We start from the raw sequence: 49,497 nt of genomic DNA, 5'->3' as shown, positions 1-49,497 counted from the left end.
GATCCGTCCCGTCGGACGGATCCGCGGGCGGCGCGGACGGTTCTCCTCCGTCACATAGGATGTCCGGCCGGAGGGGGGCGGAACGGCGGGGAGAGGACAGGTGCGGACAGCACGCACGGCACGGGCCACCACCGACTACGAGGCGGCGACCGGGCGGATCGCCGGGTTGCCGCTGCGCAGGCACCACGTCCTGCTGGCCGCCTGGACGGTGCTCTGGTTCCTCCTGGTGGAGCCCAGCGGCGGCTTCTCCTGGCACTACCTGCGCCAGGGCGAGCAACTGCTCTTCAGCGATCAGCCCGACGGCGGCCTGTCGCTCTACGCCCGCCACCCGGAGCTCCAGATCGGCCCGGTCAGCCTGGCCGCGGCAAGGCTCACCGCCCCGTTCGCACCGCACACCGGCGAGCTGATCGCCGAGGCGGTGAGCGCCGGGCTGGGCCTGGTGATGCTGGTCGTGGTCGGCCGCACCGCCGCCCTGTACTACCTCGGCACCGGGATCAACCACCGGCGGCTCCAGCAACGGCTGCTGATCGCCGGGCTGGCGTTCATCCCGATGTGGGTCGAGGTCTCGGTCCGCTTCGCGCACCTGGACGACGTCCTCGCGCTGTTCTTCACCACCCTCGCCGCCCACGCCCTGGCCCGCGGCAAGCCCGTCCAGGTCGCGGTGCTCCTGGCGCTGGCGGTGGACTCCAAGCCCTGGGCGATCGCCTTCGCCCCGCTGATCCTGGCGCTGCCCCGGCCCGCCTGGCTGCGCACCGCGCTCTGGTTCTGCGCCCTGGTGGCGATCGCCTGGCTGCCGTTCTACCTGGGCAACCTGGACACCATGGCGGCCGCCAAGTTCACCATCCCGAACCAGCCCGCCTCCGCGCTGCGCTGGTTCGGGGTCACCGACCCGTCCACCCCCTGGTGGGACCGGCCCACCCAGTTCGCGCTCGGCATCGGGCTCGGCTGCGTCGCCGTTTGGCGCGGCCGCTGGCCGGCCGTGGTGCTGCTGGGCGCGGACGCCCGCGTCCTGCTCGACCCGAGCGTCTACACCTACTACACGGCCTCGATCCTGCTCGGCACCCTGCTCTGGGACGCGGTGGGGCAGAAGCGGCTCGTCCCGTGGTGGAGCTGGATCGCGCTGGTCGCGCTGTACGGCGGCACGCTGTTCCTCCCGTCGGACGCGGCCCGCGGCTTCGTCCGGCTCGCCTTCGTGGTGGTCTCCGCCGCGTACGTGCTGTTCTGGCCCGCGCAGCGGTCCCGTCGGCCGCGGTCCGGTGCGCCGGGCGACGGCGACGGCGACGGCGAGGGCGGTGCCGTCGGCCACCGGGGCGGGCGACGGCGCGTGCGGGTGTCGGCCGGCGCCGGGGTCTGATGCGGGAGGGCCCGCTCCCGTTCACCGCTTGACCCTCACGCGACGTGAGAGCCGAGGGTGGTGGTCAGCACCAGGGAGGAACTCCGATGACCAGTGAGGGCTACTCGGTCGGCGCCGTGGCGAAGATCGCCAAGGTGACCGTCCGCACCCTGCACCACTACGACGGGATCGGTCTGCTGTCCCCGGCCGGCCGTACCCGGTCCGGCTACCGCCGGTACACGGACGCCGACCTCGACCGGCTGCAGCAGATCCTCTTCTACCGAGAGCTCGGGTTCCCCCTGGAGGAGATCGCGGCGATCCTGGACGACGACTCGGTCAGCCCGACCGAACACCTCCGGCGGCAGCACCGGCTGCTCACCGACCGGATCAGTCACCTCCAGGAACTCGCCTCAGCCGTCGAACACGCCATGGAGGCACGGAGAATGGGCATTCAGCTGACCCCGGAGGAGAAGTTCGAGATCTTCGGCGAGGACTACCAGGAGGACTGGGAGCAGGAGGCCGAGCAGCGCTGGGGCGACACCACGGCCTGGGCCGAGTCGCAGCGCCGCACCGGCGGCTACTCCAAGGCCGACTGGCAGCGGATCCAGGCCGAGATGACCGGGCTCAACGACCGCCTGGCCGAGGCGCTCACCGCCGGCGAGCCCGCCGACGGCCCGGTGGCCACGGACCTCGCCGAGGAGCACCGGCAGCACATCTGCCGGAACTTCTACGACTGCACGTACACCATCCACCGCGGCCTGGCCGGGCTGTACGTCTCCGACCCGCGCTGGACCGACACCTACGAGAAGATCGCGCCGGGCCTGGCCCAGTGGCTGCACGACGCCATCCTCGCCAACGCCGACCGGCGCGAGGAGAAGCGCGCGGGGCAGTAGGCCGCGCGCCCGGGCCACCCCGCGCCCACCCCGCGCCCACGCCACCCCGCGCCCGAAGAAGCGCAGGGCCCGGGCCATCCCGCGCCCGAAGAAGCGCAGGGGTCAGGCCACCCCGCGCCCGAAGGAGCGCCGGTAGGCGGTCGGGGAGGTTCGCATCACCCGGCCGAAGTGGTGGCGGAAGGTCGCGGCGCTCTCGAAGCCGACCGCCGCGGCGATCTCCTCCACCGACCCCTCCGGCGACTCCAGCAGCGCCAGACTGGCCGCGATGCGCTGGGTGACGACCCAGCGCATCGGGCTGGTCCCGTTGCGGGCGGTGAAGTGCCGCAGGTACGAGCGGTCCGACATCCGGGCGGCGCCGGCCAGTTGCGAGATGGTCAGCGGGGAGGCCAGGTGGTCCAGCGCCCACTGCATGCTGCGGGCGATCCCGTCGTCCTCCTCCTCGACCGGGCGGACCGCCGCCTCGATGAACTGGGACTGCCCGCCGTCCCGGTGCGGTGCCACCACGAAGCGCCGGGCCACCGTGTTGGCCACTTTGGCGCCGTGGTCCCGGCGGACCAGGTGCAGGCAGAGGTCGATGCCGGCCGCGCTGCCCGCGCTGGTCAGCACGTCGCCGTTGTCCACGTAGAGCACGTCCGGATCGACCCGCACCGCGGGGTACCGCTGCTGGAGCAGCTCGGCGTACCGCCAGTGGGTGGTCGCCCTCCGGCCGTCCAGCAGCCCGGCGGCGGCCAGGGCGAAGGCGCCCGAGCAGATCGACACGATCCGGGCGCCGCGCGCGTGCGCGGTGCGCAGCGCCTCGACCAGCGCGGGGGAGACGTCCCCGGCCCGGCGACCGGGAGATGCCCCCACGCCGCCGAACGCGTTCGGCACCCCGGGGACCACCACGGTGTCGGCCGCGGCCAGCTCGTCCAGCCCGTGCCGGGCGGTCAGCGTGAAGCCGCCCACCGCCTCCAGCGCCGTACCGGGCCGGTCCGCGCACACCTTCAGCCCGTACCAGGGCGCCGCCAGCAGGCCGGTCAGCTCGGGTCGCGCAAGCCCGAACACCTCGACCACCACGCCGAGTTCGAACGGCGCCATGCCCGGGAAGGCGTACACGGCGACGTCGTGCACGGGCTCCGGGCGCCGACCGATGGTGACGGCCACCGGCCGTGGCCCGACGGCGGCTTCGGCGACCGGGGCGCCGGCCGGGCCGTCGACGTTCTGCTCGGCCATGCGAACCCCCTGTTCACGGGTGGCGGAATGCCGGTGAGTGTAGCCGTCCCGGCCCCTTCGGAATTTTCTTCGAACCCGACTGCAACCTTCACCTCCGTCACACGTCCTTTGGTACGGGGGCGGAGGGAACCCGGCGGAGGGCGGCTGGGATGATCCCCCCGATCACGATCTTGATCAGGTGGACCTGACGGAACGGCGGCCGCCGTCACCGTCCCGGGGGAAAGCGGAATCGCGAATGTCCATGGCCATCGGGCCGACCGCCGTGCAGGCAGGGGGGCGCGGCTTCTCCGTCCGCGGAGTGGTCGCCGCACTGTTCGGCGCGCAGGAGGTCGGCGAGCCGCTCGCCGCCGTCGCCACCGAGCAGGAGGCGAAGCAGCGCCGCTCCGGGTTCCGGCTGCTGCGCGGCGGCCGGAAGCCCGCCGAGGACCGGCCCACCCTGACCGACCTCTACCACGCCCACCGGCTCGGTCTGGTCCGGATGGCGGTCCTGCTGGTCGACCACCAGGACCTGGCCGAGGACGTCGTGCAGGACGCCTTCACCCAGCTCTACCAGCGCTACGGCGAGGAGCTGGACGACCTCGACAACGCCCTCGGCTACCTGCGCACCTCGGTGGTCAACGGGGCCCGCTCGATGCTTCGCCGCCGCAAGACCGCCCGCGAGTACGTGCCGCCGCACGTGGCCGACGCCCCGTCCGCCGAGGACCACGCGGTGCTCAACGACGAGCACCGCCGGGTGCTGGTCGCCCTGCAGGAGTTGACTCCCCGCCAGCGTGAGGTGCTGGTGCTGCGCTACTGGTCCGACATGTCGGAGGCGCAGATTGCCGAGACCCTGGGACTGTCCCGGGGCGCCGTGAAGTCCACTGCCAGCCGCGCTCTGGACGCCTTGGAAAAGCACCTGGAGAAGGTTCGATGACCGACAAGCTCCCCCGCCGCATCGGCGGCGACGGCGACGGGCCGGCCGAGACACCGACGGAACGGCTGCTCCGCGAGGCGATGACGGCCCGGGCCTCCATGGTCACGGCGGCCGGCCTGCGACCGGCCGCTCCCCCGAAGAACCGGATCCGCCGGCTGCGCCCGGTGTACGCCGTCACCGTGCCGCTCGGCCTGGCCGCCGCCATGGCGCTCGGCGTGCTCACCTTCCACGGCGAGCCGGTCGCCCAGGACCAGGTCCCGCCCCCGGCCGCCACCCTGACCGCCGCGCCGAGCCCGACGCCCGAGCCGACCGGCGAGCCCAGCCCGACGGCTGCCCCCACCGCCTCGGGCACCCCCGCCGGCGAGGCCGAGCCCGAGGTCCCGCTCGCCGACGGCGCCGCCCCCTCCGCCCCCTCGGCCTCCAACACGCCGCCCGGTGCGGCGAGTTCGTACAACTTCAGGGGTGTCAGGTTCAAGGTTCCGGCCGGTTGGAAGGCCGTGCCGGTCTCGACCAGTCAGGTCTGCGTCCTGAGCCCGGGGGCTCCGACGGACCCGCAGCAGGGCTGGGCGCCGGCGAAGTGCGAGCCGTACGGCGTCCTGGTCGTGGTCTACAACAGCCCGGACGAGATCGTCGGCGGTGCCTGGCCGACGACGGCCGACCTGACCGCCGACGGAGGCTGGGGCCACCAGCCGAACTGCCCGATCTGGGGCCGGCCCTACATCCCCGAGAACGGCTACTCCTCGATCGGCGCCCCGGTGCGGACCAAGCCCACCGTGGCCGGCCGGACGATCGACAAGACCCAGTGGAACGTCACCTGCAAGCCCGGGGACACCTTCACGGCCCAGCTGTGGGGGATGGGTACGGACCAGGTCTTCGTGGTGGCGAACGGGCTCAAGAGCGACTACCAGTCGGGCCTGACGGCGATCGTCAACAGCCTGGACGTGAGCGGCCACAAGGCGCCGGGCCTGTCCGCGACCGAACAGGCCGCGAAGGACCTCGTCATCACGGTCGACGGAGGCATCGGCGCGGGGCAGAAGGTGTCCAACAGCGGCACCCCGGTGACCTTCACGGTGACGTACCGGAACTCCGGCCAGAAGACCTACGACAAGCTCCAGCCGCTGGTGTACACCAACGAGTACGCCGGGACGCCGCCGAACGAGGTGCTCCCGACGAACAAGGGCAAGCTGGAGCGCCAGGACGGCGGCAGCTGGACGGAGATCCCGCTCTCGATGGGGGGCGGCATGGACTACGCCGCGGTGAGCCAGAAGGCCTGGTTCTCGCTCGCGCCGGGTGAGTCCAAGAAGGTGACCTACCGGATGGCCCTGGACCTGGTGGACGGGCCGGGGACGATGCCGGTGTCCGTCCAGGCGACGCTGCCGTACGACGGCACCACGACGCTGACGCCGTTGAAGGAGCTGACCGTCCCGGTGACGGTCGTGAAGTAGCCGTCCCAGGCGGGCCGTCGAGGCGCCGTGACCGGGTATCTCCCCTGGTCACGGCGCCTTTCGGCATTCCGGGCGAAGTCCGCGAAAAATTCTTCGAACCCACCTGCAACCCCCCGGCGGGATGGACGTCTATCAGGGTGAGAGGCGGGGAGAGCGAGCCGGCGGAGCCGGGGGGGCTCGGGCCGGCTCCTCGGGGCGCGACATCAGGCGCCCGTTCATCCGATCACCATCACCTTCATCACCACGTGTCCTTGGGGGGACTGTCACATGAACGCGTCCGTTATCGCCCGTATTGCGAAGATTGTCCCGCTGGCCGTCGTCGCCGCCGTCGGTGTCGCCGCCTGCGGCCCGACGAACGGCGGAGCGTCCGTCGCCGCCTCCGCTCCCGCCTCCACCCCGGCCGTCACCTCCTCGGCCACGCCGGGCGCGGGCGCCGTCCCGGCCACCCCCACCCCTGCCGCGCCGACCACCGAGGCGGCTCCGGCCGCCGCCGCGCCCGCGACGGAGGCGCCCGCGGCCCCCGCTGCCGCCGGGACCGACGCCAAGCCGGCCGCGAAGGCGCCGGCCAAGCCGGTCTCCGCCAAGCCGGCGCCCGCCAGGCCCGGCGGCATCGGCATCACCTTCAACGGCCTGCGCGAGGGCCAGAAGATCCAGGTGGGCGACAAGGTCGCGTTCTCGGTGACCTGGAAGAACAACGACGCCTCGGGCACCCGCGCGGTGGCGCCGGTGGTGGCGACGCAGCAGTACGAGGGCGCGCCGTGCCAGCTGGTGCTCTCGATGGCGGAGGGCACGCTGGAGCGCAAGGACGCCTCGGGCTGGACCGCCCTGCCGGCACTGAGCCAGGGCGGCGGGATGGACTACGCGGGCACCGGCGACGCCGCCGCCTTCACCCTGGCCGCGGGCGAGAGCCGGACGGTCGAGTACCGGATGTCGCTCGACGTGAACAACCGCCCCGGAAGCCTCGCCATCGAGGCGGACGCCCCGACCCCGCACGCCAAGTCGTACAAGGACATGGCCAGGAGCGTGGTGACCGCGAAGGTCGTCGATGCCCACCGCCCGGTGGTGAACTCGGTCTCCGAGCCGTCCCTGCTGGTCTACGGCGGCGCCCCGACCGAGTTCTCCTACAAGCTCTCCTCGCCGGACGGTGTCACCCGGCTGTACCCGTCGGTGTTCCTGTCCACCCGGAACAGCGAGGGGCTGTCCGAGTCGGACGTCACGGTGCAGGCGAAGGTCGGCGACGAGTGGAAGACCCTCACCACGGTCCAGGACTGCAACGGTCGGCTCGGGGCTGAGCCGGCCGAGCTGGCGGACCTCCTCCCGGGCAGCTCGGTCTCGTACACCTTCCGGGTCGCGGTGGCGCGGCACGCCGGACCGATGGCCATCGAGGTCGGCGGGGTGGCCGCCGGCCACCACAGCGCGGACTCCCTGGTCCAGCCCTACAGCAAGGGCTGAGCCCGCACCGAAGCCGAAGGGCCCGGCCTCCCACTGCTCGGGAGGCCGGGCCCTTCACCGTGGCCTCGTCATGGCCGTCGTGCGGCGGCTCAGGCGAGCGAGGCCATCCAGGCCTCGACGTCCTCGGCGCTGCGGGGCAGGCCGGCCGAGAGGTTCTCGTTGCCGTCGGCGGTGACCAGGATGTCGTCCTCGATCCGGACGCCGATGCCGCGGTACTCCTCCGGCACGGTCAGGTCGTCCTGCTGGAAGTACAGGCCGGGCTCGACGGTCAGCACCATGCCGGGGACCAGCAGCGCGTCGACGTGCTCCTCGCGGCGCGAGTGGGCGCAGTCGTGGACATCCAGGCCGAGCATGTGCCCGGTGCCGTGCAGGGTCCAGCGGCGCTGGAGGCCGAGCTCCAGGACCTTCTCGACGTCGTACACCGAGGCGTCCAGCAGGCCCCAGGCGAGCAGCCGCTCGGCGAGGACGCGCTGCGAGGCCTCGTGGAAGTCGCGGAACCGGGCGCCGGGCCGCACCGCGGCGATGCCGGCCTCCTGGGCGTCGTACACGGCGTCGTAGATCCGGCGCTGGAGCCCGGTGAAGCGGCCGTTGATCGGCAGGCTGCGGGTGACGTCGGCGGTGTAGAGGGTGCTGGTCTCCACGCCCGCGTCCAGCAGCAGCAGCTCGCCGGGGCGCACGTCGCCGTCGTTGCGCACCCAGTGCAGGGTGGTGGCGTGCGGGCCGGCCGCGGCGATGGTGCCGTAGCCGACGTCGTTGCCCTCGACCCGGGCGCGGCGCCAGAAGGTGCCCTCGATCCAGCGCTCCGAGGTGGCGACGGCCTGGCCCAGCTCGCGGACCACGTCGGTGAAGCCCTTGACGGTGGCGTCGCAGGCGGCGCGCAGCTCGCCGATCTCCCACGCGTCCTTGACCAGCCGCAGGCCGCTCAGGAACTCCTTGAGCCCGGCGTCCTTGTCCTCGTCCAGGGCGTCGGCGAGCGCGGCCTCCAGGCCGGCGTCGTAGCCGCGGACGATCCGGGTCGGCACGGCGGGGTCCGCGGCCTTCGCGGCCAGCTCCTCGGCGGCCTGGCGCACGTCGCGGGCGGGCAGGCCGAGCAGCTGCTCCTGCTCGCTCAGGCTGTGCCGGCGGCCGACCCACAGCTCGCCGTTGCCGTCCAGCCAGAACTCGCCGTTCTCGCGGTTCGAGCGGGGCAGCAGGTAGAGCACGAACGCGTGGCCGGCGTCGCCGGTCGGCTCGCCGACCAGCACCGCGTCCTCGGTCTGGTCACCGGTGAGGTGGACGTACTCGCTGGAGGCGCGGAACGCGTAGTCGGTGTCGTTGGAGCGGACCCGCAGGTTGCCGGCCGGGACGACCAGGCGCTCGCCGGGGAAGGCGGCGGAGAGCGCGGCGCGGCGCTCGGCCGCGTACGGGGCCTGGGCGACGGGGGAGAGGCCGTGCAGCTCGGTGTCGGCCCAGCCGGACTTCATCGAGGCGGCCAGCTCGTCGGAGATCTCGCCGTAGAGACCGTTCTTGCGGCCCTTGTGCTGCTCGGGCTCCTCGCCGCCCTCGGCCTCGGGGTTCTCGGCCACCGCGGGGGTACGGTCCTCGGTCACGTGCAACGCCTCCTTGGGGGGTGGTACCGCCGCCCCTCGGGGGAGGTGTCGGATCGCGACACGCGCGGGCGGCCGTGCGTCCATGGTACGGACGCCGGGCCGCCCGCCCTTTTCGGGTCCGAACCTTCACTCGAAGCGGGCCGCCAGCAGCATCAGGTCGTCGGTGGCGGTGCCCGCGGCCGGCGGGGCCGGGCAGACGGCCAGCAGGTGGGCGCAGAGCCGGTCCGGGTCGATCCGCACGTCGCGCGGGGCGTCGGCGGCGGCGCGGCGCAGGTTGGCCTGCCCGGCGTGCAGGGTGGGGCCGAAGCGGCGGGCCAGGCCGTCGGTGTAGAGCAGCAGGGTGTCGCCGCGCTCGGCGGTGAACTCCACCCCGGGGGCCTCCCAGCAGGCCAGCATGCCGAGCGGGGCGGAGAGCGAGGTCTCGACGAACTCGGCGCCGTGCCGGCCGACCAGGACCGGCGGGCAGTGCCCGGCGCCGGCCAGGGTGATCCGGCGCTCCTCGGGCTCGACCCAGGCGTAGACGGCGGTGGCGGAGCGGCTCGGCTCGGTGGTCTTGAGCAGCAGCTCCAGGTCTCCCAGGACGGAGACCGGGTCCTCGCCCTCCAGCACCGCGTACGCCCGCAGCGCGGCCCGGACCCGGCCCATCGCGGCGGCCGCGCCGGGGGCGGAGCCGGGGCCCGCGCCGGGGCCGTCGCCGGAGACGGAACCGACGGTGAGGCCGATGGTGCCGTCCGGCAGCGGGATCGCGTCGTACCAGTCGCTGCCGGCGGAGCGCTCCAGCCCGGCGGGGACGAGCCGGGCGGCCAGCCGCAGCCCGGCGGCCTGGGGGAGGCGGTCCGGCAGCAGGCCGCGGCGCAGCGCCTCGGTGGTGCGCGAGATCCGGTCCGCCTCCAGCTGCTTGGCGAGCAGCGGGGCGGCGATCTCGCAGTAGTGGCGGGCCAGTTCGCGCTGGCATTCGGTCGGTTCGGCGGGCTCGTCGTAGAACCAGAGGGCGGCGGCGAGCGGGCCGTCCTCGGCGGTGGCGAGCGGCAGGCCGTAGGCGCCGCCGAGGCCGAGGTGGACGGCGAGTTCGCGCAGCCGGGTGCCGATGGCCGGGTCCTCGGCGAGGTCGCGGGAGTGCAGCCGGGCGGGCCGGTCCCGTTCGCGCAGCAGCCGGGCCAGCAGGCTCTGCTCGGTCGGGACGGTCTCCAGGGCGCCGAGGCTGGCGCGGTCGAGGCCGAAGCCGACCGGCTGTCCGGGCCCGCCGCCGGGCCGCCTGGTGACCAGCACGCCGCGCCGGGCGCCGAGCAGGGCGGCGCCGGAGGCGAGGACGGTGTCCAGGGTGGCGGCCAGGCCGCGGGTGCGGGCGAGCCGCTCGGTGTGCTCGTGCAGGCTGGTGATTTCGGACAGGCGTCCGGCCAAACGGTCCTGCACGGCGGCGGACGGCGCCGTGCGGGCGTCCGTCGTGCCGTCCAGGGCGTCGACGGGGCCGGGCAGGTCCGGCAGGTCGAGGACGGTGAGCCCGCCTGCGCAGCCGGGTTCGCCCGGCTCGGCGGTCGTCGTCGACGGGAGGGCCGTCGACGGGTGGGACTCGTTCATGCCGTCACTCCTGACGCGGTGCTACGTGCCATGCGAAACCCCCAGATACGGCCAATGTGGAGCGAGCACGGCCTTAGGGCGCGTTTCGCCTCGATTCGCTACTACTCGTCATTGATCGACAGCAATGCCACCACTTCTACACAGGCCATTCGGGGCATGTCCAGATCCAGGACGACGCGGTGGCCTGTTCCACATCCATCGCGACCCGGTCGGGGGGCGCGCGGGGTTGGTGCGCGCGCCGGTCGGGCCGGGAGGCATGGAGCGGGCCGCGAACGGGCAGAACCGGGAGGACGGCCCGGGCGGCCGTCCGGATCGTATGTCCGTGCCGCCCGTGAGCCGGGCTGGCCGGAACTCTCTCACTCGTACGGTGGAACCAAGCGTGCCCGGGCGGCGTCCATCCGTCGCGTACGGGATTCTCGTTCCAAGGGCTGTGCCGGTGCGCGGCCCTTTCATGTCGTGCTCCACACCCGCTCCACGTCGAAGCCGCGCCGCCCGCCCTGCCGCCCGCCCCGCGCCGCGCCGCCCGGGGACCGTGCCGCGGCGGGCCCGCACGGAGGATCCCGACGGACGCCGGCGGGGCGGAGCGAACCGAGCGGTCAGGGAAAGGAACGAGCGCCATGCGTGAGAATCCGAAGGACCGGTCGGAGGAGCGTTCCGCCCGGCTCGCCGCGGCCCTGGCGGCCGCCGTCGACCACCGCTGGCCCGTGGTGCCGGGCGCCGTGCTGCGCGACGGCCGGTGCTCCTGCGGCGACCTGGACTGCACCGTCCCCGGCGCGCACCCCCACGACCCCTCGCTGCTGGCCGCCACCACGGACGCCCGGATGGTGCGCTGGTGGTGGGAGCGGCAGAGCCCGGACGCGCCGGTGCTGGCCGCCACCGGCTCCACGGTCTCGGCGGTCAGCCTGCCCGCGGCGGCCGGCGCCCGGGCGCTGGTCTACCTGGGCGCGCTGCGGCTGCCGCTCGGACCGGTGCTGGCGATGCCGGGCCGCTACGCGCTGTTGGTGGCCCCGTACTCGCTGGACGTGCTCGGTGAGATGCTCGCCCAACTCCCTTGGGTGCCGGGCTCGTTGCGCTATCACGGGCCGGGTGGCTTCCTGGCACTGCCGCCCGGAGGCGCGGCCGCGGGGGTCGCCGCGGCCGGAGGCCGGGGGAAGGTGCGCTGGGTGCTGGCACCGCGGCCGGGCGCCGGCGGCGGGGTCTGGCTGCCGCAGGTCGGGCCGCTGCTGGGGGAGTTGGTGGAGGCGGCGGTCCGGTTGGACAGCGGACGCTCGGCCTACTGAGGACCGCAGGTGCCGGGCGGGGCGCCGGGGCCTCCGTCGGGGCCTTCACCGGGGCGTTCCGGAAAAACAAAAGATCCGGCCGCTGGCGACGGGGGATGCACCAGCGGCCGGACTCTTTAGACAGTAACAAGGATCTGCGCCCGCGCCAATTTCCAAGACGCCCTCCACGCCCGGAAATTGCGCGTTCACCGCGACAATGTGACGCGTATCACGCGGATCCTGCGCGCTTTAGTTCAGGGTGACCTGACGGTTCACCAGGTTCGCGCGGGCGCGCCGCTCCTCGGCGGTCAGCGGGGTCCCGTCGGCGAGCACGGCGGCGAGCCGCTCGGCGAACTCGGCGGCCGGCTTCTCGCAGTCGGCGGCGGTCATCGCGAGCGGGAGATCCCACACCGGGACGGTCAGGCCGTGCGCGCGGAACGAGCCCACCAGGCGGGTGTCCGCGCCGAGCGAGGCCTCGCCGGCCGCGTTCAGCCGGGCCAGCGCGTCCAGCAGTTGCTCCTCCGGCACGGTCATCACCCAGCGCAGGTGGTTCTTGTCCGGAGTGCCGCACCAGTAGGCGGAGTCCACGCCGGCGAGCTTCTCGGTCGGGATGGCCGAGGCGTTGGCGCGCTCCAGGGAGGCGGCGACCTCACCGGTGGCGGCCTCGGCGTCCTCCAGCCAGAACTCGAAGCCGGTGTGCACGGTGGGCGTGAACGCGGCCCCGGCGTCCAGCAGGTCCTGCAGGCGGCGCCCGCCCGGGACGGTCCGGCGGGCCGGCACCGGGCTGCCCGGCTCGGTGGCCAGGGCCAGCTCCAGGGCGTCCGCGAGGTCGCGGCTGAGGTCGCCGGAGGCGGACTGGGTCTGCAGGCCGAGCAGGATCGAGCCGTCCTGGCGGCGCAGGGCCGGCCAGGCCAGCGGCAGCACGGTGGCCAGGGTCACCGACGGGACGTCACCGGTGGCGCCGTCCGCCACCCCGGCGGCCAGCGTCAGCGGCACCGTGGCGGCGGGCACCAGCTCGCGCAGCGCCACCCAGTCGGCCTCGCCCGACAGGCCCTCGAACGGGCGGTGCACCAGCTCCTGCACCGCGTGCGAGGCCTCCCGGCCGTGACACGCCTTGTACCGGCGGCCGGAGCCGCAGGGGCAGTCCTCGCGGGCCCCGACCACGGGGATCTCGCCCGTGACGGCGGTGGTGGACTGGCGCTGCGGCGCCTTCTTGGCGGCCTTCTTGCCCATGCTGCGGCTCTCCCGGAAACGGTGGTCCTGTGTTCCGGGAAGCCTAACGACACATTCCCCGCGCCCGGCTCACGCGCTACGGGCGTCGCCCCCGGTGCGCCGGGCGTGCCGGGCCCGGGCGGGCAGCGCCGCCCAGACCGTGACCTCGCCGGGGGCGTCGCGCACGCCCCAGTCGCTGGCCAGCTGGTCGACGATGCTCAGGCCGCGGCCGCCGCGCGAGGTCAGCGAGGGACTCGCGGGCAGCGGCCGGGTGGCCGCCCCGCCGTCCGTGACCTCCAGGGTGAGCACCCCGTCGGCGTGCATCTGCCAGCGGACCAGCACGCCGCCGTCCGGCTCGTCCGAGCCCTCGGCGGACTCCCGGCCGCCCGGTGCGGCGCGCGTCCCGGACGGGACGCCGACCAGCACCTGCCCGAGCACCTCGGCCCGGCCGCTGCGGCCCAGGGCCGGCAGCGGGCCGAGCGGACGGGCGTATCGACAGGCGTTGCTCAACAGCTCGGAAAGGATCAGAACAGCATCATCGATGACCGGTTCCGGTATCTGCCGGTCACCCAGATCTCGACGCAGTCGGCGCCGTGCGACCCCGACACTCGCTGGGCCGTGCGGCACTGCCATGGTCGATGAAGTCGGCACTTCACGCGCCACCATCAACGCCACCCCCGGACCTCCTTCAGCGTATGCCGAGGGAGAGATGCCCCTTGGTAATGCGTCGGAAACGAGCACCGGACGATCCCGCGAGCCCATTTCGAGTGCGGCGACCGACGGTCGACATCAGGTCATTCCGTGCTCACCCTCTGTCGCCTGGATGCAAGAATTCCGGCAATTTCGCGCAAGGAAGGTTTGACTGCCGACCAGAGTGATCGGACCGGAGTGATCGGATCGGGAGGATCCGACCGGGCCGACCGGACGCAAGTGACCGGACGCAAGTGACCGGACGGAGCGACCGGACGGAGCGACCGGTTCGGGGCGACCGGATCGGGCGGGTGCGGCCCCGGACGCGCCGGCGGATCACCGGCCGAGCTGCGCCAGCACCTCCGCGGGCCGGTTGGTGATGATCGCGGACACCCCGAGCTCCAGGCAGAGCTCGACGTCGGCCGGCTCGTCCACCGTCCACACGTGCACCTCGTGCCCCAGCTCGCGCAGCCTGGTCACCAGGTGCGGGCGGGCCCGCACCAGCTCGATGCCCGGGCCGGCGATCCGCGCCCCGCCCGGCAGCGGCGAACCCTCGCGCAGCCGGCCGAGCAGCGGCAGGGTCCGCTCGAACAGGAACACCCGCCGGTACTGCGGCGCGGCGGCGGCCACCCGGTTCAGCGCGATCGAGGAGAAGCTCATGATCCGGGCGGACGGGCGGTCGCCGCCCCGGGTCGCGCCGATCCCGAACCGCTCCAGCGTCCGCAGCAGCTCGGCCTCCACCCGGCCGCGGAAACGCACCGGGTGCTTGGTCTCGATCGCCAGGTCCACCGGGCGGCCGCACTCCACCACCAGCTCCAGCAGCCGCTCCAGCCGCAGCACGCCGCGCAGCTCCGGGTCGACGCTGGGGCGGCCGGTCTTCCAGGCGCCGAAGTCGTAGTCCTCCAGCTCGGCGAGGGTCATCGCCGAGACGGTGCCCCGGCCGTTGGAGACCCGGCCGATCCGGCGGTCGTGCACGCAGACCAGCGCGCCGTCGGCGGTGACCCGGACATCGCACTCCAGCGCGTCGGCGCCCTCGTCGAGCGCGCGCCGGTAGGCCGCGAGGGTGTGCTCGGGCAGGGCGTGGGAGGAACCGCGGTGGGCGATCACCTGGACGGACGGCACGGTGCGCGCCGCCGGCGAGGACAGGTCTGGGCTGGTCACAGGCCCAACGATAGGCGGCACAGGTGAAGCGCGGACAAAGACGGCCCCAACCTGTGGGGCCGTCTTCCTGCCCGCGGAGCCGTCCCGGCCGGGCCCGCGGGGCCGGGCCGCCCCCGCTTCGCCCGGTGCGGGCGGCCCGCTCAGTGCCGGTCGGCGCGGCGGGAGAGCGGGGTGAGCGCCCAGGTGACCAGGGCGGGCACCAGGAAGGCGAACAGCGAGGCGGAGGTCCACTCCTGCGGGGTGAAGTGCAGCGACTCCTGGGCCGAGGTCCAGAAGTCCGTCCACCAGCCGGCCACCTTGGTCGGCGCGATGAACTGGTAGACCGCGAAGCCCAGGGCCCACGGCAGCAGCATCGGCCAGCGGGACGGCGCGTCGGCGGAGAGGTTCCAGCCGCGCCGCCCGGCGCCGAGGAAGTAGTCCACCACGAGCACCGCCAGCAGCGGCACGAACACCGAGCCGATCAGCCCGAGGAAGCCGTAGTAGGTGTCGGTGAACTCGTCGATCCGCAGCGCCAGCACGGTGGTCAGCGCGCCGATCGCGCCGGAGAGCACCCGGCGGTCCACCTTCGGCAGCAGGTTCTGCACCGACATCGCCGTCGAGTACACGTTGGCGAAGGACTGGTCCGTCTCGCGCAGCACCAGCACCAGCAGGAACAGCCAGCCGGCCCAGACCCCGAGGAAGGAGTCGAAGATCCGGTTCGGATCGCCGTCCGACTGCAGCAGCGCCATCAGGCCGAGCACGTAGCACCAGACCTGGGCGATCGTGTAGCCGGAGAAGCTGCCCCAGAACGCCGAGCGCGGGGTGCGCGAGTGCCGGGTGTAGTCGGCGGCCAGCGGGACGAAGGAGACCGACACCGCGATCATCGCGTCGGTGGCGCCCAGGAAGCCGTGCCAGTTGCCCGCCCCCGGGTCCGGCACGCCCTGGCGGCCCAGCTGGACGGTGAAGTACACCATCGCCACCGCGACCGCCCCGGCCACGAAGCGGCGCAGCACCGCGATCGAGCCCAGCGGCCAGATGGTCAGCGCCGTGGTCAGCGCGCCCGCGAGCAGGACGAACAGCCAGCGGTAGCCGGTGGTGTGCGCGACGGTCTGCGCGCCCGCCGAGATGGTCAGCAGCTCGAACACGCCCCAGCCGATGCACTGCACGATGTTCAGCACCGTCGGCAGGTACGACAGCCGGGTGCCGAACAGACCGCGCAGGTTCGCCATCGCGGGGGCGCCGGTGCGGGCGCCGATCAGCGAGGCCACGCCGAGCATCGCGGTGCCGACCGCCGTACCGACCGTGATCGCGGTCACCGCGGCGACCAGCGACAGCTCGCTGCCGGGGGCGCCGAGCACGGTGGCGGCGGTGGAGAAGCCGATCAGGCTGACGCCCAGGTTCATCCAGAGCGCGAAGTGGTCCCGGAAGCGCAGCGTGCGCGGCGGCTCGGTGTCCAGCACCAGGGGCGCTTCGACGTGCTCGGGGCGCTCCAGGACGGCGGTCGCGCCCGCGGCGGAGGCGTCCGCACCGGGGGCGGGAACGTTCGCGCCCGAAGAAGAGGATGGCGAAGCAGGCGGCATGGCCGATACTCCCTACGCCGGCATTACCCGGACAGGTTCCGGCGGTCAGCGCCCCCTCGACCGTCCGTCACTCGTGTGGCGTACGGTCGACATGCGCACTCTCAGCCTGGTGGGTCCAAGCTCCCGCGTGTCAGTTTGGAGCGACAGGCTAACCGGCACGGGGGCGAACGCCCAAGGCCGAGGGTGTGCGGTCCGCATCGCGGGACGCCCGGCGGGGGAGGGGAGCCTCGGCCGTCGGTGCCGGTGCCGGCGTGGGTGCCGGCGTGGGTGTCGGAGCCGGTGTTCGGTGCCGGCGTCGGGTGTCGGCGTCTGCGTCGGCTAAGGATTCTTATGAGTTCTTCAGAGGGGTCCTTACGGCAATCGAATCGACAGTGCGAAAAACTATGGTCCTTGGTTCTGCCAGCTATGGAGGTCGTCCGTGAGCACCGAGCGCGAGGTTGGGCCCGCCGGGCCGCAGGGGGAGCAGCCCGCCGGGCAGGGGGCGGCCGAGTCCGCTTCCGAAGGCCCCGCTCAGGGCGGGCACCAGCCGACCATGGCCTTCCGGCGGGTGCCCGAGCCGGAGTCGGGCGCCGTCGAGGCCGCCCCCGTCGAGGCGGCACCGCCCGTCGACGCCGTCGCGGCCGAGGGTGTCCCGGCCGAGGGCGGGCACAAGCCCACCGTCGCCTTCACCAAGGTGCCCGCACCGGAGGCCCCCGCGGCTCCCGCGGCCCCCGCGGCCCCCGCGGCCCCCGCGTCCCCTGCGGCGCCCGCCGCCGAGCAGCCGGCCGTCGACCCGGTCACCGGCTACATCGACGCGCCGCCGCCGGTCCTGCCGCCCGCCCCGCAGGCTCCGGTGGCCCCGCTCGCCGCGCCCGCCCCGGCCGCGGCCCCCGCCGCCCCGGCGCTGCCGCCGGTCGACAACCCGTACGCCACCCCGACCCACGGCGTCCCGGCGGCCGGCGCGCACGAGGGCTACGGCGCCGCTCCGGCCGCCCCCGGCGCGCACGAGGGCTACGGCGCCGCCCCCGCCGCGCACGGCCACCACCCCTTCGGGGCCGGTCAGCCGCTCGGCGGCTGGGGCCCCGCCCACGACTCCACCTCCGGCGGCGCGGGCTACCCCGGCGGCCCGGCGGGCCCGCTCGGCTACCCGGCGGACCACCCCGGCGGTCCGGTCGGCCCCGGCGGCCCGCGCAAGAAGCGCGGCGGCCTGGTCGCCCTGATCGCGGCCGTCGCGCTGGTCGCCGGTGTGGCCGGCGGCGTGCTCGGCGTGACCGTCACCGACAATGCCGACAAGCGCAGCTCCGCGAACGACCACCGCAGCACCACCGTGCAGGCCAGCGACACCCAGAAGAACGAGCCCGCCCCCGGCTCGATCGCCGCCATCGCGCAGAAGGCGCTGCCCAGCGTCGTCACCATCAAGGCGCAGGGCAACGGCGAGTCGGGCACCGGCACCGGCTTCGTCTTCGACACCGAGGGCCACATCCTCACCAACAACCACGTGGTCGCGCCGACCCTCAACGGCGGCAAACTGACCGTCAAGTTCGCCGACGGCAGCTCCTACAGCGCCTCCGTGCTGGGCCACGCCGAGGGCTACGACGTCGCCGTGGTCAAGATCGACAACCCGCCGAAGAGCAAGCTGACCCCGCTGCCGCTGGCCGACTCCGACAAGGTCAACGTCGGTGACGCCACCGTCGCGATCGGTGCGCCGTACGGCCTGGAGTCCACCGTCACCAGCGGCATCATCAGCGCCAAGGACCGCCCGGTGGCCTCCGGCGACGACACCGGCTCGCAGGCCTCGTACATGAACGCCCTGCAGACCGACGCCTCGATCAACCCCGGCAACTCCGGCGGCCCGCTGCTCGACTCCGGCGGCGCGGTGATCGGCATCAACTCGGCGATCCAGTCCAACGCCTCCGCCAACGGCCGGGCCGGCAGCATCGGCCTGGGCTTCGCCATCCCGATCAACCAGGCCAAGTGGGTCGCGGACACCCTGATCAAGACCGGCAAGCCGGTCTACGCCAAGCTCGACGTGCTGCGCAACGACGACTACAAGGGCGACGGCGCGCAGATCCAGACCAAGGACATCCAGGGCCAGCCGGCCGTCACCCCCGGCGGCGCGGCCGACAAGGCCGGCCTCAAGCCGGGGGACGTCATCACCAAGCTCGGCGGCGTGCCGATCGACAACGGCCCGGCCCTGGTCAGCCGGATCTGGACGCACAAGCCCGGCGAGACCGTCGACGTCGAGTACACCCGCAACGGCCAGACCTTCAACACCAAGGTCACCCTCGGTCAGCGCGAGGGCGACCAGTCGTGACCCCCGCCCGCACCGAAACGTGTGCGCCGAACCCCGCCGGACCCGTTAGGCTGACCTCCGCCTGGAGAGCTGCCCGAGCGGCCTAAGGGAACAGTCTTGAAAACTGTCGTGCGGTGACCCCGTACCGTGGGTTCGAATCCCACGCTCTCCGCCGGTAGGAGAACCACCTGCTCAGGGCGGGTGCCGAGTTCGCTCGGCACCCGCCCTCGGTGTTTCCCGGACGGCCGGGTTGACCCTGACACGGTGGCAGGGGATGGAGTGGGCGCATCATGTTGAACATCGGAGACTTCGCCAGCCACGGCCGGGTGTCGGTACGGATGCTGCGCCACTACGACGCGATCGGGCTGCTGCGGCCCGCCCGGGTGGACCCGGTCAGCGGGTACCGCTCCTACGAGGCGTCCCAACTGGCCCGGCTCAACCGGGTGATCGCGCTCAAGGAGCTCGGCTTCACCCTGCAGCAGGTGCGCGCCGTCCTGGACGAGCAGGTGGACGCGGCCGAACTGCGCGGCATGCTGCGGCTGCGGCGGGCCCAGCTCGCCGAGGCGATCGCCGCCGACGAGCTGCGGCTGGCCCGGGTGGAGGCGAGGCTCCGGACGATCGAGAGCGAGGGGACCATGTCCGCACACGATGTCGTGGTGAAGCGGGTGCCGTCCGTCCGGGTGGCCCAACTGGCCGGTGCGGCCACGAGTTACGAGCCGGAGGACATCGGCCCGGTGATCGGGCCGCTGTTCGCCGAACTGTGCCGGAGGCTGGCCGCGGCCGGGGTCGAGGCGGCCGGCCCGTCCGTCGCCCGCTACCAGGACGCGCCGGAGGGCAACGGCTCGGTGCTGGTCCTGGTGGCCGTCCCGGTGGGCCCGTCGGTGCGGCCGGGTGAGCACGACTTCGAGGTGCTCGACCTGCCGCCGATCGAGGAGGCGGCGACGATCGTGCACCGCGGTCCGATGGACGACGTGCTGGGCACCGGCCAGGAACTGGCCCGCTTCATCGAGGAGAACGGCTACCGCTCGGCCGGCTACGCCCGGGAGCTGTACCTGGAGTGCCCGGAGGACCGGGCCGGGTGGGTCACCGAGCTGCAGGAGCCGGTGGTCCGGCGGTAGCCGCGCTTGCCCTCGACCGGGTCGAGGGCCCTAGCGTCGCCCGGCATGACCACTGCCACTGCCACTGCCACTGCCACTGCCACTGTCGCTCCGCGGGCCGCGCTGCCGCGGAGGTACCTGCTCTGGCTGGCCGGTGTCCAGGCCGGACTGCTGGGTGACGCCGCGCTGTACTTCGCCCTCGGCTGGGCCGCCTCCGCGCACGGCGGCGGCGCGGCCGGGCTGGTCCTGACGGCGATCACGGTGCCGCGCACCGCGCTGGTCCTGCTGGGCGGCGCGGTCGCGGACCGCTTCGGCGCCCGGCGGGTGATGCTCGCCGGGGACACGGTGATGCTGGTCGCGACCGGTGTGCTGGCCCTGGTGGCGGCCTCCTGGGGGACGCCGCTGTGGCTGCTGGTCGCGGCGGCGGCCGTGATCGGGACGGTCGACGCCTTCCACCTCCCGGCCGGCGGTTCGATGCCCCGCCGGCTGGTGCCCGCGGACCGGCTGCCCCGGGCGCTCGCCCTGCGGCAGGCCGGCGGGCAGAGCGCCGTCCTGCTCGGCGCACCGCTGGGCGGCCTGCTGGTCGCGGCCGGCGGGCTGTCCGGCGCGGCGCTGGCGGACGCGGCGAGTTTCGGGGTCGTGCTGCTGGTTCTGCTGCGGGTGCGGCCCCCGGAGGACGGGCCGTCCGGTCCGCGGGCGGGACTGCTCCGCGAGGCGGCGTCCGGCGTCCGGCTCGCCGTGGCCGACCCGCTGCTGCGGGCCGCCCTGCTGGTCACCGGCGCTGCGGCCGGGGCGCTGCTGCCGGTGGTGTCACTGCTCGGTCCGCTGCTCGCCCGGGCGCACGGCTGGGCGGCCGGGACGGCGGGACTGGTGGGCGGCGGCCAGGCGGCCGGGGTGCTGGCGGTGGCCGGCCTGATCGCCCGGCGGGGCACCTTGCCCCGGGCGGGGGTGGGGGCGGCGGCCGGGCTCTGCGCGGCCTCGGTGGGGATCGCGCTGCTGGCGTCGGCCGCGGGGCCGGTGGCGGCGGTGGCCGGCAGCGCGGTGGCGGGCCTCGGCTCGGGGCTGTTCGCCTGCCACCTCGGCCCACTCGTGCTGACCGGCGCGCCGCCGACCCATCTCTCCCGGGTCCAGGCACTGCTGACGCTCGTGCAGAGCCTGGCACTGGTGCTCTCGAACTCCCTGTTGGGCCTGCTCGCGGACGCGGCGGGCGCGGCCCTGCCCACCCTGCTCTGCGCCCTGGCCACCGCCGCCGCCGGGCTCACCGCCCTGGCCACCCCGGCCCTCCGCCGGGCCTGAGTCACCCCGTGTTCCCCTGTCCGTTCGTCTCCTGTTCCCCAACCGCCCCGCGGCCCACTTGCCCGGCCCCGGTCGTCCGGGCAGAGTGCGGAGGTGGAGGCGGGCGGGCGGCGAGTGGAGGCGGCGATGAGTGATCTGACGGACCGACTGGCGCAGGGCCTCCCGGCGGGGGCCGTCGTGGTGGACCCGGACGTGACCGCCGCGTACCGCCACGACATGGCGGGTTTCTGCGCGGCCGGGCAGCCCGCGGTGGTGGTGTTCCCGGAGACGGTCGAGCAGGTGCAGCACGTGCTCCGCACCGCGACCGAGTTGCGCGTGCCGGTGGTGCCGCAGGGGGCCCGGACCGGGCTGTCGGGTGCGGCGAACGCGGTGGACGGCTGCGTCGTGCTGTCGCTGGTGAAGCTGAACCGGATCCTGGAGATCGACCCGGTGAACCGGATCGCGGTGGTCGAGCCCGGTGTGGTGAACGCTGAACTCTCCCGTGCTGTCGAGGAGTTGGGGCTCTCGTATCCGCCGGACCCGTCCAGCTGGGAGTCCTGCACGATCGGCGGCAACATCGGTACCGGGGCGGGCGGGCTCTGCTGCGTGAAGTACGGCGTCACCAGCGAGTACGTGCTCGGGCTGGACGTGGTGCTGGCGGACGGGCGGCTGCTGTCCACCGGGCGCCGGACGGCGAAGGGCGTGGCCGGTTACGACCTGACCAGGCTGTTCGTCGGCTCGGAGGGGACGCTCGGTGTGGTGGTCCGGGCGGTTCTGTCGCTGCGGCCGGCGCCCGCTCCGCAGTTGGCGCTGGCGGCGGAGTTCCCGAGTGCGGACGCGGCCGGGGCGGCGGTCTGCGAGGTGATGGCGCGCGGTCTGACCCCGTCGCTGATGGAGCTGATGGACGCGGTCTCGGTGCGGGCCGTCAACGAGTTGGGTCGGATGGGCCTGCCGGAGTCCACCCGGGCGCTGCTGCTGGTGGCCTTCGACGGGCCGGACCGGGAGGCCGAGCTGGCGCGGGTCGCGGAGCTGTGCCGGGAGTCCGGGGCGACGGCGGTGGTGCCGGCCGAGGACCAGGCGGAGTCCGATCTGCTGCTGGCCGCCCGGCGGATGGCGTTGCCCGCGCTGGACCGGCTGGGCACCACGATGATCGACGACGTGGCCGTGCCGCGTTCCCGGCTGGCGGAGATGCTGAACGGTGTCGCGGTGATCGCCGAGCGGCACGGGCTGACCATCGGGGTGGTCAGTCATGCGGGGGACGGCAACACCCACCCGATCGTCATTTTCGACGCCTCGGACGTGGAGCAGACGGCCCGTGCCCAGCGCTCCTTCGACGAGATCATGGCGCTCGGGCTGGAGCTGGGCGGCACGATCACCGGGGAGCACGGGGTGGGGCTGCTGAAACGGGACTGGCTGGCCCGTGAGCTGGGCCCGGTGGCACTGGACCTGCAGCGGCAGCTGAAGGCGGTCTTCGATCCGCTGGGAATTCTGAATCCCGGCAAGATGATCTGATTTCCACTGAGTCATCTCGTCGGATCGGACGGGGCCTTCACTCCTGCCGCCCTGGTGTGACATTCCGATGGTCTGTGAATGGTCGGAAAGTCGACATGGAAGGGTGATCGAACTTTTCGGGGGCGCGTTCACGGGTTCGCATGCGCCGGGGTGGTGCGACCGGCGGACCGTGTGACGCCGTTTGCGCCGCTCGCCGAGCCGCCCCGGTCCTCGGCCGTCCGGGTGAATTCCCAGCTCGGACGGGGTGCATCGACGCATGGTCCGGTTTCGCGGCCGCCATGCGCCGCGCGGCTGGATATCACGCTAACGGGGGAAAATCGCTGTGGGAGCTAGTGCTTTGTCGATTTGTTGCGGAAGGCTGTGTTCCGGCGTCGCAGCCCGCAGGTGTTCGTCCGGTCGACGAACCTTGCACACCTTGATCGACCATTGCCCGGTGAACAGCTCTTTGGAGGCATTCATGGCTCGCACCCGTACCCGTCGAACAGCCGGACTACTGTTCGCCGGCCCACTCGCGGCCGGTCTGCTGCTGGCCGGTGCCGGTGGTGCCGCCGCCGACGACGGCGCGGGTGCCGAGGGCGGCTCCAACGCCGGAGCGGTCTCCAACACCGGTACCGGCAACGTGTTCGGCGGGGTCGACGGCAACTACGTCTCCACCCAGCAGACCGCCACCGGTTCCGGCGGCTCGAACCAGGACAACACCGTCGCGGTGAAGGACAACGCGGGGAACGTCCAGGCCGGTCAGGGCAACAAGGACGTCAACGTCGTCGTCGCCCCGACCTTCAACTGACCGCCGTGATGCGGCACCGGGCACCACGGAAGGCGGGGGCGCCGGACGTGGGTGGCCGCGGCTGAGCTGAGCAGCCGCGGACGGGCCCGGACCGGGTCGGAACGGACGGATCGGTTGGAACGGTTGTAACGGAAACCGAGGTACCACCGCAGTACAGCAGAGGGAACAGCGCATTCGACCGGCCGCGGAAAGGGTCACCGCGAAACCGGCCTCGTGGGCGGTGCCGATGGCGGCACCGCCCACGAGCGTGTCCGGTGCCGGTGCCGGTGCGCCCGCCGCACGCCCCGGAACCGCCCGCCGACCGGCCCGGATCCGTCCACCGAGGGCCCGCGCCCGGAGCCGTGGGTGTACGGCGGTACGGTTGCGCTCCGACAGCGCACCACGTGCCCGGGCCCGAAGGGCCGGCCCGGCCGGGGCGGCGACCGCGGCAATCGGAAGGAAGGGTGCGCGATGGCGGCGGAGGAGGAGGGCCTGACGGGCCCGGGCGAGGCCAGGCCTGCACCGGAGCCCGCGGCGGACGCGCGCCCGGAGCCGTCTGCCGAGCCGGTCCACGGGCACCGGTCCGGGCCCAGGTCCGTCCCGGAGCTGCTGCTCGGCCGTCCGCCGATGGCCCGCCCGCTGCCCTCCTTCGACCATGCGGCCGCCCCCACCGAGCCCGGCCCGCTGTTCGTGGACTGGCTCGCCACCGCGCTGCACGCCGGGGTGCTGGACCCGCAGGCCTTCACCCTCTCGACCGTCGACGCCGACGGCATGCCGGACGCCCGGGTGCTGGTGCTGCGCGACGTCGACGCGGCCGGCACCGGCTGGAACTTCTCCGCGGCCGCCGACAGCCCCAAGGGCCGTCAGCTCGCCGGTCACCCGGCCGCCGCGCTGACCGTCTACTGGCCGCAGTTGGGCCGCCAGGTCCGGGTGCGCGGCACCGTCGAGCGGGCCGCCGACCTGGTCGCCGCCGCCGAGTTCGCCACCCGCTCGCCCGCCGCCCGGGTCGGCGCGCTGGTCGGGCGGCAGAGCGAGCCGCTGGGCTCGGTCGACGAGTACGACGAGGCGGAGGCGGTCGCCCGTCGCCGGCTGGAGACGTACCCGGACGCGGTCGCGCCGGGGCACGCGGTCTACACCCTGTGGGCGCACGAGGTGGAGTTCTGGCAGGGCGACGCCCAGCGCCGGCACATCCGGCTGCGCTACACCCGTACCGGCCCGGTCAGTTCCCCGGAGTGGTCGCGCACCCTGCTCTGGCCGTAGGGCGTCCCCGGGGCAGGCCGTCCCGGAGCACGCCTCCCCGGAGGAGGAGCACCCAGGCAGACGCGGCTACCGCCGCCCGGTCAGCGTGGCGCCCACGCTGGCCGCGACCACACAGCCGATCCCGGCCAGCTGCGGCACGCCCAGCAGTTGGCCCAGCACCACCAGCCCGACCAGCGCGCTGACCGCCGGCTCCAGGCTGACCAGCACGCTGAACACCCGCTGCGGCATCCGTCGCAGCGCGGTCATCTCCAGCGCGTACGGGATCACCGGCAGCAGCAGCGACACCCCGGCCACCGCGGCGAGCAGCCCCAGTGGCGAGGCGCCGGGCGCGGTCAGCCCGTCCCAGGCCTGGCCGAGCCCGAAGGGTGCCAGCGCCAGCGCGCCGACCGTCATCGACACGGCCAGGCCCTGGAAGCCCTGGAAGGTCGCGCCCACCTTGTCGGTGAACAGGATGTACAGGGCGTAGCAGGCGGCCGCCCCGAAGGCGTAGAGCAGGCCGACCGGGTCGAGCGACCCGCCGCCGTCCCCCTCGCCGAGCAGGGTCAGCAGCACCACGCCCGCGGCCGCGAGCAGCGCCCAGAGCAGGTGGCTGGCGCGCCGGGCGAAGACCAGGGCGACCGCGAGCGGGCCGAGGAACTCGATGGTGGCGGCGGTGCCCATCGGCAGCCGGTCGATCGCCCCGGCGAACAGGAAGGTCATCCCGGCCGAGGCCACGCCGAGCAGTGCGGCCGCGACGAGGTCGCGCGGGCGCTTGTCGCGGAGCTTGGGCCGGGTGACGGCGAGCAGGATGACGGCGGCGAAGCCGAGCCGCAGGAAGGTCGTGCCGCTGACGCCGAGCGGGCCGAACAGCGGCTTGGACAGGGCGATGCCGGTCTGCACCAGGAACATCGCGGTCAGACAGAGAAGCGGCGCCGGGATCCTCTCCGGGCGCCGCAGGACCTTGCCGAGCCGGCCGGTGGACCGGCCGGGGTCGATCCCGGGTGGCGCCGCGGGGCCGGAGGCCCCACCTCGTCGCCAGCTTCCCCGCTCGCCGGCAGGCTCGCCCTTGGGGGCGGGCGGCATGGCCAGGGCCTCGGCGACGGCGGCGGCCGACGACGAGGCGGCAGGGGTTTCGCTGGTATGGGAGGTGGGCATATTTGTGAGTTTGCCGTAAGGAGTGATGAACGGGCAAGCTCGTTACAAAAATCGGGACGGATGCGGACGGGTGCGTCCGAAAGGGTGGACTCGCGCGGGCGCTGCGGCGTGGTTGCGGCAAACCCCCGACGGGCCGTCAGTATCAAGGCGGGGTGCGCCTTCTCCGCCCCGCCGCCCTCCTCGCCGCCGCCCTCGTGCTCCTGCCGGCCACCGACGGGACGGGAGTGAACGCCGAAGCCACCGTCCCGGCCGCCGTCGCCGCCCCCCGCATCCGGGCCGTCACGCTGCCCGACCGGTACGGCCCGCCCCGGGTCCGCGACACCTGGAGCGGCCCCGCCTTCGACGCCTGCACCGCACCGTCGCTCGACACCCTGAAGACCTGGCGCGACGCCTCCCCGTACGGGGCGGTCGGCATCTACACCAGCGGCTCCCAGCGCGGCTGCGACCAGCCCCGGCTCACCGCCGAGTGGGTGCGCCAGGTGCGGGCGCTGGGCTGGCGGTTCCTGCCGGTGCACGTCGGACTGCAGGCGCCGTGCGCCGAACCGGGCCGCAAGCCCAAGCGGATCGACCCGGCGACGGCCGCCGAGCAGGGCCGGGATGAGGCGGAGGAGGCCGCCCGGGCCCTGCGCGCGCTCGGACTCGCCAAGGGCAGCCCGGTCTACCTGGACATCGAGGCCTACCCGATGCGCGACCCGGCGTGCGGCCAGGCCGTGGTCGACTTCACCCTCGGCTGGACCGCGGCCCTGCACGACGCCGACTACCGCTCCGGCTTCTACTCCAGCCTCGACTCCGGCATCGCGGACCTCGCCGCCGCCGCCCGCGCCGGCAGCTCCCCGATGCCCGACGCGCTCTGGTACGCCCGCTGGGACGACCGGGCCGACACCGACGGCTCCGGCGGCCTCGCCCCCGACCTCTGGAGCTTGCACCAGCGCGTCCACCAGTACCACGGGAACGTCGAGGAGACCTTCGGCGGCGCCACCCTCACCGTCGACCGCAACCACGTGGACGGCCCGACCGCCCACTGAGCCCCGCCGGTAGGGTGGCCCCCGATCGAGCACGGGGGAACGGCATGGCGAACGGGCAGGGGCACGGCGGCAGCACCGGCGGGTACGGCGCGCCGCCACCGCAGAACCCGTACGGACAGCCGCCGTACGGACAGCACCCCTACGCGCAGAATCCGTACGCGCAGAACCCGTACGAGCAGAACCCGTACGCGCAGCCGGTGCCGCCGCCGCAGCCCTACCCGCCCCGGCAGCCGCAGGCCGTCCCGGCGCACCAGGCCCACCCGGTCCACCAGGCCCACCCCGCCCCCCAACAGCCGTACGCCGCCGACCGGTTCGGCGCCCCGCCGGAGCCCGGAGCCGGCCGCCCCGGCGGCTTCCCCGGCCCCGCGCCGCGCCGCAACCGCCTGGCCGTGCTGGTCCAGTTCGTCCTCCAGTGGATCTACGCGCCGCTCTGGGTCCTCGGCCTGGTGCTGCTCTTCGTCGTCCTGCTCCTCGCGGACTACAGCGGGGGAGGTCCCGACTCCGACGGCTGGCTGAAGGTCAACCGCAGCTTCGTCCCGCCCCGCCGGCTGCGGGCCGAGCTCTCCGGCAGGCCGGAGCACTGGGAGCGCTACGTCGCCCCGATCCTGGCCCGCCGGATCGCCGCCGCCGAGGCGGCGCACGCGGCCGGCGACGGCGAGGTACGGGCCGACCTCGGCCGGGTGATGCGGGTCGGACTCCCGCTGCGGTTCTACCGCGGTCTCGGCGCGGCCGGCGTGGTCCGGCTCGCGGAGCGGCACGGCTGGCACGGCGTGGCGTCCGGGACGGACACCGGGCACGTCCGCCTCGCCCGCCACTTCCCCGCCCCGGCCGCCCTGAACGCCCCCTCCCCGCAGGACCCGCCCGCCGCCCCCGGCACCCCGTGGGGCCCGCAGCCGGTCCGCTTCGCGCCGCTGCTGCCGTTCGTCCTCCTGCTCCAGGTCCTCTACGTCCCGGTGTACGGCCTGCTCACCTGCTGGGTGAGCCGCCCCGAGCCCGACCACTGGGACCGCTGGGGCGCCCGCTGGACCGTCGGCCCGCGCGCCTTCCGCGCCGAGTTCACCAACAGCCCCGCCGCCTGGGACCGCCACATCCGCCGCATCCTCGAACGCGACGCCACCCGCATCCGCGCCGCCGCCCGCACCTCCGGCACCACCCCCGCGCACCGCATCCAGCTCAAGCGCGCCACCTACCGCGGCGCCGGCGCCCACCAGGCCCTGCGCATCGCCGCCGAACAGGGCTGGACCCTCGACCCCGCCTACCTCCCCGACTCCGCCAACTCCCTCCGCCTCACCCGCCCCGACCTCCCCTGACCTCCCCCGCCGCAGGGCTCCGGTGACCGTCGGGCCGCCGACGCCTGCCCGCCCCCGCGGGCGGAGGGCGGAACCGGGACGGATCCGTGATCCGTGCAACGGGGCCGGGATACTGACAGCGGGGGGTGGGGGCGGCACAATCGGGCACGTCCGCGCGCATTACCGCCCGGTAGGTGCCGCAGGCGCAGCCCCCAGTGCCGCCAGGTCGAGGAGGACCCGTGTTCAGCACGATGCAGGACGTACCGCTCACCGTCGCCCGAATCCTGGAGCACGGGTCGACGATCCACGGCCGCTCGACCGTCACCACCTGGGACGGCACCGGGCCGGTCGTCCGGACCTATGCCGAGGTCGGCGCGCGGGCCGCGCAGCTCGCGTGCGCGCTGCGCGACGAGCTGGGGGTGACCGCGGACGACCGGGTGGCCACCTTGATGTGGAACAACACCGAGCACCTGGAGGCGTACCTCGCCGTCCCCGCGATGGGGTCCGTGCTGCACACGCTGAACCTGCGGCTGCCCTCCCAGCAGCTGTCGTTCATCGTCAACCACGCCGCCGACCGCGTGATCATCGTCAACGGCACCGTCCTGCCGCTGCTCGCCGCCGTCCTCCCGGACCTCGCACCGACCCTCAGGCACATCGTGGTGAGCGGCCCCGGCGACCGCTCGGTGCTGGCCGGCTTCGCGGGCGCGGTGCACGACTACGAGGAGCTGATCGCCGGTCGGCCCACCGAGTACCCGTGGCAGCACGACATCGACGAGCGGCGGGCCGCCGTGCTCTGCTACACCTCCGGCACCACCGGGGACCCGAAGGGCGTGCTCTACAGCCACCGCTCGGTCTACCTGCACTGCCTCCAGGTGAACACCGGCGACAACTTCGCCTTCACCCCGCGCGACACCGCGCTGCCGGTGGTGCCGATGTTCCACGTCCAGGCCTGGGGCATCCCGCACGCCGCCTTCATGTCCGGCGCCAACCTGCTCATGCCGGATCGTTTCCTCCAGCCCAAGCCGATGGCCGAGATGATCGCCGCCGTCCGTCCGACCGTCAGTGCCGCCGTCCCCACCATCTGGGCCGGCCTGCTGGACGAACTCGACGCGGGCGACTACGACACCTCCAGCCTGCGCATGGTGGTCATCGGCGGCAGCGCCTGTCCGCCGTCGCTGATGAAGGCCTACGAGGAGCGCCACGGCATCCGGGTGCTGCACGCCTGGGGCATGACGGAGACCTCCCCGCTCGGCTCCTTCGCCCAGCCGCCGGGCGGCCTCACCCCCGAGCAGGAGTGGCCGTACCGGGTCACCCAGGGCGTCTTCCCGGCCTCCGTCGAGGCCCGGCTGATCGGCCCGGGCGGCGAGCGGATGCCGCACGACGGCGTCTCGGCGGGCGAGTTGGAGGTGCGCGGTCCGTGGATCGCCGGGGCGTACTACGGCGGCGCCGGCCAGGACCCGGTCCGCCCGGACGACAAGTTCTCCGAGGACGGCTGGCTGCGCACGGGCGACGTCGGCACGATCACCGCGGACGGCTACCTGACCCTCACCGACCGGGCCAAGGACGTCATCAAGTCCGGCGGCGAGTGGATCTCCTCGGTCGAGCTGGAGAACGCCCTGATGGCCCACCCCGACGTGGCCGAGGCCGCCGTGGTCGCCGTCCCGGACGAGAAGTGGGGCGAGCGCCCGCTGGCGACCGTGGTGCTGCGCCCGGGCGCGACCGTCGGCCTGAAGGAGCTGCGGGCCTTCCTGGGCGAGCGGATCGCCTCCTGGCAGCTGCCGGAGCGCTGGGCGATCGTGGAGTCGGTGCCGAAGACCTCGGTCGGCAAGTTCGACAAGAAGGTGATCCGGGCCGGCTACGCGGCCCAGGAGCTGGACGTCACGGTGCTCGGCAAGGAGTGACCGGCCGAAAGGGCCGGCCGCCCCGTACGGAACGGGGGCGGCCGGCCCTTTCACGTGCCGGAGTGCCGGAGGGCCCGAGAGCCGCAGAGCCCGAGAGCCGCAGAGCCGGCCCACGACGGAGTCAGCCCGCGGCGGCGACGCCCGCCTCGCCCATCGCACCGATCCGCCCGAGCAGGTCGACGATCCGGGACTGGACGTCCTCGCTGGTCGAGCGCTCGGCGAGGAAGAGCACGGTCTCGCCGGTGCGCAGCCGGGGCAGTTCGCGCGGGTCGAGGTCCACGGAGGTGTAGACCACCAGCGGGGTGCGGTGCAGCCGGTCGTTGGCGCGCAGCCAGTCCAGCAGGCCGACCCGGCGGCGGCGGATCTGCAGCAGGTCCATCACCACCAGATTGGGCTGCACACTGCTGGCCCGGGCCACCGCGTCGTTCTCGTCCACCGCGTGCTCGACGTGCATGCCGCGCCGCTCCAGGCTGCTGATCATGGCGGCGGCGATGTCCGGGTCTCCCTCGACCAGCAGCACCCGTGGGGCGTGGTGCTCACCGTCGCGCGGTGCGAGGGCGCGCAGCAGGACGGCCGGGTCGGCCCCGTACGCCGCGTCCCGGGTGGCCTGGCCGAGGCCGGCGGTGACCAGCACCGGGACCCGGCGGTTGAGCGCCGCGGTGCGCAGCGACTGGAGCGCGGTGCGGGTGATCGGGCCGGTCAGCGGGTCGACGAAGAGGGCGGCGGGGAAGCCGGGGACCTGGGCGTCCACCTCCTCGCGGGAGCGGACGATCACCGGCAGGTAGCCGCGCGCCTGGAGGGCCTGTTTGGTGGCGGGGTCGGGCTCGGGCCAGACCAGCAGCCGGCGGGTGTTGGCCAGCTCGCCGGTCGGGGCGGACGGCTGCTCGTCGGCGGGTCGCTCGTCCGCGGGCGGGAGCTCGGCCATCGGGCGCGGCGCGGTCCGGTGGGCCTCGGCCGGTACGGGCGGCTGCGGCGCGGTGGCGGTCACCGGCGCGGGGCCGAGCTGGCGCGGCGGGGCGAGCTCGCCCAGGCCGGTGCCGACCGGGCGGGGGCCGGACGGCTCCTCGGCGGCGGGCAGGGCGGCGCGGGCGGGCGCCAGCGCGCTGCCGGGGGAGGGCAGCGCCTGGCCGACCTGGCCGACCTGGCCGACGTGCTCGACCTGGCCGACCGGACCGGCCGGAACGGAGGCGTTCACCAGGGCGTCCGGGTCCGGTCCCGGCGGGACGGCCAGCCGGCGGCGGCGTCCGGTCGGCGCGGTGGCGCCCGGTTCGGGCGGCGCGGGCGCGGGACCGGCCGGCAGGGCGTGCTCCAGGCCGGGGTAGACCGGGGCGTCGGCCGCTCCGGGCAGGGCGAAGCCGCCGGAGGACTCCTCGGTCGAGGGCAGCGCGCGGCGGCGCCGGTGCTTGGTCTCGCCCGGGGCCTGCTCCTGGGCGGCCTGAGCGGCCTGGGCGGCCTGGGCGGCCTCGGTGGTCGGGGTGCCGGCCGGCGGGGTGCCGTCCGGGGCGGTGGGCGCGGGGGCCGGGCCGAGCGCGAGCGGCTCGCGCCCGCCGGGGCGGTTCGGCGGCACCCGGTGGCCCTCGACGGGCACGGCGTAGGCGGGGCCGGAGCGGCCGTCGTCCTTGCCCCACGGGTCGCTCTGGGCACCGTCCGGTCCGGGCAGGCCCTGGCGGCCGTACGCGGGGTCGTTGCCGGTGCCGTTCCACTGCTCGGGGACGGCCCGCTCGACCCGGGCGGGGGCGTTCGGCCACTGGTCGGCCGGAATGTCGGGGGCACCGGGGCTGCCGGGGGCACCGGGGGTGTCGGACTCCGGGACCTCGGCGGCCGGTCGGCCTCGGCGGCCGCGCCGTTCGGCGGGGGGCTCCTCGGCGGGTGCCCGCTCCGCGGCCGGGGCCTCGGGGGCTTCGGGGGCCTCGGCGCCGGGCTGTTCGGCGGTCGCCGCGGGCTCGGTGCTCTCACCGCTGCTGGGCAGCTGCGGGATGCCCGGAAGCTCGGGCAGGACGGCGCTGTCGCTCTCCTTGGGCCGGTCGGAGCGGCCTTCGGCAGCGGCGCGCTCGGCGGCGGCCTTCGCGGCGACCGGGTCCAGCGGCAGCTCGACGACGTACGTGGTGCCGGCCTTGCCGGGCAGCTCGTGCGGCTGGAGCACGCCGCCGTGGCGCTCGACCACCGCGCGGGCTATCGGCAGGTGGACGGGGCTGCCGCCGACGCCGGGGCCGCGGATCTCGACCCGGGCGACCTCGCCGCGCTGGGCGGCGGCCAGCACCACGGTCGGCAGGTCGGGTGCGGGCGGCAGCGCGGGGGTGGCGGCGCCGTTCAGCCCGGGCACGGCCAGACCGGGGGAGGGGGCGTCGGGGGGGTCCAGGGCCAGCCCGATGCCGCTGACGTCGGCGACCAGGTGGGCCAGTGCCTGGGCGAGCCGCCGCTCGTCGGCGATCACCTCGACCGCGGCGGCGTGCACCGAGAACCGCACCCGGCCGGGGCCGACCAGCTCGCCGGCCACGTCGACGGCCCGGCGGACCACCTTGTCCAGGCCGACCGGCACCCGGGGCGCGGGCTTTTGCCCGTCCTTGGCGTCCTTGCCGGCCTTGGGCTCCTTGCCGTCCTTGCCGTCCTTGGCCTCGCTGCCGGCGCTCTCGCCGGCCTCGCAGCGCTGGTGGTCGAGCACCCCGTCGATCAGCTTCCCGAACCGGCGGCACTCGGCGGCCAGCCGGCGCAGCGTCCAGTTGGCCTCCGGCCAGAGCTGGCCGGCCGGGTCGGCGGCGAGCGCGTCGAGCCGCTGGTTCAGCGCGTTCAGCGCGCCGCCCAGCTCGCTCTCCAGGACGGCGGTGAGGTGCTCGTTGCGGGCGACCAGGGCGAGTTCGCGGCTGCGGTCGGTGAAGGTCATCACCGCGCCGACCAGCTGGTCGCCGTCCCGGACCGGGGCGGTGGTGAGGTCGACGGTGACCGGTCGGCCGTCCTTGCGCCACAGCACGGTGCCGCGCACCCGGTGCTTGCGGCCGGAGGTCAGGGTGTCCAGCAGCGCCGACTCCTCCAGCGCCAGCGGGGTGCCGTCGGCCCGGGAGTGCTGGATCAGCGGGTGCAGTTCGCGCCCGCCCAGCTCGCTCGCCCGGTACTCCAGGATGTGCGCGGCGGCCGGGTTGACCAGCACGCAGCGGCCTTCGAGGTCCACGCCGAGCACGCCCTCGGCGGCGGCGCGCAGGATCATCTCGGTCTGCTTGTGCTGGCGGCGCAGCTCGGCCTCGACGCCGAGCCGGCCGGAGAGGTCGCGGACCAGCAGCAGGAGCAGGTCGGAGGAGGAGGGCGAGTTCTCGCGGTACGAGTCGTACGGGGAGCGCGCGTAGCCGCGGCCGTCGCCGTCGTCGGCGAAGTCGTTGCCGGAGACCTCGACCGGGAAGGTGGTGCCGTCGGTGCGGTGGGCGGTCATCCGGACCGGGCGGTCGAGGGCCTCGTCGTCGCGGGTGGCCGGGCGCATCGAGCCGGGGATGCGGCTGGGGTCGAACTCGGGCAGCAGACCCAGCACGCCCATGCCGACCAGTGAGGTGCCCGGCGCCTGCAACGCCTGGACCGCCGCGCTGTTGGCGTCCACGACGGTGCCGTTGCTGTTCACCAGCAGCAACGCGTCGGGCAGGGCGTCGAGTATGGCGGCGAGGCGAGCAGCGCCTCGGATCGGCCTGCTGCTCACGTCGACAGGTCTCCTCGGCTCGGGGCAGCTCCTCCGGAGACGGCAGTATCTCATTCTTCTTTGCGGCGGGGTCGACCCGCCTAGTAACGTTGGCGGTGGTTGGTGCCGAGCCCCACGGTTGTGGCATCATCACTGACACACGGAACGGGTCCGCTCGCGCGGATGCGATCCATGTGGGGAGGCTTCGCCTAGTCCGGTCTATGGCGCCGCACTGCTAATGCGGTTTCGGGGTTATTCCTGATCGAGGGTTCAAATCCCTCAGCCTCCGCCAGTCGGGAGCCCCCGTCGACGATCTCGTCGACGGGGGCTCTTCGCTTTCCCGGACACAGTGCGGGTGCGGGTGCGGCCCGGAGCGGGGCCCCGAGCGCCGGCACGGCGGGGTCGGAAGGGGTCGGCGGGGGCCCGGATCAACCGATTTCGTCCTACGCCGCAGGTCATGTAATGTTGTCCCCGCAACGCCCCGGAGGCAACGTTCACCAGGGCGAGCGCTCATAGCTCAACGGATAGAGCACTTGACTACGGATCAAGAGGTTGCAGGTTCGAATCCTGCTGAGCGCACCAACCTTCGCAAGATCGGGTTCGCCCGTTCCTTGCGCTCATAGCTCAACGGATAGAGCACTTGACTACGGATCAAGAGGTTGCAGGTTCGAATCCTGCTGAGCGCACCATCGAGAAGCCCCCGGCCACCGGCCGGGGGCTTCTCCCGTTCCCCGGCGCGCCGGGCCACTGATTCGAACAGGGCCCTGCGGTGGATGGTTCCGTCCCGGAGGCCGGTGTCCCCCGGATGGGTCCGGAGTTCCCGTTCTTGCGTCCGTTCGAGTGGTGCCGATTGCCGCCTAATGGATGAAATGCAGCCGTTTCGGGTACATCCCGTCCTGCCGCCCGAATGACCGCCGATCGGGTGGGACACGGCCAAAAGCACAGGTGTCGCCGTATGCCCGGCCCTGGGCCGTGATTCCTTTTTGTCGGATCTTGTGCAGCCTGCCCGCCTGCCCGCCAGCCCGGCAGCCCACCGCGAAGGAGAGCCGGATGAGCCGACAGTTTTCCCTTACGGCTGCCGCCCTGGCCGTCCTCGCGACCGGGCTGCTGACCACGTGGAACGCCCCGCTCTCGGTGGCCCGCCAGTCCCCCGACACCTGGTCCGCCGAGCACCGGGCGGTGCTGCCCTCCGGACTTTCGGTCCGGTTCGATCTCGATGCCTCCCCGGGCACCGGCGTCACCGCCGCACCGGGCGCATTGGCGGACCGCTCCGCCGCCGGTCTCCCCGCTGCCCGCTATGCCGACGGAATGCGGCCGGGAGATCCCGCGCAGACCTTCGACCTCGCCCCCGACCGTCCGCAGGCGGACGGCTCCTGGCGCACCGTGGGAACGCTCCGGCTGGACTTCTCCCGCCCGGTCCGCAATCCCCGGCTGCACCTCAGCGGCCTGGCCGCGCTCGCCACCGGGAATTCCGGCAGCACCAGCACGGCAACCCGGCTGACCGTGACCGGAGGCTCGCCGGCCGCCCCCGCCCTGGTCGACCGCACGGACTGGCCCGGCTGGACGGTCGAGGGCAACGTCCTCGCCCCCGCGAGCCCGGACGGGGCGTCCGACGGCGATCCCGGTTCGGCGGCCGAGGGCTCGCTGGAGCTGGCCGGCACGGTCCGCACCGCGGTGTTCCGGGTCGAGCAGCGCTCCGTCGCCCGGGCCGGCAGCACCACCACCCCGCCCGCCCTGCGCCAGGCCTACACCGTCACCGTCGACGAGGGCCTCGGCACCGCCCCGCAGGACTACGGCAACGCCTCGCACGTGGTCACCGACCTCTTCCTGGGCGCCGACGCGGCCGGTCCGGCGCGCACCGCCGGCAGCCGTTCCGCCGGGGCCCCCGGCAGCGGGCCGCTGGTCCGGCCCGACCACGGGGCGGCCCCACGCAGCCCGTTCGACGGCCCCCGGGCCGGGCTCCAGCCCGGCCGCGGCGAGTACCAGGGCGCCGACCCGGCGATCGCCTTCCCCGCCGAGGCCGCGATCGGCCGCTACTACCGGCTCACCGTCCCGGTCGCGGTCGGCGACCAGCCCGCGACCCTGGCCGGCTGGATCGACTTCGACCGCACCGGCCGGTTCGACCCCGCCGAGCGGGTGCAGACCGAGGTCCCGCCGGGCGCCGACACCGCCACCCTGGAGTGGACCGTCCCGGCCGGTGCGGCCTCCGGCGGGACCTGGGCCAGGCTGCGGATCGGCCGCGACGCCGGCCAGCTCGTCTCCTCCGGTGGGTTCGCCGACTCCGGACAGGTCAGCGACCAGCGGATCGAGCTGACCGTCGGCGCCGCCCGGCCGGAGATCGCCGAGCCGGTCGACGGGACCGTGCTCGCCGACGCCCGGCCGCGGATCAGCGGCGGGGGCGCGGTGTCCGGTGCCACGGTGGAGGTCGTCGAGGGCGACACCGCACTCTGCAAGGCCAAGGTCCTGCGCGGCGGCGACTGGTCCTGCCGCCCCGACACCGGGCTGGCGCCCGGTCCGCACGCCCTCACCCCGGTGGAGACCACCACCGGCGGTGTGGTGCTGCGCGGCGAGCCGGTCGGGGTCAGCGTGAAGAGCGTGCCGCCGGGCGCCCCCACGCTCACCGTCCCCGCCTACACCAACGACCCGGGGCTCCGGCTCACCGGCACCGGCGAGGCGGGCAGCACCGTCTCGGTGGTCGAACGGGGCTCGGGCGACGACCTGTGCATCACGGGGGTGCCGGCGGACGGCCGGTGGTCCTGCCTGCCGGTCGAGATCCTGACGGACGGGAAGCACCTGCTCACCCCGGTCGCGGTCGACGCGGCGGGGAACCGGACGGCCGGGCCGCCGGTGGAGCTGGTCGTCGACACCGGCCTGCCGCAGCGGCCGGTGCTCACCTCCCCGGCCCCGGGGGAGACCGTGCGGGTCAGCCGGCCGAAGCTGGCCGGCCGGGCGGAGCCGGGAGGGAACGTGCTGGTCACGGTGCGGCCCGGGGCGTCCTCGGAGACGGAACGGCGGACGGTGCTCTGCGGGGCCACGGCGGCGTTGGACGGGAGCTGGAGCTGCACGGCCAACCGGGACCTGACGGACGGGGACCAGTGGCTGCTCGTCACGGCGACCGACCGGGCGGGCAACGAGGTCTCGGCGGAGCCGGTGCCGGTACGGGTCGCCGCTGCGGGCGCGGTGCCCGATCCGGCGGCGTCGAGCCCGGCGGTGTCGGGTTCGGTGTCGCCGAGTCCGGCGGCACAGAGTTCGACGGCAGTCGGTCCGACGGCTTCGGCTCCGGCCGCGGAGGTGTCGAGCCCGGTGGCCGGGAGCCCGACCCGGTCGGCCTCGGCCTCGGCCCGGCCCAGTCCGACGACGGCAGCGACGACGGTGACGGCGTCCGGTCCGGCGGCGAGTCCTGTGGCGCCCGGGTCGGCGGCGCCGAGCCCGGTGGCGTCCGGTGCGTCGGCGGTGCCGTCGAACCTCGCCGAGTCGGGCCCGAGCGCTCAGGGTTCGGCGGTGGCCTCGCCGAGTCCGTCGGTCGCGGCGGCGCCTTCGGAGGTGCCCGCGGCGCTGCCGATCGTGGTTCCGTCGGCGGGAGCCCGGCCGGTGACGGCAAGTCCGGTGGTGGCGTCGTCGGTGGCGCCGACGTCGCGTCCGAGCGCTTCGGTCCCGGCGGCGGCCACCGTGACCACCGCGTCCGTCGCGTCCACCGGGCTCGTCGCCCCGATCCCCTCGGCCACCGTGACCGTCTCCCCGGCTCCGGCTCCGGCCCCGGCCGACGGTGTCGGCGCCTTGCCGGCCGCTGTCGCCGCGGTGCAGTCCGCGCCCTCGCCGGCCGGAACCGCCGGAACGGCCGCCGGAACCGCCGGAGCTGCCGACTCGGCCGGGGCCGTCGCCGAACCCGCCGAACCCGCCGAACCCGCCGAACCCGCCGAACCCGCCGAACCCGCCGAGTCCATTCGGGACGCGGCCCGGCCGTTGGCGGCGCCTCCGGTGGGGGCGTCGCAGGGCGCGTCCGGACGGCCCGGGGAGACCGGCCGGCGCGGTGGGCTCGCCGGAGTCCTGCTGGTGCTCACCGGTCTGGGGCTGATCACCCGTCGGGTGTTCGCCCGTAGGGCCGGTGCTCCTCGGCGCTGATCGGCGCCGAACTGTCCCGACCATCCACTCATGTGCCTGCGCGTCAGGTCGGCTTTGGATGATTCGTCAGTAAATGTCGACACACCTCGGTTCAAATGTCGCATTTGATGACGTATGAACTTAGCCTGACCCTGGCACTGCCCGTCAGATCCGGGCCGCCCGTTGCGCGACACACCGACCCAGAGGATCCGTGCATGGACGTCACCCGCGATTCTTCGCAGCGACCCGACAATCTGCCCAAGGTGTTTCCGCCGGCAGTGCCGGAACGTTCCGCCTCCGGCTCCAGCCCGCTGGCCAGAACCACGGCCATCAGGACCGTCACGTCGGACGGCCCGGCCGACAGCGGGCCGGCGACCACCCCGCTGGCCGTCGTCCCGAGCCCCGCGCAGGCCGGCCCGGCGGACCGGCGCGACCCGCTGGAGACGGCCGCCCCCGAGACCGTCGAGCTGCTGGACGTCACGGCGGCCGGAACCGCGACCGCCACCACCTCCCGGCGCCCGCCGCGCGCCGACCAGGCGCTGCGCGAGCACCGCGCCGCCGCGCTGCCCGGCTGGATCGCCCTGCTGGCCGTGCTGATCGGCGTGGCCGGTGTGCTGTTCGTACTGCTGCGCACCGGCGTCATCCCGTACTGGGACGCGCTGCCCGACCTGCGCGGCACCGTCGCACGGGAGAGCGGCCGGGTGGAGGCGGACGCGCAGTGGATCGCCGCGGCGGCCGCGGCCGGCCTGCTGGTGGTGCTCGCGCTCGCCGGACTGCTGGCCAACGCGGGCGGCGAGACCCGGGTGCTGACCCGCTGGGGCCGCTACCGGGGCACCGTCCGCCGGGCCGGCCTGGTCTGGGTCAACCCGCTGCTGCGCCGTCGTCGGGTGGACGTGCGGCTGCGGCACTGGCGCAGCGAGCCGGTCAAGGTGGTGGACCGCACCGGCACGCCGATCGTGGTCCGGCTGCTGATCGTCTGGCGGGTCAAGGACACCGCGCGGGCGCTGCTGGCGATCGAGGACCACGAGAGCTACCTGCGCGAGCAGGTCCAGGCGGTGCTCACCCGCACCGCGTCCACCCTGCCCTGCGACAGCAACGCGGCCCCCGGTCCCGCGCTGCGCGACGGGCAGTGGTTCGCCGACGAGATGACCAGGGCGCTGGCGGCCGAGGCGGCCCCGGCCGGCCTGGAGGTCTACTCGGTGCAGCCGCTGGCCCTGGAGTACGCGCCCGAGGTGGCCGAGTCGATGCGCCGGCGCCGGCTGGCCGACCTGGACGCGGGCCTGCGCACGGTGCTGGTGGACGACGCGGTGGAGGCGGCGGCGCTCGCCGTCCGCCGTCTGGAGCGGGCGACCGCGCACGAACTGGACGAGGCCGCCCGCAGCGCGCTGATGGAACAGCTGCTGGTCGCCTTCGTCGCCCCGGCCGGAGTGGCCGCCTCGGTACCGTCCCCGGCCGCCCGCGCCGGGCGGAAGGAAGGACGACCCGCATGAGGATAGCCACCGGCGCGTACGCCGAACCCGCCGTCACCGTCGGCTCGGGCGGCCCCGACGGTGATCCCGGTCTGATCGGCTTCGAGGAGCGACTCGGCAGCATCCCCGCGATCGCGGGCTGCGGCTGCCCGAACTGCGTCGTCCGGCCGCGCACCGCCCGCTCCGCGGCGGCGGCCGGCGGCAGCCGAATACACCGGGCCGTGCGGAGCACCTGTCTGGCCACCACCGTGCTGGCGGGCGCCGGCGTCGTCGGCCTGACGGCCGGCGCCGGATCCGCGCACGCCGCGGCCGGGAAGCAGGGCTGGGACGGGTCGACGTACTGGTTCAAGAACGGCTCCGGCGAGTGGCGTTGGACCAGCCACTCCGACGTCTACGCGAGCCGCACCGGGCAGTCCGCCGGCTCGGCCGGCGCTTCCGCCCGGGCCGCCTCCAACGGTTCGGCCTCCTCCGCCGGGATGCGCCAGGGCTGGGACGGGTCGAAGTACTGGTTCAAGAACGGCTCCGGCGAGTGGCGTTGGACCAGCCACTCCGACGTCTACACGAGCCGCACCGGGCAGTCCGCCGGCTCGGCCCAGGCCCCCGCGCAGCCCGCGGCCCCCGCGAGCCGTCCGTCGGCCAAGCCCTCGCCGGCCCCCGGAAGCATGGAGGCGGCCATCGACTACGCGCTCGCCCAACTGGGCAAGCCGTACGTCTGGGGCGGCAACGGCCCGTCCGGCTACGACTGTTCGGGGCTGGTCCAGCAGGCCTACCGGCGCGCGGGGATCAGCCTGCCGCGGGTGGCCGACGACCAGTACGCGGCGACCACGCCGATCAGCGCCGGGCAACTGCGCCGCGGCGACCTGGTGTTCTGGTCCGACAGCGGCCGGGCCTCGGGGATCCACCACGTGGGGATCTACCTGGGCGGCGGCACCTTCGTGGAGGCGCCCCGGCCGGGGACGACCGTCCGCATCTCGACCCTCAGCCCGGGCTACTACCCGACCCACTTCGGCCGGCCGTAGCCGCGGAACCCGTACCGGGCCCCGACAGCGCGCCGCTGTCGGGGCCCGGACCGCGTCCAGGGCGGCTGCGGGGCGGAGCAGCCGTGGCGCCGGGCGGGCTCAGGCGGAGGCGGCGTCCAGCAGGGCGGTCTGCTCCGGGGTGAGCTCCAGGGTGGCGCCGGCCAGCAGCGGCGGGAGCTGCTCGACGGTGCGGGCGCTGGCGATCGGGGCGGCGACCGTCGGACGGGCGGCGAGCCAGGCCAGGGCGACGGAGGCGAGCTCCACCTCCAGCTCGGCGGCGACGGTGTCCAGCGCCTCCAGCACCTTGGGGCCGCGCGGCTCGGCCAGGTAGCGGGTGGCGCCCTCGGCGCGGGCGCTGTCCACGCCGTCGACCCCGGGACGGTACTTGCCGGTCAGGAAGCCGGAGGCCAGCGCGTAGTACGGGACGGTGGCCAGACCGTGCTCGGCGACCACGTCGGCCAGCGGGCCCTCGAAGGTGCCGCGCGAGACCAGGTTGTAGTGCGGCTGGACGGCGACGTACTTCGCCAGGCCCTCGCGCTCGGCGAAGGCCAGTGACTCGGTGAGCCGCTCGGCGGAGATGTTGGAGGCGGCGACCGCCCGGACCTTGCCCTCGCGGACCAGCTCGTCCAGCGCGGTGACGAACTCCTCGACCGGGGTGTCGTCGTCCCGGTGGGTGTAGTAGAGGTCGATCCGCTCGACCCCCAGGCGGCGCAGCGAGTCCTCGGCCGCGGCCTTGACGTTGGCGGCGCCCAGGCCGCTGCGCTCGGCGTGCATGCCGACCTTGGTGGCGATCACGATGTCCTCGCGGTTGCCGCGGCTGCGCAGCCAGTTGCCGAGGACGGTCTCGGACTCGCCGCCGGTGTTGCCCGGGGCCCAGGCGGAGTAGACGTCGGCGGTGTCGACGAAGTTGCCGCCGGCTGCCGCGTAGGCGTCCAGGACGGCGAAGGACTGCTGTTCGTCGGCCGTCCATCCGAAGACGTTGCCGCCGAGGGAGAGCGGGAAGACGGACAGGTCGGAGGTGCCGAGGCGGACCCGGCTGTGGTTTCCGGTCATGGGGGAAGTCAACCGGATTGCGCGGCGGGGCATTCCGTGAACCGCGCGGTCTTCACGGAGCCGTCGTACCGCTGTCGCACGTGGGGGTGGTGTGTTCCGCGCGACGGGGGTCCGGGGTGTGCCCGAGGTGGGCGGATTCGTTAGAGTCCGTGCCATGGCTGACAACGACTACGACCCCGCCGGCAGCACCCAGATGTTCCGGGCGTTCGTCGACGAGAGCCCGGCGCCCCAGGCCCCGGGCAACGTTTCCACCTACGGCAGCAGCAAGAGCGGCAGCCGCACCGGCGTGATCGCGCTGATCGCCGTCGTCGTGCTGGTCGCCCTGGGCGGCGTGATCTGGCTGGCGGTCAAGTGACCCTCGCGCGGGTGACCCTCGTCCGGGTCACCCGCGCGACGGGAGCCGAGCTCCTCAGCAGGGTTTGCGCCAGGCGTCCAGTTCGAGCTTCTTGCGCATCGAGCTGAAGCCCAGCGACTTGGCCTTGCCGCAGAACCGGTCCGTGTCGAGCTTGTACTCGACGTGGAAGACCGCCTTGCCCGCCTTGACGAAGGGGGCGACACGGTCGCACTCGTCGAACTGCGAGCACTCCTCGTTGACCGCGAAGTCGAAGTCCGCGAGCAGCGCCGGGATCTGGTCCAGGTCGTTCTTCAGGCCGATGGCCAGGCCGCGTTCATGGGCGAGCTGCGCCAGCATCCGGTTGTACTTGAGCTGGTCGTCGGCGGTCAGCGGGAAACCGCTGTTCTGGTTGTAGGCCTCGATGGTGTCCGGCTCGATGGCGTCGAAGCCCTTGCTCCGGCACATGTCGAAGCGGGCGGCCATCAGCGGCCTCAGCTGGTCGAGCTTGCGGATGTCGAACCACTTCTCGCCCTTCCAGCCGGTGTCCGAGCCCTGGAGGGACTTGGCGAAGGCGGCGGAGTCGGGGCGGAAGTTCTCCCAGGAGCCGGCGTTGATGTAGCAGATCACCTTGCGGCCCTTGGCGTGCAGCGCGGCCACCACCGAGGCGTCGTTCTCGAAGCCGTCGATGTCGTAGACCGGGACGTCCACCGACTGGTCGACGGCGCCGCCGAGTTGCCACTGCCAGGCCAGGCCGGGGGTGGGCTGCCAGCGGGCGCCGGCCGGCGGCGGTGCCGGGTTGCCCGGCGGGGTGCCGGGGCCCGGAGGGGTACCGGGCGGCGGACTGCCGGCGGGCGTTCCCGGGGCCGGCGCGCCGGCATTCGGGGTGGTGGGCCCGGGGGTCGGGGTGTCCGGGGCGGTGGTGGCCGCGTCGGGGGTGCCGGGGGTGCTCGGCGCGGTGGCCGCGGGGGAGTTGCTCGGGGTGCCGTCGGCCGAGTCCTGGTCGTCCTCCGATCCCGAGCTGCTGCACGAGCTGACCAGCAGGGCGGTGGCGGTGGCGAGGGCCAGGGTGGCCGGAAGCAGCCGGTTGCGACGGTTCACGGTAGTCGAACTCCGGATCGGGTCAGGTCAGTTCAGCGGCGTTCAGGCCGTACGGCAGGGTGCGCCAGGGGTTCTCCCCGGCTCCCGGTACGGCGCAGCCGACGCCGGCTCGCCGGGCGGCGATCAGGGCGGCGGCGTCCTGGGCGTTCTCGGTGGGGACGTCGTAGACCAGGTGGCAGAAGCGGGAGGCCGCATGCCTGCCGGTCCACAGCGGCAGCGTCATGTCGCGGTAGGCGTCCCAGTCGCCCTCGAAGGTCACCAGCAGGTCGGCCAGGCCGACCTCCGCGTAGCCCGGGTCCGGGTGCTCGCCGTGGCCGAACACCACGGTGCCGCAGCCGGCCGCGCGGGCGGCCGTGGCCAGCCGCCGGTAGTGCGCGAGCGCGCCCCGGTGGGTGGTGACCTGGTCGAAGTAGACGCCGGTGATGCCGTGGCGCTGACGGTAGGTCAGGATGTCGGCCACCACGGCCGCGTGCGGGCGGCGGCCGTAGTCGGTGTCGGTGTAGCCGACCAGCGGCAGGCCGGCGGCGCGCAGTCGGTCGGCCGCCTCGGCGAAGACGTGGTCCGGGACCTCGCCCGGACCGTCGGCGAGGTTGAGCACGACGGCGGCGATCCGGGCGGGGTCGGCGGCGGCGACCGCCTGCCAGGCCGCCGGGTCCACCGCGGGGTGGACGTACAGCGGCACCAGCAGGCGGCCGTCGGGGGTCTGCCCGGTGGTCATGCGACCACCGGGTCGGGCGTGGGCCCGGCGGTGCCGAGCCACAGGTCGCGCAGGGTGTCGGCGAGGTCCGTCTCCGGCCGCCAGCCGAGCTCCCGGGCGGCGGCCGACACGTCGGCCTGCTGCCAGGAGACCGCGGCCGAGCGTTCGGAGCCCGCCCCGCTCTCGTCGATCCGGCCGGTGAAGCCGGCCGCGGCGACCAGCCCGTCGGCGATCGCCCGGACCTGCCGGGCCCGGCCGGAGGCCAGGTTGAGCATCCGGGGCAGCGGACGGTCGGCGGTGACGGCCAGGCCGACCGCCCCGGCCACGTCCCGGGCGTCGACGAAGTCGCGGTAGGCGGAGAGGTCGCCGACCGTGATCACGCCGTCGGCGCCCTCGGGCGCCACCCGGCGCAGTTCGGCGGCCAGCCGGCCGGGCAGCGAGCCCGCCGGGGCGCCGGGGCCGACCGGGTTGAACACCCGCAGCACCACGGCGTCCAGCGGCGAGCCGGCCACCGCGAGGGAGCCGGCCAGCTTGGTCGCGCCGTACACGCCGACCGGGCGCGCGTCGGCGTCCTCGGTCAGGGACTCGCCCTGTCCGCAGACGCCGTACTCGCCGGCCGAACCGATGTGCACCAGGCGGGCCTTCGGGGCGCCGAGGGAGAGCGCCTCGCAGAGCACCGCCGGGCCGCGGGCGTTCACCTCGGCGAGCTTGACCGCGCTGCCGGCCACCGCGCCGGCGAAGTTGACCACCGCGTCGGGGGCCAGCGCGGACAGTTCCTCGCCGAGCGGGCCGGCCTGGGCGGTGGCCAGGTCCAGCCGGAGATCGTGGGCGGGCCGCCGCCCCGCGGTCAGCACGGTGGCACCGGGCAGTGACCGCAGGACGGCGGTGGCGTGACGGCCGAGGAAGCCGTCGCCGCCGAGGAGCAGAATTCTCACGCGGCCCGTCCGTCGCTCTCGGCGCCCGCGGTGGCGGGCTCGGCGTGCTCGTCGTCCGGGGCGGTGCGGGCGGCCGGGATCGGCAGTTCCGCGACGCTCGGCGTGGTGGTGGTCGACTCGAAGGGCATCAGGACCGGGCGGATGGTCGAGAACTCGGCGTTGGCCCGGTCGTAGTCGTCGGGCCGGCCGATGTCCAGCCAGTAGCCGCCGAACTCGTACGCGGACGGCGGGGTCCCGGCGGCCAGCAGGTCCAGCACCAGCTCGTCGAAGCCCAGCGGCAGGCCGGGGGTGTACTTGGCGAGCGCCGAGCGGGAGACGCCGTACACGCCCATCGAGACGCGGTAGTCGATGCTGGGCTTCTCCTGGAAGCCGGTGATGGTGCCCTCTTCGGCGGTCAGCACGCCGAAGTCGATCTTGACCTGACGGGCATAGGTGGCAATGGTCAGCGGGGCACCGGACGCCTCGTGGTGCTTGAGCACCCCGGCGAAGTCCAGGTCGGTCAGGATGTCGCCGTTCATCACCAGGAAGTGCTCGGGCAGGCGGTCCTGCATGGTGAGCAGCGGGCCCATGGTGCCGAGCGGGCTGTCCTCGACGGCGTAGCCGACCCGCAGGCCCCACTGGGAGCCGTTGCCGACGTAGGCGCGGATGATGTGGCCGAGGTGGCCGATGGCCAGGGTGACGCTCTGGAAGCCCGCGGCGGCGAGCTGGCGCATCACGATCTCCAGGATCGCGTGCTGGTCGCCGATCGGAACGAGCGGCTTGGGAAGCGCGGTGGTGTACGGGCGGAGACGGACGCCCTTACCGCCGGCCAGGATCACTGCGTGCATGGTGTTTCCCCCACGGAAAGGATGTGCAGGACACGAACCTTGGTTACCAGGACGAGCAAGATCGGTTACGGCGGGTCAGACGTTGTAGATGTCGGTCTTGTAGCGGGCCAGGTTGGCCGGGTCGCGGAAGAACTCGATGGTCTGCTCCAGGCCCTGCTCCAGGCTGAAGCCGGGGGCCCAGCCGGTGGCCCGGCGCAGCCGGGTCGCGTCCGCGACCAGACGCATGACCTCGGAGTTGGTCGGACGGATGCGCTGCTCGTCCTCCTTCACCACCAGGTCCACGCCCATCAGCTTGCCGACCAGGGTGACCAGGTCGCCGACCGAGATCTCGCCGCCGGTGCCGGCGTTGAAGGTCCGGCCGACCACCGACTCGGCGGGCGCGGTGCCCACCGTGCGGAAGGCGTTGGCGGTGTCCTTGACGAACGTGAAGTCGCGGGTCGGGCGCAGGTCGCCGAGGGTGATCTCGGTCTGGCCGGCCGCGACCTGGGCGATCACGGTCGGGATGACGGCGCGCATCGACTGGCGCGGGCCGAAGGTGTTGAACGGGCGCAGGGTGACGACCGGGGTCTCGAAGCTGGCGTGGTAGCTGTCGGCCAGCCGGTCCCCGCCGGCCTTGGAGGCGGCGTACGGGGACTGGGTGTTGATCGGGTGGTCCTCGGTGATCGGCACGGTCTGCGCGGTGCCGTAGGTCTCGCTGGTGGAGGTGTGCACCAGGCGGGGGATCTCCAGGTGGCGCACCGCCTCCAGCACGTTCAGGGTGCCGGTGACGTTGGTGTCGACGTACGAGTGGGGGGCGCGGTAGGAGTACGGGATCGCGATCAGGGCGGCCAGGTGGTAGACCGCCTCGGTGCCCTTGACCAGGCCGTTGACCGAGCCCGGGTCCCGGACGTCGCCGAGGACGATCTCGACCGAGTCCAGCACCTCCTCGGACAGGGTCTCCAGCCAGCCGAAGGACGAGAAGGAGTTGTACTGGACCATCGCGCGGACGTGGTGCCCGTCGGCGACCAGGGTCTCGACGAGGTGGGAGCCGATGAAGCCCTCGGCTCCGGTAACCGCGACGCTGCTCATGCGGATTTCGCTTTCTCGATCTGCCGGGGCGGCCGGACGCCCTGCGGTGGCCGGCCGCCGTAGGCCCGGTGGGTGTCTCAGGTGAAACGGGTACGGCGGTGCACGCGAATGGAGGCGTGCGGGATATTCGATGTGTTCAGCGGTGCTGGGTGGTGCGGCCGAGCGCGGGCCCGGCGAGTGCGGTGAGGACGGTGGCGGCCGCCCCGCAGCCGATCAGCTGCAGGACGATCGGGTCCGCACCTGTCAGCAGCCCGGCGCTCTCGGCGACCGCGGCGGCCAGACAGACGAGGGCGGTGCTCCAGCTGAACCCGAAGGCGTTCAGCAGCAGCGCCAGCCAGAGCGAGCCGCCGAGGAGCAGCATCGCGCCGAGCTGCGGCACGCCGAGCGCGGGGGCGCCGGGCCACAGCACGGTCGCGGCGGCGTCCAGCGCGGCCACGGTGGTGAGGTAGATGAACAGGCAGCCGAGCAGGATCGCGCCGGTGCGGCGGGAGAACTGGCCGCTGGTGTGGCTGGTGCGCAGTGCGGCGACCGCCAGTGCCCGGTAGCGGAAGAGCAGCCACTCGGCGAGGCCCAGGCTGAGCGTCAGCGCGATCATGGCCGGTCCGGTCGGGGTGGTCGAGGTCTCCTGCGCGGGGTGGCCGCCGGACTGCACGGCCTGGTGGATGGTCCCGCCGAGGCCGGCGATCAGCGTGAGCGCGCCGCAGGCCAGGCCGAACAGCAGGTGCGGGACCTCCTGGCGGACCGGCAGCCTCAGCGCCACGGACTCGCGCTCGCCGCCGCGGATGCAGACCAGCAGCTCCCGGGCGGCCAGTCCGACCGCCAGCGCCACCGAGGCGAGCAGCACGACCGTTCGGACCAGCTGCGGAACGTCCACCGCCAGCACCACGCCCGCGCCGACCGAGGCCGGGGCCAGCGCCAGCAGCAGGAACTTCTCCCGCCCGAGCACCAGCAGCACGGTGGCCGCGCCCAGGTAGCAGGACTGTCCGGCGGCGAAGGACAGCGCGCCGAGCGGCCCGCCGACCACGTACGCGGCGGCGGACGCGACCAGCGCGCCGACCGGGGCGCCGACGGCCAGGCAGACCGCGGCCTCGCGGCGGCGCATCCGGCCCAGCCAGCGGTAGGAGCGGTGCGCCAGCGCCTGGTTGAAGCCCCAGCTGACCAGCGTGGCGACGGACAGCGCGAGCATGCCCGAGGGCAGGCCGAAGCGCATCCGGGTGGTCGCGAACAGGCTGGCGCCGAGCAGGTAGCCGAGCCCCGGCAGGGCGAACACCAGGCCGCGCACCACGCAGCGCCAGGGATCGGCCCGCCAGGGGTTGGCGAACTCGGAGCTCGGGCCGGGGTAGCGGCGCTGGACCTTCTCGAACAGCTCCTCGGCGACGGTGAACGCGTCGGGGCGGCCGTACAGCAGGGCGGCCTGCTCGTCCGAGAGGCCGTCGGACTCCAGGAAGGCCGCGATCTCGTACGGGTGGACGGCGTCGGCGCAGACGTCGCGCAGGCGCTCGGCGAGTTCGTCCAGCGGGTCCGCGGAGAGGTAGAGCGACTCCTCGGGCTCCGGCTCCTGCTCCGGCTGGGCGGGGCGGCGGCGCTTGAGCGGCAGGGTGCGCAGCTGCATGGTGTGCTCGGGTCCGGCTTCGTCCGGAACCAGTCGCAATGGACCGCTCATGCTCCGACCTCGTTGTGCTCGGCGGCCGCTTCGCGGGACACGCGCTTCTCGACGGTTCTCTCTCCCCCGGCCGCCGGCCGGGGGTGCTCCGGGCGCCGGTTCACGCTCCGACCTCGCTCGGCTCGGGGCGGGCGGCGGAGGCCAGCTGCTGGTCCCAGTCGGGGCTGGGGACCTGGTCGGTGACGGCGACCATGCCGCCGGGCATCCAGCGGGCGGTGCCCAGGAGTTCGGTGTAGATCCCGCGGAAGCCGTCGATGTTCTGGCGGAGGGTGAACTGCTCGATCACCCGCAGCCGGGCGCCCTCGCCGAGCCGGGCGCGCCGTTCGGCGTCGCGCAGCAGCTCGATCGCGGCGGCCGCCATCGGCTCGGGCTCGCGCGGCGGGACGACCAGTCCGGTGTCGCCGACGGCCTCGCGCACGCCGCCGACGTCGGTGGAGACGGTCGCGCGGCCGCAGGACATCGCTTCGATCAGGGTGAACGGGAAGCCCTCGCTGATGCTGGAGAGCATGACCACGTTGCCCGCCGCGTACGCGTCGGTGATGTCGGCGACGCGGCCCTCGAAGGCCACCGAGTCGGCTATGCCGAGCTCGGCGGCCAGGGCTATGCAGCGGTCCCGGTACGCCTCGCCGCCCTTGGGAGTGCCGCCGAAGAGCCGCAGCCGCGCCTCGGGGATCTCGCGCTGCACGATGGCGAAGGCCTGGATCAGCGTCTCCAGGTCCTTGATCGGGTCGACCCGGCCGGCCCAGCTGAGGGTCGGCGTCTCGGGCTCGGGACCGGCCGGCGGGAAGGCGGCCGGGTCCACCCCGTTGTAGACGGTGCGGATGTGCGAGGACGGCGTGCCGCCGCGCTCCTCCCAGCGCCGGTTGTACCGGTTGCCGGGGGTGACCAGCGCGGCCTGCCGGTAGCTCTCCTCGGCGAGCATCCGGTAGAAGCCGAGCAGCAACGCCTTGACCGGCCAGCGGTACGGGCCGGTGCGGTAGCCGAGGTAGCGCTCGCGCAGGTAGATGCCGTGCTCGGTGAGCAGAAACGGTACGCCGTACTGCTGGGCGGCGATCAGCCCGGGCAGGGTGGCGAGCCCGCCACTGGCCGCGTGCGCGACGCCCTCCTTCGGCGGCTCGACCGAGAGCGGCCGCAGGGCGTGCTCCAGCAGGTCGGTGGCGTTCAGGGCGTCGTGCAGGGTGGGCCGGGAGACGGCGGTCGGCAGGTAGTCGCGGGTCCAGACGTGCTGGAGGGTGCGCAGCGCGCGCTCGCTGCGCAGCGCCGGGCTGAGCAGCCCGTGCCGGGCGAGGTCGGCGAAGTTGTACAGCTCGGTGCCGAAGTGGGTGGTGTAGACCGGGTCGAGGATGGAGTGCAGGAAGCGCTCGTACGCGTTGAGGAAGCGCCGCATCTCCTTGCCGCGGGGCGGTCGGCCTTCCGAGGCCGGCCCCCAGAGCGGTGCGGTGGTGACCGACCGCACGTTGGCGGGCAGCTCCCAGGCCAGTGGTTCGTGCCCGGTTCCGGTGACGGCGATGACGTCGAACTCGACGTCCGGCATGCCTTGAACGAGCTGGTCGCACCAGACGCTCACGCCGCCGTGCTGGTGCGGATACGTCCCCTCGGTGAGCAGGGTGACGCGCATTCCTGTCCCCCCTCCTGTTCTTGCGTCGGTTCCGGCCTGGATGGCCGGAACGGGAGGCCTGGGGGGGGTGGGGCGGGGGCAAGGGGCCGCCCCCCCGGGCGGGGGGGGGGGCCGGGTAGCCGGTGCCGGC

The 49,497-nt window shown here is 74.3% G+C and carries 35 protein-coding genes, 4 tRNA genes, 1 pseudogene and 1 riboswitch; of the genes and pseudogenes, 23 read left to right on the top strand and 17 right to left on the bottom strand.

What is annotated here, in order from left to right; translation table 11 throughout:
* Nucleotides 1-100 precede the first annotated feature (100 nt).
* Nucleotides 101-1,354, top strand: coding sequence for a hypothetical protein (locus tag ACWGKU_RS19480; protein ID WP_452180990.1), 1,254 nt, complete (start codon nucleotides 101-103; stop codon nucleotides 1,352-1,354).
* Between the two features lie 86 nt (nucleotides 1,355-1,440).
* Nucleotides 1,441-2,226, top strand: coding sequence for a MerR family transcriptional regulator (locus ACWGKU_RS19475; RefSeq protein WP_452180991.1), 786 nt, complete (start codon nucleotides 1,441-1,443; stop codon nucleotides 2,224-2,226).
* A gap of 102 nt (nucleotides 2,227-2,328) precedes the next feature.
* Here the strand turns inward: ACWGKU_RS19475 and ACWGKU_RS19470 are convergent, their stop codons facing one another.
* Nucleotides 2,329-3,336 (bottom strand): helix-turn-helix domain-containing protein, encoded by a 1,008-nt coding sequence (locus ACWGKU_RS19470; RefSeq protein WP_452180993.1) that lies wholly within the window; start codon nucleotides 3,334-3,336, stop codon nucleotides 2,329-2,331.
* Nucleotides 3,337-3,673: 337 nt separating this feature from the next.
* Between ACWGKU_RS19470 and ACWGKU_RS19465 the strand changes: the two genes are divergently transcribed.
* The 3 genes from ACWGKU_RS19465 (at nucleotide 3,674) to ACWGKU_RS19455 (ending at nucleotide 7,248) form a co-directional block, all read left to right on the top strand.
* Entirely contained in the window at nucleotides 3,674-4,351 is a 678-nt protein-coding gene (locus ACWGKU_RS19465) for an RNA polymerase sigma factor (RefSeq protein WP_401048318.1), read from the top strand.
* Nucleotides 4,348-5,796: a hypothetical protein gene (locus ACWGKU_RS19460; RefSeq protein WP_452180992.1), complete on the top strand. Its 1,449-nt coding sequence runs from the start codon at nucleotides 4,348-4,350 to the stop codon at nucleotides 5,794-5,796. The genes ACWGKU_RS19465 and ACWGKU_RS19460 overlap by 4 nt, the downstream gene beginning before the upstream one ends.
* 267 nt (nucleotides 5,797-6,063) lie before the next feature.
* Complete coding sequence (locus ACWGKU_RS19455; RefSeq protein WP_452179185.1) at nucleotides 6,064-7,248, top strand: hypothetical protein; 1,185 nt, start codon at nucleotides 6,064-6,066, stop codon at nucleotides 7,246-7,248.
* 89 nt (nucleotides 7,249-7,337) lie between these two features.
* Here the strand turns inward: ACWGKU_RS19455 and ACWGKU_RS19450 are convergent, their stop codons facing one another.
* Nucleotides 7,338-8,837 carry an aminopeptidase P family protein gene (locus ACWGKU_RS19450; protein ID WP_452179186.1) on the bottom strand — a complete coding sequence of 500 codons (1,500 nt, stop codon included), beginning with the start codon at nucleotides 8,835-8,837 and terminating at the stop codon, nucleotides 7,338-7,340.
* A 126-nt stretch (nucleotides 8,838-8,963) separates the two neighbouring features.
* The gene (locus tag ACWGKU_RS19445; RefSeq protein ID WP_452179188.1) at nucleotides 8,964-10,415 is read right to left on the bottom strand and encodes a PP2C family protein-serine/threonine phosphatase; all 1,452 of its coding nucleotides are present in this window, start codon (nucleotides 10,413-10,415) and stop codon (nucleotides 8,964-8,966) included.
* A gap of 617 nt (nucleotides 10,416-11,032) precedes the next feature.
* Between ACWGKU_RS19445 and ACWGKU_RS19440 the strand changes: the two genes are divergently transcribed.
* Nucleotides 11,033-11,695, top strand: coding sequence for a bifunctional DNA primase/polymerase (locus ACWGKU_RS19440; protein ID WP_401049106.1), 663 nt, complete (start codon nucleotides 11,033-11,035; stop codon nucleotides 11,693-11,695).
* A 228-nt stretch (nucleotides 11,696-11,923) separates the two neighbouring features.
* Here ACWGKU_RS19440 and ACWGKU_RS19435 read toward each other — a convergent pair whose 3' ends face one another.
* The 4 genes from ACWGKU_RS19435 to ACWGKU_RS19420 all read right to left on the bottom strand — a co-directional run bounded on the left by ACWGKU_RS19435 (nucleotide 11,924) and on the right by ACWGKU_RS19420 (nucleotide 16,296).
* The gene (locus ACWGKU_RS19435; RefSeq protein WP_359897787.1) at nucleotides 11,924-12,907 is read right to left on the bottom strand and encodes a DUF5926 family protein; all 984 of its coding nucleotides are present in this window, start codon (nucleotides 12,905-12,907) and stop codon (nucleotides 11,924-11,926) included.
* Nucleotides 12,908-12,976: 69 nt separating this feature from the next.
* Complete coding sequence (locus ACWGKU_RS19430; protein WP_387726706.1) at nucleotides 12,977-13,552, bottom strand: ATP-binding protein; 576 nt, start codon at nucleotides 13,550-13,552, stop codon at nucleotides 12,977-12,979.
* 360 nt (nucleotides 13,553-13,912) lie between these two features.
* Nucleotides 13,913-14,737, bottom strand: a complete 825-nt coding sequence (locus ACWGKU_RS19425) for a glycerophosphodiester phosphodiesterase (RefSeq protein WP_401049103.1) — start codon at nucleotides 14,735-14,737, stop codon at nucleotides 13,913-13,915.
* Between the two features lie 140 nt (nucleotides 14,738-14,877).
* A complete protein-coding gene (locus ACWGKU_RS19420; protein WP_401049101.1) occupies nucleotides 14,878-16,296 on the bottom strand; it encodes a purine-cytosine permease family protein in 1,419 nt (472 codons plus the stop codon).
* Nucleotides 16,289-16,433: riboswitch (TPP riboswitch) on the bottom strand. It overlaps the preceding gene by 8 nt.
* 281 nt (nucleotides 16,434-16,714) lie before the next feature.
* Between ACWGKU_RS19420 and ACWGKU_RS19415 the strand changes: the two genes are divergently transcribed.
* The 7 genes from ACWGKU_RS19415 to ACWGKU_RS19385 all read left to right on the top strand — a co-directional run bounded on the left by ACWGKU_RS19415 (nucleotide 16,715) and on the right by ACWGKU_RS19385 (nucleotide 24,478).
* Nucleotides 16,715-18,589, top strand: a complete 1,875-nt coding sequence (locus tag ACWGKU_RS19415) for a S1C family serine protease (protein ID WP_452179189.1) — start codon at nucleotides 16,715-16,717, stop codon at nucleotides 18,587-18,589.
* A gap of 63 nt (nucleotides 18,590-18,652) precedes the next feature.
* Nucleotides 18,653-18,740: transfer RNA gene (locus ACWGKU_RS19410), tRNA-Ser, on the top strand.
* Between the two features lie 118 nt (nucleotides 18,741-18,858).
* A complete protein-coding gene (locus ACWGKU_RS19405) occupies nucleotides 18,859-19,686 on the top strand; it encodes a MerR family transcriptional regulator (protein WP_401055238.1) in 828 nt (275 codons plus the stop codon).
* Nucleotides 19,687-19,731: 45 nt separating this feature from the next.
* Nucleotides 19,732-20,961, top strand: a complete 1,230-nt coding sequence (locus ACWGKU_RS19400) for an MFS transporter (RefSeq protein WP_452179190.1) — start codon at nucleotides 19,732-19,734, stop codon at nucleotides 20,959-20,961.
* Between the two features lie 126 nt (nucleotides 20,962-21,087).
* Complete coding sequence (locus tag ACWGKU_RS19395) at nucleotides 21,088-22,452, top strand: FAD-binding oxidoreductase (RefSeq protein WP_401051254.1); 1,365 nt, start codon at nucleotides 21,088-21,090, stop codon at nucleotides 22,450-22,452.
* A gap of 457 nt (nucleotides 22,453-22,909) precedes the next feature.
* Nucleotides 22,910-23,239 carry a hypothetical protein gene (locus ACWGKU_RS19390; protein WP_401051252.1) on the top strand — a complete coding sequence of 110 codons (330 nt, stop codon included), beginning with the start codon at nucleotides 22,910-22,912 and terminating at the stop codon, nucleotides 23,237-23,239.
* A 450-nt stretch (nucleotides 23,240-23,689) separates the two neighbouring features.
* On the top strand, nucleotides 23,690-24,478 hold the full coding sequence (locus ACWGKU_RS19385; protein ID WP_401051250.1) for a pyridoxine/pyridoxamine 5'-phosphate oxidase: 789 nt from the start codon (nucleotides 23,690-23,692) through the stop codon (nucleotides 24,476-24,478).
* A gap of 66 nt (nucleotides 24,479-24,544) precedes the next feature.
* Here ACWGKU_RS19385 and ACWGKU_RS19380 read toward each other — a convergent pair whose 3' ends face one another.
* On the bottom strand, nucleotides 24,545-25,612 hold the full coding sequence (locus ACWGKU_RS19380; RefSeq protein ID WP_380547509.1) for an EamA family transporter: 1,068 nt from the start codon (nucleotides 25,610-25,612) through the stop codon (nucleotides 24,545-24,547).
* Nucleotides 25,613-25,764: 152 nt separating this feature from the next.
* Between ACWGKU_RS19380 and ACWGKU_RS19375 the strand changes: the two genes are divergently transcribed.
* The 3 genes from ACWGKU_RS19375 to ACWGKU_RS19365 all read left to right on the top strand — a co-directional run bounded on the left by ACWGKU_RS19375 (nucleotide 25,765) and on the right by ACWGKU_RS19365 (nucleotide 29,827).
* Nucleotides 25,765-26,637, top strand: a complete 873-nt coding sequence (locus ACWGKU_RS19375) for a glycoside hydrolase domain-containing protein (protein WP_401051246.1) — start codon at nucleotides 25,765-25,767, stop codon at nucleotides 26,635-26,637.
* 44 nt (nucleotides 26,638-26,681) lie between these two features.
* Complete coding sequence (locus ACWGKU_RS19370; RefSeq protein ID WP_452179191.1) at nucleotides 26,682-27,947, top strand: hypothetical protein; 1,266 nt, start codon at nucleotides 26,682-26,684, stop codon at nucleotides 27,945-27,947.
* 218 nt (nucleotides 27,948-28,165) lie between these two features.
* On the top strand, nucleotides 28,166-29,827 hold the full coding sequence (locus ACWGKU_RS19365) for a long-chain fatty acid--CoA ligase (RefSeq protein WP_387688816.1): 1,662 nt from the start codon (nucleotides 28,166-28,168) through the stop codon (nucleotides 29,825-29,827).
* 121 nt (nucleotides 29,828-29,948) lie between these two features.
* Here the strand turns inward: ACWGKU_RS19365 and ACWGKU_RS19360 are convergent, their stop codons facing one another.
* Entirely contained in the window at nucleotides 29,949-33,506 is a 3,558-nt protein-coding gene (locus tag ACWGKU_RS19360) for a PAS domain-containing protein (RefSeq protein WP_452179192.1), read from the bottom strand.
* A 177-nt stretch (nucleotides 33,507-33,683) separates the two neighbouring features.
* Here ACWGKU_RS19360 and ACWGKU_RS19355 point away from each other — a divergent pair.
* From ACWGKU_RS19355 to ACWGKU_RS19330, 6 genes are all read left to right on the top strand, one after another.
* Nucleotides 33,684-33,777 (top strand) — tRNA-Ser (locus ACWGKU_RS19355).
* Nucleotides 33,778-33,991: 214 nt separating this feature from the next.
* Nucleotides 33,992-34,067 (top strand) — tRNA-Arg (locus ACWGKU_RS19350).
* A gap of 31 nt (nucleotides 34,068-34,098) precedes the next feature.
* A tRNA-Arg gene (locus ACWGKU_RS19345) sits at nucleotides 34,099-34,174 on the top strand.
* Between the two features lie 361 nt (nucleotides 34,175-34,535).
* Nucleotides 34,536-37,607 carry an Ig-like domain-containing protein gene (locus ACWGKU_RS19340; RefSeq protein ID WP_452179193.1) on the top strand — a complete coding sequence of 1,024 codons (3,072 nt, stop codon included), beginning with the start codon at nucleotides 34,536-34,538 and terminating at the stop codon, nucleotides 37,605-37,607.
* Between the two features lie 257 nt (nucleotides 37,608-37,864).
* Nucleotides 37,865-39,076 carry an SPFH domain-containing protein gene (locus ACWGKU_RS19335; protein WP_401047742.1) on the top strand — a complete coding sequence of 404 codons (1,212 nt, stop codon included), beginning with the start codon at nucleotides 37,865-37,867 and terminating at the stop codon, nucleotides 39,074-39,076.
* Entirely contained in the window at nucleotides 39,073-40,074 is a 1,002-nt protein-coding gene (locus tag ACWGKU_RS19330; protein WP_452179195.1) for a C40 family peptidase, read from the top strand. Before ACWGKU_RS19335 ends, ACWGKU_RS19330 begins: the two co-directional genes overlap by 4 nt.
* Before the next feature lie 99 nt (nucleotides 40,075-40,173).
* Here the strand turns inward: ACWGKU_RS19330 and ACWGKU_RS19325 are convergent, their stop codons facing one another.
* On the bottom strand, nucleotides 40,174-41,127 hold the full coding sequence (locus tag ACWGKU_RS19325) for an aldo/keto reductase (RefSeq protein ID WP_452179196.1): 954 nt from the start codon (nucleotides 41,125-41,127) through the stop codon (nucleotides 40,174-40,176).
* A 154-nt stretch (nucleotides 41,128-41,281) separates the two neighbouring features.
* On the opposite strand from ACWGKU_RS19325, the gene ACWGKU_RS19320 reads away from it, so the two are divergent.
* Nucleotides 41,282-41,482 carry a hypothetical protein gene (locus tag ACWGKU_RS19320; RefSeq protein ID WP_359913925.1) on the top strand — a complete coding sequence of 67 codons (201 nt, stop codon included), beginning with the start codon at nucleotides 41,282-41,284 and terminating at the stop codon, nucleotides 41,480-41,482.
* Between the two features lie 54 nt (nucleotides 41,483-41,536).
* On the opposite strand, the gene ACWGKU_RS19315 is transcribed toward ACWGKU_RS19320, so the two are convergent.
* The 7 genes and pseudogenes from ACWGKU_RS19315 to pelF form a co-directional block, all read right to left on the bottom strand.
* Nucleotides 41,537-42,559 (bottom strand): endo alpha-1,4 polygalactosaminidase, encoded by a 1,023-nt coding sequence (locus ACWGKU_RS19315; protein ID WP_452179197.1) that lies wholly within the window; start codon nucleotides 42,557-42,559, stop codon nucleotides 41,537-41,539.
* A gap of 22 nt (nucleotides 42,560-42,581) precedes the next feature.
* Nucleotides 42,582-43,277: a spherulation-specific family 4 protein gene (locus ACWGKU_RS19310; protein ID WP_401049954.1), complete on the bottom strand. Its 696-nt coding sequence runs from the start codon at nucleotides 43,275-43,277 to the stop codon at nucleotides 42,582-42,584.
* A complete protein-coding gene (locus ACWGKU_RS19305; RefSeq protein ID WP_452179198.1) occupies nucleotides 43,274-44,191 on the bottom strand; it encodes an NAD-dependent epimerase/dehydratase family protein in 918 nt (305 codons plus the stop codon). The genes ACWGKU_RS19310 and ACWGKU_RS19305 overlap by 4 nt, the downstream gene beginning before the upstream one ends.
* A 125-nt stretch (nucleotides 44,192-44,316) precedes the next feature.
* Nucleotides 44,317-45,018 (bottom strand): annotated as a pseudogene (locus tag ACWGKU_RS19300) (nucleotidyltransferase family protein); the annotation flags it as partial.
* A gap of 75 nt (nucleotides 45,019-45,093) precedes the next feature.
* Nucleotides 45,094-46,086 (bottom strand): SDR family NAD(P)-dependent oxidoreductase, encoded by a 993-nt coding sequence (locus ACWGKU_RS19295; RefSeq protein WP_380547479.1) that lies wholly within the window; start codon nucleotides 46,084-46,086, stop codon nucleotides 45,094-45,096.
* 136 nt (nucleotides 46,087-46,222) lie between these two features.
* Nucleotides 46,223-47,749: a hypothetical protein gene (locus ACWGKU_RS19290; protein WP_401049950.1), complete on the bottom strand. Its 1,527-nt coding sequence runs from the start codon at nucleotides 47,747-47,749 to the stop codon at nucleotides 46,223-46,225.
* Between the two features lie 100 nt (nucleotides 47,750-47,849).
* Entirely contained in the window at nucleotides 47,850-49,367 is a 1,518-nt protein-coding gene (gene pelF / locus ACWGKU_RS19285; protein ID WP_401049947.1) for a GT4 family glycosyltransferase PelF, read from the bottom strand.
* Nucleotides 49,368-49,497: the final 130 nt, after the last annotated feature.

The organism is Kitasatospora sp. NPDC054768, from assembly GCF_053612025.1.
Note: the sequence above shows the minus strand (reverse complement) of the source record. Positions and strands in the feature narration are given on the sequence as shown.

What these genes read in the sequence shown, in the direction of transcription:
- ACWGKU_RS19475 (WP_452180991.1), top strand. Translation starts at nt 1,441, where the DNA reads ATGACCAGTGAGGGCTACTCGGTCGGCGCCGTGGCGAAGATCGCCAAG.
- ACWGKU_RS19465 (WP_401048318.1), top strand. Translation starts at nt 3,674, where the DNA reads ATGTCCATGGCCATCGGGCCGACCGCCGTGCAGGCAGGGGGGCGCGGC.
- ACWGKU_RS19460 (WP_452180992.1), top strand. Translation starts at nt 4,348, where the DNA reads ATGACCGACAAGCTCCCCCGCCGCATCGGCGGCGACGGCGACGGGCCG.
- ACWGKU_RS19455 (WP_452179185.1), top strand. Translation starts at nt 6,064, where the DNA reads ATGAACGCGTCCGTTATCGCCCGTATTGCGAAGATTGTCCCGCTGGCC.
- ACWGKU_RS19445 (WP_452179188.1), bottom strand. Translation starts at nt 10,415, where the DNA reads ATGAACGAGTCCCACCCGTCGACGGCCCTCCCGTCGACGACGACCGCC.
- ACWGKU_RS19440 (WP_401049106.1), top strand. Translation starts at nt 11,033, where the DNA reads ATGCGTGAGAATCCGAAGGACCGGTCGGAGGAGCGTTCCGCCCGGCTC.
- ACWGKU_RS19435 (WP_359897787.1), bottom strand. Translation starts at nt 12,907, where the DNA reads ATGGGCAAGAAGGCCGCCAAGAAGGCGCCGCAGCGCCAGTCCACCACC.
- ACWGKU_RS19430 (WP_387726706.1), bottom strand. Translation starts at nt 13,552, where the DNA reads ATGGTGGCGCGTGAAGTGCCGACTTCATCGACCATGGCAGTGCCGCAC.
- ACWGKU_RS19420 (WP_401049101.1), bottom strand. Translation starts at nt 16,296, where the DNA reads ATGCCGCCTGCTTCGCCATCCTCTTCTTCGGGCGCGAACGTTCCCGCC.
- ACWGKU_RS19405 (WP_401055238.1), top strand. Translation starts at nt 18,859, where the DNA reads ATGTTGAACATCGGAGACTTCGCCAGCCACGGCCGGGTGTCGGTACGG.
- ACWGKU_RS19400 (WP_452179190.1), top strand. Translation starts at nt 19,732, where the DNA reads ATGACCACTGCCACTGCCACTGCCACTGCCACTGCCACTGTCGCTCCG.
- ACWGKU_RS19395 (WP_401051254.1), top strand. Translation starts at nt 21,088, where the DNA reads ATGAGTGATCTGACGGACCGACTGGCGCAGGGCCTCCCGGCGGGGGCC.
- ACWGKU_RS19390 (WP_401051252.1), top strand. Translation starts at nt 22,910, where the DNA reads ATGGCTCGCACCCGTACCCGTCGAACAGCCGGACTACTGTTCGCCGGC.
- ACWGKU_RS19385 (WP_401051250.1), top strand. Translation starts at nt 23,690, where the DNA reads ATGGCGGCGGAGGAGGAGGGCCTGACGGGCCCGGGCGAGGCCAGGCCT.
- ACWGKU_RS19380 (WP_380547509.1), bottom strand. Translation starts at nt 25,612, where the DNA reads ATGCCCACCTCCCATACCAGCGAAACCCCTGCCGCCTCGTCGTCGGCC.
- ACWGKU_RS19370 (WP_452179191.1), top strand. Translation starts at nt 26,682, where the DNA reads ATGGCGAACGGGCAGGGGCACGGCGGCAGCACCGGCGGGTACGGCGCG.
- ACWGKU_RS19340 (WP_452179193.1), top strand. Translation starts at nt 34,536, where the DNA reads ATGAGCCGACAGTTTTCCCTTACGGCTGCCGCCCTGGCCGTCCTCGCG.
- ACWGKU_RS19330 (WP_452179195.1), top strand. Translation starts at nt 39,073, where the DNA reads ATGAGGATAGCCACCGGCGCGTACGCCGAACCCGCCGTCACCGTCGGC.
- ACWGKU_RS19325 (WP_452179196.1), bottom strand. Translation starts at nt 41,127, where the DNA reads ATGACCGGAAACCACAGCCGGGTCCGCCTCGGCACCTCCGACCTGTCC.
- ACWGKU_RS19320 (WP_359913925.1), top strand. Translation starts at nt 41,282, where the DNA reads ATGGCTGACAACGACTACGACCCCGCCGGCAGCACCCAGATGTTCCGG.
- ACWGKU_RS19310 (WP_401049954.1), bottom strand. Translation starts at nt 43,277, where the DNA reads ATGACCACCGGGCAGACCCCCGACGGCCGCCTGCTGGTGCCGCTGTAC.
- ACWGKU_RS19295 (WP_380547479.1), bottom strand. Translation starts at nt 46,086, where the DNA reads ATGAGCAGCGTCGCGGTTACCGGAGCCGAGGGCTTCATCGGCTCCCAC.
- ACWGKU_RS19290 (WP_401049950.1), bottom strand. Translation starts at nt 47,749, where the DNA reads ATGAGCGGTCCATTGCGACTGGTTCCGGACGAAGCCGGACCCGAGCAC.
- pelF (WP_401049947.1), bottom strand. Translation starts at nt 49,367, where the DNA reads ATGCGCGTCACCCTGCTCACCGAGGGGACGTATCCGCACCAGCACGGC.